This is a genomic window from Pareuzebyella sediminis (assembly GCF_008367235.1).
Lineage (GTDB): Bacteria > Bacteroidota > Bacteroidia > Flavobacteriales > Flavobacteriaceae > Pareuzebyella > Pareuzebyella sediminis.
Map to the genome: position 1 here is coordinate 172712 of NZ_VTZS01000001.1, position 57671 is coordinate 230382.

Here is a 57671-nt window from a genome sequence, read left to right on the forward strand (position 1 = left end):
TCAGACTTGTTTTTCCGGTACCTGAGGCCCCGTATACGAATACGACCGAAGATTGAAAGAGCATATTATACAGTGCATCGATCTCTTCGTCCCTCCCAAAAAAGATACCCTTGTCTTCTCGGTGGTAGGAATCAAGAAATTTAAAGGGGTATTTTTTCATTCCATCCTTTCTTTAGTCGTATTAGATTTCAAAATATGTCCTCTACTGGAGATTGCTCAATACCTGTTAATACTTTTTTCGCCTCTTGAAACAGATCATAAACCTTGTCAAAATTCATATCTTTTCTATTTTCCGGATCTGCTAACCAACGGTTCATAGCTTGTGTATCCGATTCGTTCGGTTTGATGTTTTCAGATTTCTTAAGGACCACTTTGGTATTGTCTTCAATAAAACTATAGTTTAGATCTAGATTACCGTAGGTGTTGCAATACGAGTAAAAGCAAATTTTCGACCCGCCAGTAAGGGCCAGGCCGTTATAGTCGATTATAAAGGGGTCCATGTTTATATTTTGCCGATAGTTATCTTTGAACAGGAGCACGGCATACGATACAACAGGCGTAGTCTCCTGTCTGATATTACCTTGCGTGTTCGCGCTGAAAATATTATCTCCCGCTAAATATGTATAATTATGGAGATACTGTCCTTCGCTATCATTTCGTTGTTGGTTATAATCGATGTCTTTAATCGATATCATTTTATAGGCGCTCAGAAAGCTAAGGTGTTCTAAAACGCAGGTAAGATCACGCTCGGCCTTATGGCAAGTTTCTATATCGAATGATGCATTGTGGATGGATTCCGTTATGGAATCAAGATGGATGATCGCGTTATAGAAGTCGCCTCCGTTGGTCATGTGGGTATCAAGGTGGGCTACTTCGGGCATCTTGAAAGACAAGGTGTTGGCCTTATAGATGTCAATTAGGTTACCGATTAAATTCGCGTAGTCCTGATTGCTCTCCTCCGCGGCATTTTTGAAAAACTTCATCAAGGGCGAAGTCTGGGTCTGGGCGACGGAAACCTTATTCTCCGATCGATAATCCCACAAAGTGGAAATTAAGCCGAATGAAATGAGTTGTAAAGCTCTTTTTGCCGTAAGGTTACAATTTTCAAGGTATCGATTCATTTTACTTTGAGAGAAATCCTCTTCGCCAATCGAAATAACCTTTCTTAGTTGAATGCCTAAAACGCCTACATAGCCACTGATGATCAGACGTTTTGCCGTTTGTACCAGCGATGGGTTATCCTGCCAATCCATATTATTGGTCAAAAAATCATCGGCTTTTTGGTTATAGGGCTTAATTGCCAAAATAAGTTTTTCCGTCAAAATTTCATTGAAGGTCTTCTCGACGGGTACATCAATAGGTTTTTGTGGATTGTCATTTGGTTTTTTTTGATCTACCTCTATATCGGATTTCTCCAACTGTTGAAAATACTTGTCCAATTGGGTTCGATACTTGTTGATCAAGTTATCAATATTGGTATATTCGGTGTAGAAATGACCGAGTTCTCCGATTTTTTTCTTGAAGGCCAGTAACGTGTTTATCTCATCGGTAATGGAGCCCGTAGTTATTTCCGCATTTTTGAAATAGGTCCAAATTTTAGGTTTTCCTTGATCTTTAAAAACCTGGTACGCCGTGTCGAATTCTTCCGCAGAATATTTCCCCACTTTTGTAAAAAAAAGACAAAGTACGATATCACAGCCTCGGATCGCATTATTGTATTCATCCTGCAGTCTCGTATCGGAGATGGCATCCAAAAAATTTTCCCATTGTACCAATTCAAGGTAAAAACCTTTGGTGTGCAGCCGATCGTTCTCTTGGCTAATAAACATTCTAAACTGATCTCGATCTTCTTTCAATTCGGAAGAAGACGCGATAAAAATCCTTATGGTTTTCATGGCTTAGACAATAGAACTATAAAAATGTATTAACGAGACGTCGTTCGTCTTGAAATATGAATTAAAATTTGTTGGGGCATCTATAAATGTATGGGGGAAGCAGAATTTTTCATCATGATATGCTTTTTACATGCCCAAATCCGATTCTTTCAAAAAAAAAGAACCGCCTCATTTATACGGGTAAGTTACAATAAAATATCATACACGTATTGCGCTGTTTTACTGAGGATTGAAATTAATTTTAAATTTTAAAGGGTAAGATTCATCGAATGCCCTAATTCTTTACCAACCCTTGCTTCGCTGAAGGTCTAAAAACCAAACCATTGATGGGTAGCACATACAGACGGGCTACATATAGTGGGTGAAATAGTAATTATTATTGCTCTAATATGGTATCAAATAGTATGAGATCCTCTATTTGAAGTGAACTAACTTTACTTTTCCCAGAAGACCTGAGGAGAGTAAAGGACTAGTACTTTTATAAAAGGGCATTGTCGTAAAGGTATTTTTCTGATTTTCGTCCGCTCGGGCATCCCCGACAAGTCTATTTACCCACGTATTGGTCACCTTTATTTTTAGTTCATTTTTTCCTTTTTTGAGTGCTTCCGTCACCTCGATCTCATATGGTTTTTTCCAAATGGTACCCACGAAGCTATCGTTTAAAAAGACTTCAGCGATATTTTTCAAGTCCTCAAATTGTAAGACGTAAGTTTCATCTTTTTTAATTTTCTTTTTCTGTGTAAAGGTCTTTACATATGCGCCGGTGCCGCTGAAGTACTTGATGTCGTCGTACTCCGTCCATGAAGTCAAACTATCGATTTCCATTTGATTAGAATCAATGTTCAGTGTCCACGGCCCAGAAATTATCTCCTCCGATTGCCTTGAAGGTGCCTTGATCGATACGAAATTTTGTTCCGCTTCCTGGTCGAAGATTATAAAGAGTGCGTCCCAAGACTTAAAAGTTATGGGTATCTGTGTTCTACCATTTTTGATTTCATAACCAACTTTATTGATTTTTCCTGTCTCGGGATTCCACAGCATTGGAATTTTACCAGAAATATTAAAATCGATGACGGCTGTTGTTGGGTCTTCATGTCTATTGTTCAACCAATAGATGTCGATAGCGGATCCATTGTTTTCATAGTTAATCTTGCGATGTTTGAACAGTATAGTATGGTCGGTGTTGATAACCTTGACATCGGGGGTAAGCTGAAGTTTATGTAAGGTTGTCATGTTAGCCCCTACTTCATCGGCCAACCGGTTATATTCCTTCATATCATCTTCAAGACTGGGCGACTTTGTTGGTTTTGCTCCTACTACCGGAACTCCACTATCCTGAAGTACCTTTATTTTTTTGAGTACCCCTAGTGTCATTTCTTTTGCGGATTCATCGAGCATCAACACTTTATACAAGTTGCCACTCGGGGCAAGTAACTGTCCATTTTTCGCCTCGATATCCTGTTTGAGGATGGTAGCGTTCACGAAATCAAATTCATGTCCTTCCGGAATATCGGGAAGACTTTGTTGACAGATCAGGGTAATATTGGTGTTTTCACCATAGTAATATAAGACATCGGCTACGTTTCGACCTTGTTGCAAAAGGTGGGAACTACGGGCCAAATAGGAAATCCACGCTTGGGCTCCTGCGCCAGACCAAGTTTCATGGCGGGTGAAGTATTGACCGAAGGGACCCAAAGAAAAGCCCGGTGGGGTTTCGAGAGGTTGGTGTACCGAAGTGTGTATTACAAAACGGTTAAGGCCTGAAGCAAGTTCCATATCCGCCGTGCGTTTCAATCTTTCAGGATGTTCTTGAAAAGCTTTCCCGATAGAGGTCATGGATTCAGCCGCTACGAAGGGTTTACCATAGATATTTGCTACGGATGCCGACTCCCTGATATCGGCTTTACTACGAACCTCTTCATCAGTGCCTCCAGCCAGACTTCCGGGAGTCCACATGGCCGACATGGGGATGTCCGCATGGCGTTTGACATCCATACCGTCTGCCAGATAAATTCGTCCGCTCTCATGTGATTCGGTATAACGTCCCATATTACGTTTATGGAGTTCATCACCGATAACATCGTAATGGTTTTCGACAATCATTTCTCCAATCGTCTTTCGAAAGTCCCAGAGGAACTTTTCCGAGGATTCATTGTCTTTGACTATATAACCTGCCAGTACCGGTATCCATGGCTTTAAATCGTAATGACGCCGTTTCAAGAATTCTTCGGGCATATCGATTGTCCAGTTCATATGACCGGCCTCATAACTGTCCAGAATGAGATACCCTAAACCTTCTTTACCCATTTTTCCACCAGTGGCATCTTCATACATGTCGAGGTAGGTATTTATATAAGTTCGTACCGCATTTTCGTCCACTTTATCGACTTCAAGCCCAGTGGCCTCTGGGGAAGCAGGATGGTTTTGCCTTCCAGTCAGGCTATAGCCGAGCCTAATAATTTTCCAATGGCCTTCAGGTACCTCCCATTCTAGCGTACCATCGGATTCTAACTTATCGGTAAGGTCGATAACCTCATTCAAGGGTATGGCTTCTGGATTTATTTTCTTTGGAGGTATTCCATTTTCCTGCCAAGCGGCAAATCCTGCCTTTTGCTCAAAAAGATGAATCCGGTCATCGGCATATAATTGATACTCGGCCACATTTATACCGTCCGGATCGGCAGGTGGTGGAGCACCGAATAGGGCGGCGATCCCGTTCGCTGCAGGAGGCAGGGTCTCAATGGTAAATCTCCAGAATTTGGCTGTAGTCGGAGGTATTGTTCCGGTTGTCTGAGGCACCAAAGTTCCTGGAATATCCGCTATTTTTCGGAAGTTGATACCATCATTACTGACCAAAAGGGCTCTGTTATTGGGACTCCCTCTAAATTGCTCCAATTGAGAATGGTAGGCACCCGTAATGGCATAAGCACGAAATGTTTGTGGAGTATCGAATTCATATTGGATCCACATATCCTCCCCGACTCTCGATGGAGGTAAGTAGGTGGTCGTATTCAAATCAGTATCGGTCAATTGCTCAATCGAAAATTGCCCCTTTGAAGACTTGACTTTGGGGCGCAATTCAAGTATTGATACCGGTTTTTTCGGTAGTTTAAAGGCCATTACGGCCACATCGGCATAAAATTCCGGTAAACCTTTTTCTGAGACTTGGGAAAGACCGTCTCCTTCTGCCGCTACATTCTGAAACGCCCCGGTAGTATGGGCCGGGCTAGGTAATGTACCTCGATACCTTTTACCCCCTTCTACATTACTCTCGGACCAAACGTATTTTTTCATACCATCTTTTGGTTGGACCCAAGGGCCACCGGTTACACTCCATCCGGGTGATCCGGCTATTGCCATTTCAAGACCTTTTTCAATGGCCAGTTCGGTTGTAAACTTGAAAGATTCTTTCCATTCCGGGGTCATAAACACTAATTTATTGGGAACGACCACCGGGGTAAGCAAATTGGCGTCAAAGTTTTGAAATCCGCCGATACCTGTTTTCTCCATCCAGTCCAAATCTTTTTTTATGCCCTCCTTGGTGATGTTCCCATTCATCCAATGCCACCAAACGCGGGGTTTAGCAGCATTTGGGGGATTTTTAAAGTCTTCGGGGGGCAAGGATTGTCCAAAGGTCAATTGAACACAGAATAAGGTGATGATGAGATACGTTATCTTTGACATAATTCGATTTTTAGAGGCGATAGTTCCCTAATAGTGGCGCATGCCCATAGTGTAAGAATTTATTGAAGTCAAGGTGTTTTTTATGTTTGGTGGCATGTCGAGAGGCTCCATTCTTGACGTACCTAAGTTACGCCATTCCTTCATTTCTTTTAGAATTATAGGTGTGGCTAAAGTGTGGCGGATAAAATACTGATTTTTTGAGGTACATTTGCAACTGTTGGCAAAAAAAGTATGAGGATGAATGCCCCTAGAATTAATGGAGAGGCAGGTGATTTGTTTTTTGGTAAACCAAGTACATGAGTAAGACTTTATTCAATTCGGAAGAAAAGGGCAAAAATTCCGAGTTGCCTTTTTTGATCATTCCGACCATCGATATAGACATTGAAAAGAGGGTAGACGAACAGGGAAACGTGTACCTCAGATCAAAGGTCGATTTAAAACCGCATCCTTACAAAATAACCGAACTACTGGCTTTTTGGGCTGCACAGACCCCTGATACTGTTTTTTTAGCACAAAGGGGAAAGGACGGTAAATGGGTCAAATTGAACTACGTGGAAGTTTGGGAAAGGGTACAAAGAGTGGCGCAGTACTTGATAAATTGTAACCTTTCGGTAGATAGGCCCTTAGCGATTCTTTCAAACAATAGTCTCGAGCATGCCATAGTGGCCTTGGCGGCTTTGCATGTCGGGGTTCCCCATGCACCGATAAGTCCGGCCTATTCACTAAAAACCAATGATTATGCTAAATTAAAGCATTGCATACAACTCTTGAAGCCTGGTCTTATTTTTGTTCAAGATGCTCGTGTTTATAATCATGCGGTACAAAACGTAGCTCCTGAAATACCTATTCTAACGGTAGGGAACGAAGGTTTTAATAAGGCGGTTGTTTTTAAGGATGTGCTAAAGACCGAAATTACGAAAGCGGTAGATGATGCTTATGATCGAGTTGGGAGAAATACTATAGCTAAGATATTGTTCACTTCGGGCTCTACGGACATTCCAAAGGGAGTCATCAATACCCATGGGAATATCACATCGAACTGGCAGCAGATTACCCAGACTTTTCCCTTTATGATGGAAGGTGGACTACAGTTGATGGATTGGTTGCCGTGGAACCATACCTTTGGAGGAAATCATAATTTCGGTTTGGTGCTTTTTAATGGGGGTACCTTGTATATTGATGAAGGAACTCCTACCTCTAAAGGAATTTTGGTTACGGTCGCCAATTTAAAAGAATTTCCACCTACAGTTTATTTTAATGTACCCAAAGGTTTTGAGGAGTTAATTCCTTTTTTAAAAGAAGATGAAGCCTTACGTGCCGTGTTTTTCTCTAGATTGAAAATGCTTTTCTATGGAGGTGCCAGCCTGCCACAACATGTTTGGAATGACCTGGAGTGTTTGGCCATTCAAGCAACCGGGAAGAAAATCTTGATTTCATCGGGGTATGGAATGACCGAAGCTAGCCCTACAGCATTGTTGAATACCCGATTTGGAAGTGGTTCAGGTATGTTGGGGGTGCCCGTTCCTGCACTCGAAATAAAACTCGCCCCCGACGGTGATAAATATGAAGCCCGATGTAAAGGGCCTAATCTTACCCCCGGGTACTGGAAAAATAAAAGGGCAACATGCGACGCCTTTGATGAAGAAGGTTTTTACAAGACCGCCGATGCCTTAAAACTTGCCGATAATGAAAACCCCAATGCAGGGCTCGTTTTCGATGGTCGTTTGGCAGAGGATTTTAAGCTGAATTCGGGTACTTGGGTACGTGTAGGCGTACTTCGTTCTCAATTTATAGAGGCTGGGGGAGGGCTGTTCAAAGATGTCGTGATAACCGGTCATGATAAAGACTTCTTAGGGGCTATCGTTATTGTAGATGTTCAAAATTGTGCGGAGTTGTTGGGACATGAGGGGGAAATCGATTTGCAATCAATAATCCGTGCCAAGCCTGTGTCAGAAGCCTTGGAAAAAACACTATATCTATTGGCAAAAAAGAGCACCGGAAGCTCAACAAAAATTAGGCGCGCGTTAATTGCCGAATTTGAGCTGTCGGTAAAAAAAGGCGAAATTACGGATAAAGGCTCTATCAATCAACGTGTAATTTTAAACCATAGAACGGCTATTGTAGATAAGCTATATCACAAAGAGTGTCTTCCCGGAGTTGTAGAAGTACGCCTCTAAATTAGAACTATACCCGATAATTGCCTACAATACTATAGATAGATCATACCAACCGACCTAATGATTTGAAAAAGGCAATTTTATTTATGATCATTAGTACGTTCGCTTTCTCCTTGATGAACGCGTTCGTCAAATACCTGAATCATTTTCCTACATTCGAAATTGTTTTTTTTCGATCATTAGGAAGCTTCATTTTGTGTACGTGTTATATATGGGCTAAGGGCATCAACATATGGGGTAACAAACGGAGGTTGATGCTCTTGAGAGCTGTTATCGGGTTGACGTCGATGACCCTATTTTTTATGTCGCTGAAATACTTACCTGTAGGTACGTCGGTGTCGTTGCGCTATATTGCTCCAATTTTTGCATCTTTTTTTGCAGTCGTGCTTTTGAAGGAAAAACTCAAGGCAGTGCAATGGCTTCTTTTTATTATCGCCTTTTCAGGCGTGGTCGTTTTAAAGGGGGTCGATGATACTATAGATACAACAGGACTTCTTTTGGTTTTGTCGGCCTCCGTATTTACTGGCCTGGTATATGTCATAATTCGTAGAATCGGAAACAGCGACCGCCCCATAGTTGTGGTCAACTATTTTATGTTTTTGGGAACTTTGGTGGGTGGTATTTTAAGCATTACCCATTGGAATACACCAAGCGGTGCTGATTGGTGGTTGTTGTCAAGTCTGGGTTTTTTTGGTTTTTTTGGCCAATTGTTCATGACAAAGGCCTTTCAAATAGCAAGGACAAACTTGGTCGCCCCCCTCAAATATATTGAAGTGATTTTTACTATGTGTATTGGAGTTTTCTGGTTTGGTGATTTATATACAATTTGGAGCCTTTTAGGTATTTTGATGATTGTGGCGGCACTGGTGACGAATGTACTGGTCGGTAAAAAATAGTTCCATGCTATGATATGAATCATTCTGGATTGGCCAAGTTCATTTAATTTTATGAATGCTTATCTTTTATGTGCGCTAGACCATGTTATATATATTTCTTGTCATTTTATACCTATCGATTGCTTCGGGTATCGTTATGGGTCTTCTCGTCAACGGGGTGAGGCCCTCGAAGACCTTGGCATGGCTGTTGGCTATATTTACGATACCGGTGGGTGGCATATTGCTATATCTAATGGTCGGCAGAAATAGAAGGGCCAAAAAGCTTCGGTTAAGTCCTGCTTCCGAGCAGAATACAGAAAAGGGTCTCCCCCCTAATTTAAATGCCTCGGACCGGGTCTCAAAAATAGCCGGACTTATCCATAAGAACAGTGGCTTTAGGGCTTCCATTGGTAACGATGTTATTTTTTTGAAGGATGGAAGACAAACTTTTGCTTCCATTTTCGAAGCCTTGGAAACGGCCCAAGAATATATTCATCTTCAATATTATATTTATGAGGAAGGCGAATTAGCCAAGAAGTTGCTACGGCTATTTGAGCGCAAGATTCGTGAAGGAGTTCAAATTCGTTTGATATATGACGGTATCGGAAGTTTTTCCTTGAGTAGGGGGTATCTAGAAAATCTGAAGTCAATGGGGGTAGAGGTATACCCATTTTTACCTTTTCGCTTCGGTCGGTTTTTAACATCGTTAAACTATAGGAACCATAGAAAGGTTATTGTGGTCGATGGTCGTACTGCATTTACCGGAGGTATCAATATTTCGGATAAATACTTGAAAGGAGATCTCGTATTGGGTGAGTGGCACGATATGCATTTAAGAATAAAAGGAGCTGCTGTCTACGACTTGAACCAGGTATTTTTGGCAGATTGGAAGGCGGTTAGTGGTCAAGGGAGCTTGGTGAAGGAAGAAAAAGAAATCAATGAGGCCGGCAGTTCTATGGTACAGATTGTCTCCAGTAGTCCCGACAGTTACTTTTCGGCTATAGAACAGGTATATTTCTCGATAATAACCTCGGCGAATTCGTATGTTTATATAACCAATCCCTATATCATTCCTGGGCAATCTATTCTTACCGCCTTAGAGACCGCAGCGTTAAGTGGCATCGATGTCAGGTTGTTGATTGCTGAGAAAAGCGATAGTCGATTGGTAAGTTGGAGCGTTCGTTCTTACTTCGAACCTTTGTTGAGATCTGGTGTTAAAATTAACTTGTTCCCGGAAGGGTTTTTGCACAGTAAAATCATGATTTCCGATGATGAGATCACCTCGATAGGAACAGCGAATATTGATATTAGAAGTTTTGAGCAAAATTATGAAGTCAATGCGCTAGTGTATGAGCAAGAATTTACTCGGAAAATGAAAGTCGATTTTTTATCGGACTGTAAGTTGAGCCGTTCTCTGTCACTAAGCGATCACGAAAAAAGACCGTGGATTGATAGATTAAAGGAGGGAGTGGCCAAGGTTTTCAGTCCTGTTTTATGAGGGAGAACCATCAGAACATTCCTTCTAACACGATCCCCACCATTAGCCTTCGTCTTCAGATTTATAAAAAACGAGATCTTGTGCCTCCATGGCGGCGACTACGAGTTGTACATAGTCTTCTATCGTTTTTTCGACATTGTTCGGATTGTTGATTTCAATACTTCCCCTCCATATCAATGAACGTTCTTTGCCTTCACAAATACAATATAATGATGTTTCGGCATTGTAAACAGTATGTTTGTCGTAGTAATCGTCGTCATAGTAAATATCTTGGTGGCGTTGATAATCTTCTTTAAAACCGTCACCGTACTTGTTGAGTTCGGCCAAAGTCTTGCGGAATGACTGCCGACTTTCGGAGCCTACGATCTTAGTTAATAGAATGGCATCGAAATCTTTGTCAAGCAATGATTGTTCGACGTCGTCCAATTCTTTTTCGGTACGTCTATAATTTGTGAAATCGACATCGAACAGATCGATACTGCGCATAGCTTCAACGTTGCGCGCATCAAACTCTTTTTTTAAGTTGGTCTCGAAATCAACCCTGACCCCCTCATTTTGTGCCATCCCAACCAACAACACTTTTGAGGCATAGAAAATAACGATATCTGGATTTTTATAATTTTCGACCATTTCAGTCGATGTACATCCGATAATAGTCAGTAAAACTATGATGGCCAGTTTTCTCATATTTTATTTTTCAGTGCAACAACCTGTGTTGCTTTTGTTTTTTCATGATATCCGTCAGTAAACCGAACAGTTTCACCTTCAATTCTCGATATTCGGCCGAATAGTGCTCTATTTCAGACAAAAGTTCCTTGTGGGCCTGAATATAGGCTTTTTCCATAGGTAATTGATTGATATCGTCTGTCATGATATTCAGCTGGTTTTCGTGAACCTGCACCTTTTTCATTAAAATGATAACTTCTTTTTCGGCATTCGATAGGTCTTTGACTATCACTTTACTTTTTTCAAAGATGTCACCTTCTACAAGTTGCAATGTATAATTTCTTACCAAATCGTTCAAGAATAATTGCTCATCTTTCGCAAATTTCAATTTCGATAGCCATTGAACGCTCATCGCATGCATTTCTTCAGGACTGAGCCATTCGCTATACCTGTAGCTTTTATTTTTAACTTTCATAATTTCATGTGTTTATATACTATGCCCGAACAATCTTTCGACATCGATTTTGTTCGCTGTACTGAGCTCCAAACCGTAACAAAAGCATGGTACTTTTTATTTTGGATCAAACAACGTTGATCTTTCTTTTAATAGGTTTCACATCGGCTCTTTTTAAAAGTTGTAATTTCAATATCCCGTTCTCATAGGAGGCTTTCACATCCTTTGTATTGTCGACAGTTTTGGGAAGCCTTACAGCGCGTCGAAAAGAATGATAATTGAATTCTTTTCGTGTATACTGATCTTTCTTTTTTTCTTGGTCTATTTCTTTTTTTGCACTTACCTCCAAAAGGTCGTCTCTAAGGGTAATCTCAAAGTCTTTTTTTTCAAAACCTGGTGATGCCAATTCGATTTCGAAATCATTTTCATGTTCCACGATGTTCATGGCGGGCATTGACTTTTCGAGCGTAAAAAAATTATCGTTAAATACATTTTGATCGTCAAAAATATCGCTCAGACCATAATTCCAAGGCCAACGGTTACTGTTAAATTTTACGAGTGACATACTATTTATTTTAGGTGTTAAACATATTTTATAGACACTTTAAAGTATTGTTTTTTAAAGGCATAAAAAATGATTTTAATCAGTTGTACGGCTAATCCGTTTATGAAGATGGTTTTCGTTTTTTCATAATTTTTATGGCATATTCGAAGATTTCTGCTTTTAGGATCTGAAAATCTTCTTTAAACTGTTCGAACTCGACTTTTATTTTGGTGTGCTTTGCCCTGAAACTTGCATCATAAGACTGATCGCTACATTCTAGCACTCCTCCAATGCGGGCTTTGTGTTTTACGATTTTTTCTACAATCTTATTCTCCGTTTTTTTCGTGATCATGATTCGGTTGCGATAGTCTTGAAGAATTTTGAACGATTCAGGAGTATGAGGTTCAAAGGTATAAGAGTGTAACAAATGGTTTATAAACGTCCTCTCACCTTCTATAAACCCTAGATCAGATTGCCAATGTTGCACTTCGGTATAAAGCGTACCCATTTTTTCGGCCCTTGTCATGTTATTATTTGATTCTTTTGCTTTCATGACGCCAGTTTTCCTAAAAGTACCTAAGAAAGTATGATAGTACTATGATATTGGTCAGGAAAGTGAAGAAAATTAGGCTATTATAATTTCCTCGACTTCGTGTAGTTGAGGAATGCATGCATGCCAGCCGAAACAATCATCTATTTTAACTCTTAATGCCTCAAGTCCCGTAGGTTCACCATGTATTAAGAATACCTTTTCCGGGAAATTTTTGATATTCGCCAGCCAGTGTAATAATTCAAATTGGTCTGCATGGGCGGAGAGACTTTCTAAATGACTTATTTTGGCCTTAACGGGAAGGTACTTCCCGAATAATTTGATCTCATGGGCACCTTCCAATAGTTGTCTTCCCCGAGTTCCTTCTGCCTGGAATCCTACTAAAAGCACACGGGTGGAAGGTAAATTGATACGTTGTTTCAAATAGGTCAATACCCGCCCTCCTGTAACCATACCACTTCCGGCAATCACTATTTTAGGTCTTGGGTCGTCGATGGTTTTCCAAGTATCCTTATAAGAAGTGATAATTTCAAAATGTCGGCACATCGCCTTGCACTCTTCTAAAGAGAGGTTGTGCCAGTCGACGTGGTTCTCAAAAACGGAAAGCACCTCATTGCCCATCGGGCTATCGATGAAAATGGGAATGTTTGGAATATGCCTTTTTTTATATAGTTTCCAAAGCAGATACATCAGTGTCTGAAGACGCTCTACTGCAAATGAAGGGATGATCAAGATTCCCCTCTCCGCTATGGTTTTTTTTATCAAATCGATCAAAATGGCCTCCACGTCTTCTTTTGGATGCAACTTGAGACCATAGGTACTTTCGAGAAATAGAAAATCTGCCCATTCAGGGCGCTCCGGGTCGGCCAATAGAGGGTCATTGATACGACCGACATCCCCTGAAAAAACGAATCGCTTTCCAAAAATGTCCATTTCGATAAATGTAGCGCCGAGAATATGACCATTATATCGGAATCGAAACCGAACGTTTTCCGACAAAGGATTCCAAGTATCTCTTTCTCTTTGAACGAAAAGGTCAATGGCGCGCTCGGCTTCCTTGATGGTATAAAAAGGGAGGGCAGGGGAGTGTTTCGAATATCCCTCTGCGTTGGCGCTTTTAGCCTCCTCCTCATGAATCTTACCACTATCCCTAAGAATGATCGAGGTAATCGATAGCGTGGGGGCGGTACCCATTATTTTTCCTTGGAACCCCTCTTTGACCAGTTTGGGCAAGTATCCTGTATGGTCTAAATGTCCATGGGTAAGAAGTACAACATCTATTTTAGAGACATCTACAGGCAAAGGTTGCCAATTCATCAGGCGTAAATTCTTTAAGCCTTGGAACATGCCGCAGTCGACCAGCATATTTTGCTGAGAAGTCTCTATGAGGAATTTTGACCCTGTAACGGTGCCTGCGCCTCCTAAGAAATGAATTTTAACCTTGTTCATCATTAAATGAATTGGTACATAGATTTCGGGTCTCTTTCATTATTTTTTCTTTTCTTGAGTCTGAAATACCGAGATGATCGAGGTAAAACCCGTTTTTTAAAAGCTGCCTGCATAGTACGATACCCCGACCTAGTAAAAACTGTTTTTCCTCCGAACTCAATACCTGAAGCACGGTTATCGGATAAAGTGCCAAACGGTCGATACGATCTTTCAAGCCATTTTCTTCGGGAAAATCCCAGCTTAGCATTTCTAGCCCCATACAATTCCCATATTTGGTGGCATCGGTGGTAAATCGGGTATTGGTCACTACGACCCCGGCGCCAATTTTTTTCGACGTATTTTTTTTGGCTTCCCATTCTTGTTTGACATCTTGATATCTAGAATGGATATACAAGGGTATTTTCACATCACACTTCCTTCCTTCTTCCCCATGAAATTTGCATTCGATAATGCTGATGTGTCCGTCTTTTTCTGCAAAAACATCAATTTCGTGGGAAACACAGACTCCGGGCATAATCTTGCCGACCTCGGTATGGTATCCCGAATAGTTTAAAATGGCGGCTACGAACTTTTCGAACGGAAAACCTGTTGGTCCTAATTCATATATGGCTCTTTTTAATTTATACTTTGACGCAAAGGTCGCCTTCTTTTTTTTCAGGATAGCAAAGGCCCTATTGTAGATTTCCCTGGTAGAAATGCCCTGATAGAGTTCATCGCGTACCACATCGACTATGTGCTGTATCAATTTCTCATCGGCGCCACTATGCCTCAGGGAAGCTCGCAACTTATCTATTGAAAATTTAGTTGTCGTTCCTGTCGATTTGACTATGTCCATTTCCTTTTCTTTCAAGGCATTCTGTTTTTTAGATTGACGTCGACCTCGGGTATCTTAAGTAATTGGAGGGAGGCTGAGGCTAGTACGACCTTACCTTTAGTGGCTCTGATTTTATACTCTATTTCTTCGAACAACTCGTTTTGGGTGGCTCTTCTCTTTTTGTAATCTGTAATATATCTCAAGTTTAGGGCGACCCAGTTATCGGTTACTTTAATGGCAATGGACGGTTCTATGGCAGCATTTTCTATGTAATAACGCTCTACCATGGCCGACCATCTGGCTTTGGACGCTTTGACATAATTGGCCAGCTGGTTTTGAGCAGTTTCTATGACCAACTTTTTGGCGACATCAAGGTCGGACTGAAAGGTGATGAAAATGTTCAATTCGTCCCAAACAAAAGGAAAATCCAAGGAGTAGTTTTTGATCGGCCCTTTGAATACGAAAGCATTACTAATTTTAACGATTCTACCGGAATAGTTGTCGGTGCTTACCCATTCACCTATTTCCATGATGGTCGTATAAATACTGTTAATATCGATGACGTCTCCTTTTATTCCATTGATTTCGATGCGATCCCCCGGTTTGTATACACGCACAAAAAAAATGTAGAAAGACCCGGTAATGCTCAGAATTAGTTCTTGAAGCGTGAATGCAAGGCCCGCAGTAAACAAACCGATGACGATACTATAATCTCCGATATCATTGACCGTAAATGAAATCAAGAGCATTATGATTATGAGGCCATAACCTATAATTTCTACTCCTTTTTGAGCCTTATACCGTAGCGAAGAATCTTCTATGCGACTTTTCAAGACCCGCTTCAATAGTACTATGACCACCAAGATCACTACAAGCCAAATGATCAGGATTAATATTCTGATGACCAAAGGGCTTTTCAAAAATTCAAATAGTTCGTGCACTTGCTATATCATTTTAGACAACGATGGGTAGGGTTTTCTATCCTACCTTAAGATAGCTTAATACCAATAATCTTTTACCCGGACCCCCCCTTTCTTTATTGGTCTATAGACGAATGTATTTTAGCGTTGCCTGGTTTTGTCAATCGGTGTAGGGTATCACCAAAAATGGTATGTTGATGTCAAAAGCGACCCTTTTTAGTACCGGCTCCCGAGTCATGCGCTCTAAAAAACTATGTTCGTAATTCAACATAGAAAGCATATCGATTTGAAGCTCCTCTAAAAAGACATTGATTGAATTGGCTTTGTTTTTGAACCGGGGCATCCAGGTAAAAGTATGGTCAAAGGGTAATAGATATTCCATCAAGACGCTTCTGTTCATTGTTTGGTATTTATCGAGAACTTCCTCTTCATTTATATGCATTACGTAGATTTTTGAATTAAAGCGACGCGCCATATAAAGAAGGGGTTGTAACAGGCCTGCGTCATAGGCATGTCGAAAATCGGTGACAAAAGCTATTTCTTTGGGCGGAATAAAATCTACTTCCTTGGGCACTGTGAGTACCGGGCACTTTTTAACGTTGCTGATTATATCAAGCGCATTGCTCCCCATAAGTATCGCTTCAATTTCCGAACGCCCACTATTTCCCATTACAACGAGGTCAATACTTTCCGATGCTACGACTTTAGCAGTAATGTCTACCAAGTTACCTCTTTTTGAAAGGGTTATAAAGAGGTGGTCGGCATCATCGTCATCACGTTTTATTCGATGCAATACCTCTTCGAGCCCCTCTGATGATTCATCTTCCAACTGCTGTGAGGGCTCTTTTTTGACAGGCTGTGAGCGTAAAGGCGTAAATGAATTAAATACGTTGAGGATATAAAATGTGCACGCCTCGCCGGTCACCAATCGTGTAGCTTGATAGAGTGCGTTATAGGCATTGTTCGAAAAATCGGTGAGTGCTATTATTTTTTTCATCTTATATTGGTGTACCTATGTCAATAATTTATTCGGAATAGGGAAGTACCATAAAGGGTATATTTACATGGAAGCCTATTTTTTTGATGATAGGCTCAATGAACAAACGTTCTAAAAATGTATGCTTGTTTTTTACCATCACCAAAAGATTCATCGGTTTTTTTATTTGAAAGTTATTAATGGCTTCTATAACGCCTTGGTTGGGAAGATCATGAAAAAGATGCGCAATTTTTCCCAGACGATGATCTAGATTTTGTTTGTTCTTTAGTTGGGTTTCGGTCAAATCATAGCCTGATGAGGCATGAATGACTTCGATACTGCTGATATGGTTTTGTGCTATATCCAATAAACAGATCAAGGAGGTTTTCCCATAGTCTACTTCATAGTCGGTGGGGAAGAGAATCTCTTTTGGAGGTTCGTACTCAAACTTTGAAGGTACGGCAATAATGGGGCATGTCGATTTTTGCAATGTATGTACTGTATTGGTGCCCAAAAGAATCTCCTTGGCCCCCGTAGCCCCTTGGGTGGCCATCACGATTAAATCGACTTTCTCGTTCTCCGTCGTCTTGAGAATTTCATCGACCAATACGTTATAGGCAGAATGCACGATAAAGGTGTGGTTCGGATTTTCGAACTCCGCAATCAAGTTTTTTTTCAATTCCTCAAGTTGACTTGATGAGCTCTCTTGGTAAATATCGCCCAGACCTATCTGGGCGGGACTATGTAATACATATTCCGCCTGATAGATGGTAGGAATGTAGGTGTTGAGTAAATAAAAGGTGGTTTCTACATCTTTGAAAAGTTGAACGGCATATCTGATACCATTAAGAGCATTGTCTGAAAAGTCAGTGGGTAGAATGATTCGTTTCATGATACTGAATTTTATATTTCATTGATTCTATTAAAATGATCTATTCATGTAACACCAAAAAGGGCACCTTCGTGCTATAGCTTATTTCCTCGACCAAAGGCCTAAAGAGTATTCTTTGAAATAAGTTAAGGTTTTTAGCGACCATGGCAATCAAGTTGATGTGGTGCATTTCGGTAAATGCCTCTAGGGCATGTGCAAGTTTTGGGCCCGTTACCAAATGAAAACTATGATTTATTCCGACCAAATAATCGTCTAGAAAGTCCTTGTTTCTTTGCTGCTCTTCGGTGAGGTTTTCACCGTTTTTACAGAGGTGCAGAATCTGAATTGTGGCATCTTTCAAAGCGGCCATCTTTAATAGGGTATTTAATACATTAATGTCATATCCGATATGATAATCGGTAGCAAAGGCAATTTGCTTAGGGCTGGAATATTGGGCATTCTCAGGTACGGCCAATAACGGATGCTTGATTTTGGTAATTACATCCCCGGTATTGCTACCTACTGTTACTTTTTTAAGACCCGAGGCGCCCTTTGTACCCATAATGATGAGGTCTATTTTTTTCGTCTCGAGTTCCCTTTTTACAGCGTCGGTAAAATAATCGTATATCGCTAGGGCAACGAAGGTATGTTCGGTATTGAAAGGTAGAGCTTTAATTTTGACTATGAGTTCTTCTATTTGCTTTCTACTGCCCTTCAATAGGGTATCCTTAAAATTTTCGGAAGCGGCCTTTACCGATGTTCCCGCGCCTGAATAAGACGGTATCGGATTCACATGCAACAAGTAAAAAGTGCACCGATTTTCTTTAAGTAGTTCCAGACCATATTTTATTGCGTTCCAGGCATTCTCGGAAAAATCGGTGGGAATTAAAATTTGTTGCATGGCAGTAATGCTTTTGGTTACTGCCTTAAAACTACAGGTTACAATTTTCTAAGAAAATGATTATTGTCATATTACTACGGTCTGAATGAAGCGAGGAATTCGAAGTGTCCTGTTTTTATTCGAACCTTTAAGCTGATGAGAAAAACCAAGTTGAGCGTCGCTATTGTGATTATTTGATGCTTTTGAGTTTGGCGGCATCTATGATGCGAATATTTCTATCCTTGATATCGATAAGACCTTCTTTTTTAAAACTGGAAAGTGTCCGAATAAGGGTTTCGGTCGCCATTCCTGCAACACTGGCAAGGTCGCTTCGAAGAATATGTAGTTTACCATCGATTCCTTGGTCTAATTTCTCTGCAAACTTCAAAATGGTCCGGGCCGTTCTCTTCCGTACGGAACCATAAGCCATTTCGACCAATTGCTCTTTTACTTCAGATAGGTTTTCCGTAAAAAGCTGAATGAAATCAAATGCTAGTTCGGGATTGTTTTCAAGGATGGGCTTAAGCTCAGTTTTTGGGATACTCGTTAATCGGGTTTTTTCTATTGCGGTGGCCTGTTCTCGATAGCTCTCGTTTTTTGTGAAATCGCTAAAGCCGAAAAAATCGTTGGTTTTGTAGAGACCCGTTATGAGTTCTTTGCCCTTTTCATCGAGTCTATGCGTTTTCACAACCCCACTGATAATTAAATATATCAAAGTGCAGTGGATACCTTCCCGGTATATGGTTTCGCCATTTTCGAACTGTGAAATTTTGCCGTGCTCCTTCATGTATAGTATAAACTCCTGCAACGAACGCAAGCAAACTGATGAAGTAGCATGGGAAGTCTTTGAAATGTCCCGATCCTTAAGAATAGCGGATCGGGCCATTCGACTCTCTATGGCACCAATAAGCTCGTTTTCCGTAAAGGGCTTCGTTAAATAGTCATCTGCACCTTCCTGCATTCCTTTTCTTACATCTTGATACTCCGTTTTGGCAGAAAGGAAAATGAAGGGAATATCGCGAGTGCTTTCCTCCTCTGCAAGAGCTCTCAGTACACCATACCCATCAAGTTCAGGCATCATAATATCACAAATGATTACGTCGGGCAAACATTCAATGGCTGCCGAAACTCCTTTTTTTCCATTGGAAGCAGTCTTTACCACGTAGCCCGATAGTTCTAAAAGTTCTGCGGTGTTTGCCCTAAGCACACCATCATCTTCAATAAGCAAAACACTCTTCATAGTCATAGATAGTTACTTCCTTGAATAAGGCAAAACCTTAAGGCACCTCATTCGATTTCTTTTTTATGGGTAGTTCTAGCGTAAATGTACTCCCTTTGTGTTCAACGCTGGTAAAGGAAACACGACCACCCAGGTTTTCAACATGATTTTTGACAATGTTGAGACCAATACCGGTACCCTGACTGGTCAATACGTTTTCGGCCCTGAAATATCTTTTAAAAATATGTTTTTGGTCCTCCAAAGGAATCCCGATTCCCTGATCCACGACGTGAAAGACAATTCTATTCTCGGTCAAAGCTACCTTGAGGTCGATTTCCGTATCTTCTGGGGAATATCTTATGGCATTATAAATTAGGTTATTCAGACAAAGGCTTACTACTTTTTGATCTTGAAAAATTAAGATATCATCGATATTCTGGGGGTAGTTGATACGCTGTCCACTTTTTAACAGCATATTGGCCCCGTAAATTACCTCATTGATGATTTTGCTTAGCGAGAATTCAACAAACTTGTATACTTCCTTTCCTTCTTCTAGGCGTTCCATGGACAAAAAATCGGTGAGAATGCCATTCAGTTGGCGCACCTCTTCAATGATGGTCTTCAAATGTTTTTCGCGCTTTCCTTGATGCTCGGTACGTTCATACTTGCCTACAAGGGTCGCCGAAGTTAGAATAGCACTTAATGGAGTCTTGAATTCGTGGGAAACCATAGAAAGAAATTTTGTTTTCAAGTCATTAAGTTCTTTTTCTTTGGCCAGGGCACTTTTTAATTGCTTGGTACGTTTTTCTACTGTTTTTTCTAACTTTTCAGTATAGTTTTTTCTTTCTGAAATATCGAGGATATAAGCGACTACGACCTGCTTATTTCCCTTTTCCGATAATTGCAGGTGAACTTCGACCGGGTACGTTGATCCGTTTTTTCTTTGGTGTAGTGTTTCGAAGTTAATTTTTTCTTTTTCACCAAGTACCAGAGGGCGTATCAGTTTTAGAAATGCGGTTTTATCGAAACGTGGCTTAAGGTCTAAAGGGGTAAGGTCTTTAAATTCAGATAGGCTGTAGCCTGTATTCTTTTGGGCGCCATAGTTCACATTGATAAAGAATAAGGAATGGGCGTCGAAAACATAGATTTCATTCAATGACGCATTGAATATTTTACCGAGGTGAATGAGTTCTTGGGCGACCGTTTTACGATAAGTAATATCGTTTTGTATTCCTACGAAATGTGTGATTTGACCTTCTTCATCCATAATCGGATTGATAGAGACCTCGTTCCAGAAGAGGGTTCCGTCTTTCTTGTAATTTTTGATTTCGACCTGACAGCTGGTTCCGTTTTTAATGGCCTCCCTCATTCGTTTAACACCTTCTTGATTACGATCGTCTGCCTGCAAAAACCTACAATTTCTTTGATATATTTCTTCTTCGGTATATCCCGAAAGTTCTTGAAATGCAGAATTAAAGTACACAATGGGGTTGTCCGGCTGCTGGGCGTCGGTAATGACAATTCCATTAAGGGCAGATTCCAGAGCTGCCGTATGTATCTCATGTTTTCTTTCTATCTCTTTACGCTTCGTTATATCCCTAACCAGGGCCAATACGTAGGAGTGTCCATATAGTGAAAAGGTGTTTAGGCTAATCTGTACAGGAAATTCTTTGCCGTTTTTTTTACGGCCCAAGCGCATTTTAGTGCTTGCTGTAGTTGCTTCCGCACCTTCTTTAAAATAGGGCAGGAGGTATTCTTTATACGGTTTTCGTAGAGTCTCAGGTATCAGGATTTCAAAAAATTGCCCCCTGATCCCATCCTTTGTATACTCGAAAATCCGTTCGGCTTGAGAGTTGGATGCCACTATCAAATAGTCATCGTTGATAACCAATATACCTTCTGAAACTGCTTCTGACAGCAGATTGAAAATATTACTGTTCTTCTCAAAAACATGCATTTTGTAAGATATTCTAGGTTAATTCCTTCTTCTTAGCATTTAACTCACTACGTAATCTTTATTAAAAATACGGACAATAAATTAGTAATTGGTATACTTCGGACCATGTAATTCCAAAGACGTTTTAAAGATGGTAAACCTAGGCCTTTTTCAAGGCCATTACCTAAAAATACAGGAGGGGAGAAAAAGAGTCAAGCCGAAGTTTGTGGGGAGGTAGCTCTTGAAAGAGCATTCTCCACAGATTGCTTTTCTCTTTTTCAAACATGATAAAAATCATTTTGGTGCAGTGTTTTTGCACTTAATTTTATGGGATAAAATCAAATGTAGATTTAAAAAATACTATCATGGCAGACTATAGAGCGAGGCCAAAGGCCGATTTCATTCAAGAGACCAATTGGCAAGAACTGTACGTGTTAACAAATCATTGGAAATCGGATATGTTGTTTTATAAAGATGATTTGAAGTTCTTGCACCATTTAATCGATAAGTACTTTATTTGGATAACCCAGAAAGATAATATAAACGAAGTTCAAGAAATTGGAAGGGATATTCTCAAGGATACTAGGGAATGCGAATTACTGATCGAGAAAATTGAAAACCATCTTTTACATATTGGTACCGCAATAAAAGAGCCTTTGAAAAAGGATTCGGGCAAATTTAGGGATGAGCACCAAGAGTTAGAAGACGAGATAGCCTATTTTATCAAAACTGTCAGGGAGAACCGTAAGCAATTGTTTAAGGTAACCGAGCACGTACTCGACAGTGAACAACTAGCGCATCTCGTGGAGAAATAGCGAACTGTTGGGTAATCAACCAAACGCCAAGGCTGCCGGTCCTAGAATAGTACTGGTTCCAGAGGTATTTGAAATCATTACCTTGATCCGGTTTTTGTAGGCAGCAAAAAGATTTTGTTCCATTGCCGCTATCGTCGGCTCAAGTAGAATACTTCCTGCCTTGCTTAGTCCTCCTAAAAGAATAAATGCCTCAGGATCTAGATGGGCGGCGGTATCCGCCAATTGAACCCCTAAGGTTTCAGCTGTCATTTTAAATGCTTTGAGTGCTATGGGGTCTCCGTCAAGGGCGGCTTTTGAGATGATTTCTCCAGTCATTGCTTCAAAACTGATGCTGCGAAGCGCAGAATCATCGGTCATCTCGGCAATAAGTTCAAAAATAGTACGGCGCATTCCGGTGACAGAAACGTAGGTTTCGAGACAACCCTTTAAGCCACAGTTACAAAATCTAGCACTTGGACCAGGATCGACATTGACATGCCCAAGTTCCCCGGCCATGCCGTGTGCCCCGACCAGCAGTTGGCCATTCGAAATAATACCGCTTCCCAATCCCGTACCAAGGGTCAAAACGATAAAATTTTCCATTCCTCTGCCTTTGCCAAATTGCAGTTCGCCCAATGCGGAAGCATTGGCATCGTTTGCAATCGTTACCGGTAGATCGAACATACGCGTAAGTGACTCTTTCAAAGGAACCTGATCGCCCCATCTCAGATTTGCGGCATGCTCGATATGCCCCGTATTTGCATTTGCGTTGGGAGCCCCGACCCCTACTGCGATGATCTTTTGACGTATATTGGCCGCTGTTAGCAGTCTTTTACTCTCATTTTCCAATTTCTTCAAAAATTCTTCGAAGGGAGCCCCTGCGCCTGTGGAGAATTTTGAAGATTTTAGTATAGCTCCATTGCGCGTGACCAACCCTAATTTTGTATAGGTTCCGCCGATATCAATGGCCCAGACGGCCTCATTTTCCATAAAAGTAGCATTTTGACAAAGAAATGAATAATAACGATTCAAAAGCATGACAAGAATCATATTACAGGCCATAGGAACCTTATATTTTTGAAAGTGTCAATAGATGTTCAACCAAAATTTTAAGAATGGATCCATCAGAAAAAGTCGGGAACGAACTTTACCAAAATTTGGGAAAACTATTTTATGCGATAGCTATAGCCGATCGCAAGGTTAAAATAAAAGAAGTCGAAAAGCTGAGACAAGATGTGCGTAAATATTGGTTGGATGTAGATGCAATCGAAGATGAATTTGGAAGTGATGCCGCCTATCAAATTGAAATTGTTTTTGATTGGCTCAACAAAGAAGAAAATGAAGGAGGGTATTATTTTGATGAATTTAAAGACTTTTACCGTGAGCACCCTTCGAAATTCGATTCAACTATTAAGCAATTAATATGGAGAACGGCCAATGATATTGCTGATTCCTATGCAGGAAAGAACAAATCTGAGTTGGTAGTATTGGGAAAGCTAAAATTGTGTTAGGGATTTAAGGGCGTCAATTATGTATAAAGTAACCAAAGGTTTAATAGGGCAATCCCCCGAAAAAGAGGAAATATGAAACGAATAATTGTGTCTATGGGTATGCTAATTTTTGTGGGCTGCAATCAGTCCAAAAAGTCGGACGTGCCTACCGAAAATCAGATTTCAGGACAAAGTGCCTTGCAAATTCAAGATGAGCACCCCGGAAAACTCTTGATGGAAAAGGAATGCTACGTTTGCCACAATCCGAAGTCTACAAGGGCTGATATGATCGCTCCGCCCATGATCGCCATAAAAAAACATTATATCGATGGAAATACGAGTAAAGAAGCCTTTTCGGAAGCTTTGATAAGATGGGTGAACGACCCGGAAGCAGAGACCAAAATGCCCGGAGCCCATAAAACTTTTGGCAGCATGCCGTATCTACCATACACTGACGATGCGATAAAGCAAATTGCAGAATACATGTACGATAATGAAATCGAGAAACCCGAATGGTTTGAAGCTCATTTTAGGAGGGCCCACCATAAAACGAACGGTATCGAGGGATGTCAATGCATGGTCTTTGATGAGGAGCCCGAAACTACCTATAGTGAGATCGGACTGGGTTATGCCAATCAAGCCAAAGCCGCTCTAGGAAAAAAATTGATCAGTGCGATTCAAGATAAGGGCACTGTAGGTGCAATCGGTTTCTGTAATGCGCATGCCATACGATTGACGGACAGTATATCGACAATGAAAAATGCGGTTATACGACGCGTATCCGACCAACCTAGAAATCAAAATAATCGAGCCACTGAAGAAGAATTACGTTATGTCGAATTTTTCAAACGTACCGTTTCGTCAGGCAGTGAAGTTCAGCCCGTGGTCAATATCTCCAATGGAGAAGTTGATTTTTACTATCCGATCATTACCAACGCTATGTGCCTGCAGTGCCATGGAAAGCCCAAAGAGCAAATACTGCCGGAAACCCTTGGAATTTTGACAAAAATGTATCCCGATGACAAGGCTACAGGTTATGGAGAGCGTCAGGTCAGAGGCATTTGGGCGATTAAATTCGAAACCAATACAATAAGGTAGGTTCGTTCTGGCAACAAAAAGTTTGATATTCCGTGTCGTAAAATTATGGTGCTGCGTTATGCTTGAAGGTCATTACGGGTAATTCGGTATGATTAGCAAGAGCTTCGCCGATACTGCCTTTAAAAAAATGGGCAAGGCCTTTTCGGCCATGCGTGATTACGGAAATCAAGTCAGCATCAATATTTTTCGCGTGGTTATACATTCCTTCCTCAACACTGTAACTGGATATTTGTGCTATCTGCATATTTCTGGGAAGTCCATTGTGATGGGCAACTCCTAAAAACATATCGATTTTTGATTGTATCTCCTTAGTACTCATAAATTTGATGCCGGGCAGGTTTACATGTACGAGATGTACTTCGGCCTTCATAGAGGCAAAAAATCTTTCCGCCTTGTGGTACGCCGGCATGGTCTCTATTTGAAAATCGAGACCTAGAACGACCCTTTCCGCTTTAAAGTCAGGCGAGGGCCTTTTTATGACCAGTACAGGAACCTCGGAAGTACGAACCACCTTCTCGGTGTTAGACCCTACAAAAATTTCGCTCAACCCGTCTGAACCGTGCGACCCCATAACGATCAAATCAGCGTTATTTTCTTTTGCCACTGCATTGACTTCCTCAAAAACCTTATAGTTCTGAACCGTTTGTGATGTTTTGATGTTCTTCAGAAACGGTTTATCTAAAAATTCTTTAAACCTCTTTTTTGCCAATTTCATATAAAATTGTGCCTCTAGGAACGATTGTGATTCATCTCGGGTAAAAATAGCCTCCGAAAGCCCCAACATGTGGAGAAAAATGATTTCGGCATCATAGGTTTTCGCCATATCGGCGGCCACCTCGGTAGCATAGGTAGAATGCTCCGAAAAATCTATGGGAACAAGTATTTTTTTCATCGGTATTTGACTTTTTATAGTTGATAGGGTCTTTCATAACCCTTCTTTTTCTTTCATAGGCTAATTAACCCTTTTAGAATGAAAGACTTGCATTTAAACGAGGCACCTTCTAAAGATGAACGTAACAAAAATGAATTTTTCTCATTTTGAAAAAGAAACAAACCTATGAAATGGACACTTTTTTAATAGATAAGGGCCACAAACTATAAGATAAAGGTACACCTAAACGATTACCGATGCCATGATAAATATCAGTAAATGGATGCTTGTTGTAGTGGTCGTTGATCGTGCTATCGAGGGTAGCATCATATGCCCAAATTTGGTCAAGGGCTATTTTGGTATTTGATCTATATAGTATCCTGTTCACCATTGGGTCTCATGAGCTAAAATGTGTAAGACCCTAGCAAGGTACGGTTTTGAGCTTGTATCGTTTCGTTTTAAGGTTGTGCAGAACCATTCCCCAATGTAATGGCCAAGACCTTTTCATTGAGGATCCCAAGACTCTTGATGGAGCGCGTCGTAGGATGGTCGGAACCTCAATTGTAGGTATTTACACGGGGAACATAAAGTTCGATACGTTGACTTTTGATATACCTTGCGGCTGCTAACGTTACGACCTTAACTGACCACTTTTTCTCCTCAGGACCTTCGGCGAAAGGAAGACAAGCCTTTTCAGCAAGATTATAGAAGAGATCCTGATTGAAAACAATCAACACTTTATGATCGCTATTTAAAGCCTAGTGATCCAAGTTTTTTATGACCTCCTTTTTGGGCTACAAGGGGTGGGAGGCCCTATAACAACAAGGGGATGGCGCTACTAATAATCACGCCATATCCTTTACATTTTAAGCTGATTTAATGTACTAAATTATATGGATAGGTAACGTCATTACAGGGCGATATGATAAAAATCATATCCTTACCCTTGCGTTTCTGCTACTTTTACCTAACAAATTGAGTACGATGCGGCAAAATTTTCATTCAAAGATTATTGGAGTGTTTTTTGGATCCGCTTTTATATTTTCTGGCTGTGGAACGAACCGTGAAAGCGTATTTCCTGAGAAAACAAGCTTGACCGAATCAGTCTATTCATCCGTCACCGTTCAACCGGACAGCATGTACCAAGCCTATGCCACCGTGGCTGGGATAATTGATAAAAACTTGGTGGTCGAAGGAGATACGGTCTCAAGGGGTGCCCCCTTGGTACAGCTTGTAAATACCACTCCAAAACTAAATACTCAGAACACAGGTTTGGCCCTGCAATTGGCTCAAGAGAAGTATGACGGTACTTCCGCTATTCTTAAGGGAATCAAAGACGAAATAGCCGCTGCGGAGTTGAAATTCCAGAACGATTCCATCAATTATTTTAGGCAACAGCGCCTATGGAGTCAGGGGATAGGTTCAAAAGCCGAGTACGATAACCTCAAATTGGCATATGAGCTTTCTTCTAACGATTTAAGTCTTCTCGAGCAACGGTATGAAAGCACCAAGAACGAGCTGGAGAGCTATGTGAAACAAGCTCGTAATAAGTATAAGGCCGCTCAAGTAACGACGGGCGATTTTACAGTAACAAGCAAAATTCGGGGAAAGGTATATGCCGTACTAAAAAATCAAGGTGAAATCGTCACAACCATGGAACCATTGGCCATTATCGGTAGTTCGAATGATTTTGTGATAGAAATGCTAGTCGATGAGGTCGATATCGTAAAGATAGCTATCGGACAGAAGACGCTCATCACGCTGGATGCGTACAAAAATGAAGTTTTCAATGCCAAAGTGAGCAAGATATACCCTAGAAAAGATGAACGCTCGCAGACCTTTAAGGTCGAAGCACTTTTTGATAACCCACCAAATACCCTTTACCCTGGTCTGGCAGGCGAGGGTAATATCATTATCGACATGCGCGAAGACGTACTTACAATTCCAAAGGCTTTTCTCGTTAACGGCAACGAAGTGGAAACCGCGCAGGGACGGATACAGCTTCAACTTGGACTTGAGAATTTAGAGCGTGCAGAAGTTATAGATGGTATTGATTCGAACACCGAAATTTTAATGCCGGAAAAATGACCAATTGGAAAGTCATACTCAATATAGCGAAGACACACTTGCTGACCAAAATGAAAAGTACGGTTACTGCAGCGTTGGGGGTCACTTTCGGCATTGGTGCCTATATCACCATGGTGAGTTTTATGACGGGACTTAACGGACTGCTTGATGGTCTGGTACTGAATAGAACGCCACATATTCATATTTACAATGAAATAGAACCTTCAAAGAGTCAACCCATTGACCTTTATTCCGAATTTAAAACGTCATTGAACGTCGTGCACTCCGTAAAACCGAAGCAAAGCCAGAAAAAAATACACAACGCACTTCCAATTCTTAGCTACCTCAAATCCAATGAAATGGTCAAAGGAGCCACGCCACAAGTCCAGGCTCAAATATTTTATGTCTCGGGTTCTATAGAGCTTGGGGGTAATCTTATAGGTGTTGATATACTGGAAGAGCAAAGGCTTTCAAACTTTCAGGATTATATCATCGACAGTACCCCAAAAGATCTTGCGAATACTATGAACGGTATTTTCTTAGGTGCCGGTTTGGCAAAAAAAATGTCGCTCGATATTGGTGATAGGGTACAAATAAGTACGGTTAGAGGAGGTGTTTTTCCTTTAAAAATTGTGGGGCTCTACCAAAGCGGACTTTCAGAAATCGATAATACCGTAAGTTATGTAAACTTAAAGACGGCTCAACGTATTTTGGGTGAGACCGAAGGATATATCACCGATATTAATATTAAGCTGTTCGACATAGGGAAAGCAGTACTCATGGCAGGGCGATGGGAGCAGCAATTTAATGTTAAGGCCACGGACATAAAGGAGGCCAACGCTCAGTTCGAGACGGGTTCGAATATAAGAAATTTGATTACGTATGCCGTATCCATTACCTTATTGATCGTCGCAGGTTTTGGCATCTACAACATTCTGAATATGCTCATCTATGAAAAAATGAAGGATATAGCCATCTTGAAGGCAACGGGATTTTCCGGGAAGGATGTGCAACTTATTTTTATGAGCCAGGCCATGCTAATTGGTATAATCGGAGGAGTATTAGGGCTACTTATCGGTTTTGGGCTTTCGGTCATGATCGACCATGCGCCTTTTGAAACCGAAGCACTTCCTACCATTAAGACCTATCCGGTCAATTACCAGATCGGCTATTATGTGATTGGATTTTTATTTGCCATGATTTCAACCTTCATCGCGGGGTATTTACCGGCCAACAAAGCGAAAAAGATTGATCCTGTCAGAATAATAAGAGGCACTTAATCTGTTTTATGGAACACGTTCTTAAAGCCAGCAATATAAACAAGCACTTCTACAAACCGAAAGATTTTCATGTGCTCAAAGATATTTCCTTTGCCGTTAGTTCAAGTGAATTCGTTTCCATAATGGGGAAATCGGGTTCTGGTAAATCGACTTTGTTATATATTCTCTCAACTATGGATACGGACTATACGGGAGAGCTCTATCTGAACGGAAATCTGGTTACGGGTCGCCATCATCAAGAACTTTCTCGCATTCGTAATAAGAACATAGGTTTTGTTTTTCAATTTCATTATTTATTATCCGAGTTTACGGTATTGGAAAATGTAATGCTTCCAGCAAAGAAGTTAGCTGAAAAATCGAATGCCCGAATTAAAAAGGATGGACTGGAGAAGTTGGAAATGCTAAACATTGCCCATCTAGCCGGTCAGAGGGCATCGAGGATATCAGGTGGTGAAAAACAGCGGGTGGCCATAGCAAGGGCACTTATCAATAACCCAACCATACTGATGGGGGATGAACCTACAGGTAATCTCGATAGTCACAATTCAGAAAATGTTTTCAAAATTTTCAAACGTTTGAAAGAAGAAGAAGGTCTTTCGCTATTGGTCGTGACGCACGATGAGGATTTTGCAAACAGGACAGACCGAATTATTGAGATGGAAGATGGACGAATTTTACCCTGATGATAAAACAAGAGGTTTTTTGATTTGGTAAATAATCCAAATCACTTTTATTTACTTTTAAAACTATACGGGCAGTACCCATGCCTAATATCACAAGGCCAATAAAGCACTTTAGTAATTCTTCTGTAATGCTGTGCAAGAATGCTCCCTTCAACTAGATGTCAAAAATTCGTATCGACAAAGGAGCTTAATCATTTAAATATAATTTCGATATTTACGGTTTAGGTATTACTACTTATATCAATGGTTTTTAATTGCAGGGATCATCTGAAGCATTTTAATACCTTTTATTAGGTTTCGATGTGTCTCAACAATTTTCTAACGGTACGGTGCAGGATGGATGGTAACAAATTGGGCGCTAAATTAGCTACGAGCACAACAAAATAAATAGGGTTGGTATATGAATCGTTTAAAACACTTTATGGGGATTACTGGGATGGTAATCCTTATTTTAGGATGCAAAGAGAGTAAAAGCATTACCACGGAAATAGTACGTCCGAATGTTTTGATTCTTCTTACTGACCAATGGAGGGCACAAGCTGCCGGTTATTCAGGGGATCCTAATGTAAACACTCCCCATCTGGACAGTCTTGCGGCCATAAGTGTAAACTTCAAGAATGCCGTATCGGGTATGCCCGTTTGTTCCCCTTTTAGGGCTTCCTTGCTTACTGGACAGCGACCCTTGACTCATGGAGTATTTATGAATGACGTGCAGTTGGATACCAGTGCCGTTACTATGGCCGAAATATATGGTAAGCGGGGTTACGATACTGGATATATCGGCAAATGGCATTTAGATGGCCATGGAAGATTACAGAATGTTGAGCCAGGACCAAGAAGGCAGGGGTTCAACTACTGGAAGGCCAATGAATGTACCCATAACTACAATCATTCGGTATATTATGATAATAAGGATCCTGAAAGAAAACTATGGGATGGATATGATACTTTCGAACAGACCGAAGAAGCTATTGATTATATTAAAGGCCGTCAAGAAGCGATGAATCCTTTTTTAATGGTGGTTTCCTACGGCACCCCTCACGCCCCGTATCATACAGCCCCGGAAGACTATCGTAAGCGATTCGATCCTGAAAAGATAGTTTTACGGAAAAATGTACCCGATAGTATGCGAGTTCAAGTTAAAAAAGATTTAGCTGGTTATTATGCACATATTGCAGCACTTGACGATATGATTGGTAAGGTCATGTATAATCTGAGAGCAACTGGACAGCTAGAAAATACTATTATTGTATTCACAGCAGACCATGGTGATTTGCTTGGGTCGCATGGAGCCTACAAAAAGCAGCAGCCCTATAACGAATCTATTCGGGTACCCATGCTATTTTATTTACCAAAATCGTTGGGCATTGCTGAAGGAGAACGTCAAGCCTTGATGAATTCAGAAGATATTTTACCGACCCTTTTAAGTTTAAGTGATATTGCTATACCTGAAACTATGGAAGGCGTAGATTACAGACCGTATCTTGAAGGAGAGGTCGGTCTAGGTGAGGAAACCTTAATAAGCTGTGTACAACCTTTTGGTCAATGGAACAGGGTTCAACATGGGGGTAAGGAGTATCGCGGCCTCGTTACGCTTCAATACACTTATGTAAGGGATTTGAACGGTCCTTGGTTGTTGTTCGATAATATAGCCGATCCCTATCAAATGAATAATTTGGTCGGCAATCCCGATTATGCGACGTTACAGAAAGATCTTGACAAGCGCTTATCGATCAGGCTGATAGAAACGGAAGATGAATTTCTAACCGGTATGGATTACGTGGAAAAATGGGGATATCCGGTCGATGACACTGAAACCGTTCCGTATACCCAGTAAAAGAATAACTGAAACGAAAAAGAGTGCTATATTCTGTTACCTAAGTGATCGATACTTGAATTTAACAACGCTTTTTACCCTATATGACCGTTGTCATGTTTTGTATCTAATGCCCTACCTATTTTTACGATCAATACGATATAAAAATCAATATGATGAGCAAGATTTCTACAATTCTTATTCCCTTCAATTTTTCGAATACCTCTGAAAAAGCACTTGATTATGCTGTTGAATTCGTAGGGAAAGACCCTAACCTGCAGATTATTTTGGCTTATGTCTTGGATGGAAATAATTCAGTAAAGAAAGAAGAAGTTCTAAAAGCTGTTGGAGATAAATATGGAGCATCATTGAAACGCCCAATTGAGTGGGTGTCTACAAAAGGAACTTTGACCGAATCTTTATTGAGCATTACGGAAAAGCAACATATTGATTTAATAATTATGGGAACGTTCGGTGCCTTTGACGATGACGATTCGAAGCCGACCAATACCTCTAAATTAGTTGCTGAGGTAAATAGGCCTGTGTTGGTGGTTCCGTATACGACCCAAGAGTTTAAAATGAAAAATATAGCCTTGGTCTTAGGAAAAGAAGAGATTGAAGATACCAAGGCTTTGGATACGCTCTTGAGGGTAGCCCGAAGGTTTAATGCGCAAGTACATGTTCTGACCATTCAGAATAAACCAGGGATATACGGTTACTCAGAGATCGATGAAAAGAATGAAAATGCTATTCAGTATTATCTCGAGAATTTTTATGCCGACCGAATGTTTATTGAAAATCCAGATGTCGTTGAGGGTATTTTGAAGTATGCGGTCGACAAGAATATCGATGCGATAACCATTCTTCCCAGAAATCACTCTAAAAATAGTATGCCGAGCAAGGGGCTTCTTACCCATGAGCTTACTTTACATTCAAAAGTGCCCGTGCTAGCCATCAACTAGGTAAGAAATTACCGGATCATTGATTGTTGCTTCATATTTAAACCTAACAAAACAAAAGGGACTTTGGCTTTGACTGTCGACATTTTTTTCGAATTTATGTGCTAGAAATGGCATTTTCCATTTCTTTGAAAGTATTTTTTATTAGATTTATGGCTTCTAAGGGGTCCTCCCATATATTATCATTTGAATTTAAATTCTGTTCAAATGATAGGCGGATTTGACTTCCCATTTTATGTAATGAATCAATAAAAAATTTAATGGCAAAAACAATCGTAATAACAGGTGCCGGGGGTGTCTTGTGCAGTACTTTGGCGATAGCCTTAGCGAAAGAAGGGCACAAAATAGCGGTTCTTGACCTAAAAAAAGAAGCGGCGGATAAAGTCGCCAATGAAATTAATGGTTCTGGTGGCCAGGCTATAGGTGTGGTCGCCAATGTATTGGAAAAAGAATCGCTCGAAAGAGCCAGGGAAGAAGTTCATAGTACCTACGGACCCTGCGATATACTTATTAATGGAGCGGGAGGAAATCATCCTTTGGGCACTACGAGTAATCCCCATTTGAAGGTCGAAGACCTTACGGATACTACTGAAGGCTTCAAAACCTTCTTTGATCTCGATTCTGCCGGCATTCAGTTTACATTTAATCTAAATTTCATCGGTACACTTTTGCCAACGCAAGTTTTTGCGAGAGATATGGTGGGTAGGGAAGGATGTAGCATATTGAATATTTCGTCCATGAATGCCTTTACCCCACTCACCAAAATACCGGCCTACAGTGGGGCCAAAGCGGCAGTATCGAATTTTACGCAGTGGCTCGCCGTACACTTCTCTAAGGTGGGTATTCGCGTCAATGCCCTGGCTCCTGGGTTCTTTCTTACCGAGCAAAACAGAACATTGCTTACAGAATCAAGTGGCGATTTGACCCCAAGAGGACAAACAATTATCGACCAGACGCCCATGGGGAGATTCGGAGAGCCCGAAGACCTTATTGGAACCACCTTATGGCTTTGTAGCGAAGGAGCTTCTTTTGTAACAGGGGTCGTGGTTCCCGTGGATGGTGGTTTTAGTGCTTTTAGTGGAGTATAGTAATACTAAATAATTTTTATGAGTGCAACTTTAGAACAAACATGGCGATGGTACGGGCCAAATGATCCCGTTTCCTTATCGGATATAAAACAAGCAGGAGCAACAGGTGTCGTATCCGCCCTACATCATATTCCCAATGGCGAAGTATGGTCGATTTCGGAAATCAAAAAGCGTAAGGAAACCATAGAAGCGGCCGGACTGTCTTGGTCCGTAGTAGAAAGTGTACCTATTCACGAGGCGATCAAAACCCAACGTGAGGGCTATATGGGCTATGTAGAAAATTATAAGCAGACCTTAAAAAATTTGGGTGAATGCGGTATAGACATTGTATGTTACAATTTTATGCCCGTGCTTGATTGGACAAGAACGGATTTAGACTATGAAACCGAGGACGGGTCTACTGCCTTACGTTTTGAGGCGGCGGCCTTTGCGGCTTTCGAACTCTATCTTTTGAAACGACCGGGCGCGGAAGAAGCCTATTCCGAGAAGCAGCAAGTAGCCGCAAAAGACTATTATGGCAAGCTATCCGAAGAAGATAAAGAAACACTTTCCAACAATATTATAGCAGGCCTTCCGGGTGCGGAGGAAGGATATTCGCTCCAAGAGTTCAATACGATTTTGTCTACCTATGATCATGTGGGCCCTGGCGAACTTAAAAAACATCTTTTTGAGTTTTTAGGTCACATAATTCCCGTTGCGGAAGAAGCTGGTATTTTAATGTGTATTCACCCCGATGATCCTCCGTATCCTATTTTGGGACTTCCGAGAGTCGTCAGTACTGAAAAAGATATTGAAGAATTATACCAAGCGGTTGACAGTCCGAACAACGGCCTTACTTTTTGTACGGGCTCTTTTGGTGTGCGACCCGATAACGACCTACCTGGAATGGTTAAGCGTCTAGGCCATCGAATTCATTTCATTCATTTAAGATCCACGCAACGTGACGCCGATGGAAACTTTCACGAAGCCAACCATCTTGAAGGTGATGTAGATATGTTCGGGGTAATGAAGGCGCTCGTCGAAGAACAGGAAAAAAGGAAAAAATCGGGACGAAAAGATTATAGAATGCCCATGCGCCCTGATCATGGGCATAAGATGCTTGATGATTTGAGAAAAAAGACAAACCCAGGGTATTCGGGGATAGGTAGATTGAGGGGCCTTGCTGAACTAAGAGGACTCGAAATGGGCATAAGAAAGTCAAGAGTGTAAGGTGCTAGGTCTTGTAGTAAATTAGTACATAAGAAATAATTATGATTTCATACGAAACGCGATATGCGTCGAATCCTGAGACGGTTAAAAAATATGATACAAAAGCATTAAGGGATGAGTTCTTGATTTCCAATCTTATGGAAAAGGGAAAGATCAATCTCACCTATTCCCACTATGACCGTTATATTGTTGGTGGCGCGGTACCCGACAAGACATTAAAACTTGAGGCCATTGACCCGCTAAAGGCAGATTATTTTCTTCAAAGACGAGAAATGGGCATCATTAATGTGGGTGGTGCCGGGGAGGTTGAGGTAGATGGCACGTCTTACAAGATGGGGTACAAAGATGCCCTTTATATTGGCAGCGGAGCGAAAGAAGTAATTTTTAAGACTATTGAAGAAGATGAACAGGCTATGTTCTATTTGAATTCTGCACCTGCGCATATTAGTTACCCGACAAAAAAGGTTAGCCTTGCAGATGCCAACAAATTGGAATTAGGATCTCTTGAAACGGCCAACCATCGTACGGTCAACCAAATGATCATTGGGGGAGTAGTGACGAGTTGTCAATTGCAAATGGGTATGACGGAACTCAAAACGGGTAGTGTGTGGAATACCATGCCCGCACATGTACATGATCGCCGTATGGAAGTTTATTTTTATTTGGATGTTCCCGAGGGTCAAGCGGTTTGTCATTTTATGGGGCAACCTCAAGAGACTAGGCATATTTGGGTAGCAAACCATGAGGCCGTAATCTCTCCACCATGGTCGATACATTGTGGTTCAGGTACATCAAACTATACCTTTATCTGGGGAATGGCAGGAGAAAATCTTGATTATACGGATATGGATGTCGCAGAAATTACAGAGTTGCGATAGAAGCCCAACAATCAGCATGAAGTACCTAAACCGAAGACCTCTACTAATTTTTGGGGTGGCCGAGATGTAAATTATATGTAGCGTTTACCTCAGTTATGGTCTACCGAATAAATGAGTGAGGTTCTGGGTCGCGTTGTGGCGTTAGATTGCTCTAAAATTGAACACAAACCGTTTTATCATTGATCCATTTGCCTTATTTGGGAAGGAGCTATTTTAGCGAAAGGCGCAAAATGGTACCTTGCGCACCATGATGAAATATATATTTTGGCCTGTGGTTCTATTACTTGTTGTAGGATGGGTGTTGGGCTTTATCGTCTTTAAGGTCTTAGGGGTCCTTATTCATTTGCTGTTACTTGTGGCCATTGGTCTAATTCTATACAATTGGTACCTGAAAAGGAAAGTAAGAGCTTCAGAAGAATAGGTATATAGCAACCGGTTTTAAGAAGAAACAGTGCGTATAAGGGTTCCACACACTTGATAAAACATGTCGTAAGATAATGATATCAGCATTGTATAAATAGAATTATAGTAATAAATTTACTACAATCTATGACATAGGTTTATCATGCCCGAAAACAATTTAAAACTAACTCTTTTTGCTTTTTCAGTAACGGGATTGTTGCTGCTTACATCCTGTACCGGCTTAGAAAAAAATAAAGAGGAGACTCAAGTGGAAATACCTGAACAAGACAAAGTGCCCAGTCAAGAAATGCTATTGAAAAAATTGATTCCATATTTCAGAAAATATGGTAAAACCTATAGGAAATTCCGAAAGGTATATGCAAGAAGAGCCGAAGAGGGGGAAGAAATACATACCGTTACCGATGATGGCTTAGAAACTTTGAATAGGGCTAAAAAGGGAGATTTTGTGGTAAAAAATCAAACGAATGCCCAAGAAATGTATATCGTTAGCGATGAAAAGTTCAACGAGCGCTACCGCATTCTTACCGAAAGTGAAGACGGCTTTGCCGAATACCAACCTATAGGCAAGATAATCGCTGTAGCGCTGACCCCAAAGGTATTGAATGAGTTGGATCTCGGTCCTGAATTTAAATTTATGGCCCCTTGGGGCGAGACGATGGTAGCAAAGCAGGGAGATTATCTTGTTTGCCCTTCAGATTATAGTGAAATCTATCGTATAGCGCACAATGAGTTTCTTGAGACCTACGAACTCGATAAAGAGAAGTAGGAAGCTCGACCGGATGTAAGCTTTGAAGGACTTACGAAATACATTTCGAGGCGTATCAACATAATTTCCATAAAAACAGAATTATGAAACTGGCCATTGCGGCATGTTATTTTTTAGCGGCCCTTGTATTTTTTTCGTGTAAAAGCACTCAAGAAATAAAAGGTGACGGGTTATTTGGACCCACATGGGAATTGGAATATCTCTCCGGACCCCGAATAGCTTTTCAAGGGCTCTTTAGCGAGAGGAAACCAAAAATTTCGTTTCAAAAAGATACTAAAAAAGTTGTGGGTAATGCAGGCTGCAATGGCTATTCTGCTGACTATAAGTTGAACGGAAGGTCTATCTCTTTTTCCCAGCCCGGTCCGACTACGAGGATGTATTGTGGGGAAGGAGAAAAGCATTTTCTAAAGGCGATGCGAAAAGTTGACGGGTATAACATTGACGAGAACGGAAAACTCAATTTATTATCAGGCCCCGTACCTATGTTGCGTTTTCATCCGGTAACCGAATGAATTCAGTCGGTACTTTTTGGAACTATTGGTTCTTATGTTGGCACTTCATTCGTGTCGTGATCTCCACATGAAGAGTGCATGGGGAAAAGACAAATTCGAAAAAGAAATCTTTTTTCAAACCCAAGACAGTCAGGTAAACAGTAATACCGCTCACCACACTGTATATTTCGAGGCAACCGGTACCGAACCTTTTTGGGGATTATCCATTTCCAATACAAAAATTCTTTTTAAGACCCCATCGCACGCTATACTAACACCTTCGCCACAACCGGTACGGTCAGCAGAAAGTAACGTCAAAAGCTATTTAGTAGAGACCGAATTGGCCGAACTTATCATTGTGATTGTAAAAACGGAATGTACCAATGCAATGTCAGGCAAAGTTTTGCCCTACAAAGTAAACATTTCGTGTCGAAAAATGGTAAACGCCTCCTTTGTTCGGATACAAGGATGCGGGGAGTACAAAAGAGACAAACGCCTTCATGATAGTTGGATGTTGGAAAAGATGGGTAAAGAAAAATAGGTGAAGATGATTTCGCCGCCGAAATACCACGAATTGAAATAGATGCCGATACGAATACATTTCTCGGTTTCGCAGGATGTAATCACATGCAGGGAAAGTTATTTTTTGAGGATAAGCTATTACGGTTTTCACAAATTGTTACCACAAAGATGGCTTGTGCATCAGCCGAGAAAGAACATGACTTTCTTGAAGCGTTAAAAAAGAGCAAGACCTGTCGATTTGGAAATGGCCGGTTGGAGTTGTCATATTTATCGGAGCAATTGCTGGTGTTTAAAAAAATAGATTAACCTTTTAAAAAATAAATATGAAAATAGTCACCTTACTTGTTATAGTTGTCCTACTTGGGTCTTCTTGTAAAGAAAAGGCGGAAAAATCGGATGTTACTTCCAGCCAAAGCCAAAAGACGGAAAAATTTGAAGATAGTGATGCGATGTTGCAATTGGGATGCTACCGCTACGAAGAAGACGGGAATACTATTCAACTTGATATCACAAAAGTAGGTGAAAAGGTGAAGGGCAAGTTGGTATACCAGCTATCAGAGAAAGACCGTAATACGGGAATTTTTGAAGGCACTTTGGCAGATAATAAATTGGTTGGCACGTATACCTTTGATTCAGAGGGTGTCGAAAGTACGCGCGAGGTTGCTTTCATGGTTAAGGGTGGGGCACTGGTAGAGGGCTACGGGGAATTGAACAACGAAGGTACCGCGTTCAAAGATTATAACGCTATCCGTTTTTCTTCGACCATGCCCCTGAGGAAAACCAAATGTGAATAGCAATTTGGAGTATTTCGATTAATTCAAAAATCTGGAGAAAAATTCCTTACTATCCTTAATTTTATTAAGTCCTAAGATATAGCAGGTTTCGGCCAGATCGGAGAAATCGACTCCACCATTTGAAATGGCTTCGTTATCGTAGCGTCCTTCCATACCGTTGAATTGGGTACATAATCTATCGGCTTCCTGCCATATCTTGAGTAACTTGGAATTTTTAATTTTTTGTTCTGCAAGTATGAATTCATCTTCACGAAAGTTAGGACTTCCGTTGTTGGGCACATTACCATCGGGTATTTTTTGGTAATCGGTGGTTTGTTTTACTAATTCCAAATTTCCCGGTGCAGTAGATCTTTCGTTCCAATTACTATGTTGAACCACATGTAGGCGTTGGTCAACCGCTATGTTTGGAATCTGGCTCTCTATCGCCTTGACTAAATTGGCGGTAAAATCGGATTGTCCGGCTTCTGCAATCCATATATCACCCCCATTCGCTAAAATAGGTTGAATCTGCTGCATCACCTTTCGTATGGCATTCTCCAAATTCTCGTGGGCATCGGCCCATCGGTCTCCAAAGGCCAATTTAAATAATGAATTGGGAGGTACGTAAAGGCCTTCTTGAACACCATAGGTGCCGGCCACGGCATAATACTTAATATTTGAAAATTTCGGGTCGGCCATTGTAGTTGCAAATGCCGCGATGGCATGTAAATCATCAACATCCGTTTTGCAGTCGAACTGGGCCAATATAAGGTCCTTATTCTTATTAAATCCTGAGGCTATGGATAGCTCATTTTTTTGGGAAAACCCGAAATTCAGTAGTCCGACAAGGGTAAGGATAACCGTAAATTTTGGAAAGAAATTACATTTTTTCATATTAATGCTTGGTATTATTATTTTTTGATGGGTTTGTCTTCGTGTCGACCTACTCTCCAAGTGGTGAAGTATTCCAAACCTTTGCGAGCGGTGGCTCGTTGGGTAACGGTTTGGGTCAAAGGTTCCGACAAGGCTTCTCTTGATTTTGGCCCTCTGTTCAATACCCCTTGATATGCCTTCGGCCTTCATTGCCCTAAAAATGTCTGTCCTTAATTTTAGTTGAAATTCCACTATATTAGCTTTTGTACTCGGCTCCAATACCTTTGCCGCCAAACTTTTAGTAGGCTCATCAAGCACACCCTGCCTTGATGGAAGCTATTTATTGTTCCTTTTGCTCAGTATCAGGGGTATAACAAAAGTAATTATCGTAATTACTAAAGATATTCCCGATTAAAATCCTTTGTGTGGTTTCTGAGCTATTTTAGTAATGGCAATGGCAGCCTTATTTTAAATCAATACTATTATTTTACCAGCCCACTATTACGATAAAGGGTGCTTTTGAAAATAAATAAGGTTCGCGTTCCTAACAGATGGTTTCATTCCTTTGAGGCAGACAGCCACCTTCTTATCTTTTCGGATAATTCGAACCCCTGAAATTATATAGGTCGCATCTCGTTAGTTCAATTCTTTTTCAATAGAGCCCAAAATAAAATCTAAATCTTCCATAAGCGGATCATAATGTGCGTTTTCTGTAGCATAGGTAGCCGAAATGAACAATAAAATTTTGTTTTCGAACTCGGTAGATTTTAAAAGATTCAAATTGCTCATTACTTGATGTTTCTCTGGTAAATTCAAACTTTTGTTCACCCCGGCTTGTTGAAAAATAGTGTTCAGACTGTATTCATCTGTTCTAAATAGATCGAGCACTTTTTCACGCTGAAGGGTCAAGTCACTTTCTTGTCTGGAAATGTCTTCAAGGGTCGAGAGCCAATTGGTCAGCTGAATCCTCAAGTCAGGATCTGAAATGTTCTTGAGGTTCCCAGAACTGATGATTTCAGTTAAGAGGGAGTTGTTGGGGTTAAAGGCAATATCGGAAGAAAAAGTATGGTACAGCAATTCGGAGAATTCAATTTCGTTTGGTAATTCATTTTTTTCCATCACATAGCTCAATATTCGTGTCGCTCCCATGAGATTATTTCGATTTATCGCAATCAACTCCTTTAATTTGGTCTTACTGGTTGCAAACTCTTCTTTTAAACCAATAAGATAGAGCTGCTCGTTTTTCTTATTGATGCGATTTTGATTCCCATTATTTATGGCCAAAGCGATGAGTATTCCGATCACGACCAATAAAATTTCTCCTAAGGCATAAAGAAGATATTTTGTAAACTTGTTCTCCGATAATAGATTTCGCCTGATCTGTCTAAAAAAATGTATCATGCGGTAAGGGTTACTCTTCGTTTTTAAATGACTTCAATAAATAGGAAACAAGGAACGGTGCTTAAGACATTGGTTATGAGCCAAACAAATAATTACGCGTAAAAGTTTCGGCAATAATGTCTTCGGCTACTTTCCGGGTAGTCCAAAAATTCATTGAATTCGTCAAGATTGGTTCTTGGTCTAATTTTTTTAAATGGTCAAGGTAATCAAAAAATGGTTTTGGTCAAGTGGAAGTTTTGTTGTGAAGCCTTAAAAAGGTGGTTATTTTACCTGTGTTATTCTTTATTTCATTTGATTTCGGCTTTTGGTCGTGGAATATGAAAATGAGTGAAACGAGAGTTTTTTTAGATTCTATAAAAGATATAATGCTTTTATTGGTGTTCAGTGAGAATCTGAATAGAAAGTGACACTACCCAGTTACCAGGTTACCCATGTATGTAATAAAATCTCTAAAAAAAGGTATAGTTGTCGCCTTAAAATTTTCAAGTTTCGCTTCTTTAAACTAATTTGTAGGGCTATAAATTAAACTGTTAAATACCAAAAAAACATGTCCAAAAAGAAATCCTCTTTACTACGTTCCTCGAGAAGAACCTTTATTAAAAACTCGGGCTATGCCGCGACGGGTCTCATGATTGTGCCTAGACACGTCTTGGGTGGTTCCGGCTACGTTCCTCCAAGCGATAAACTTAATATCGCCGGTATAGGAGCAGGAGGTAAGGGGCAAAGTGATCTGTCCTCGTTCGCTGAAAGTCCGAATGTAAATATTGTGGCGCTCTGTGATGTAGATGATCGCCAATCGGTTCAGTCTCGGGAGTCCTATCCGAAAGCCAACTACTATGCGGACTTTCGTAAAATGCTAGAGACCGAAAAGAATAATATTGATGCGGTTTCAGTTTCCATACCCGACCACAACCATGGCGTAGCGGCATATCAGGCTATGGCTATGGGCAAACATGTCTATGTTCAAAAACCGTTGACACATGATATCTGGGAGGCACGTATGTTGACGGAAGCTGCGAAAAAGTTTAAAGTGGTTACCCAAATGGGCAATCAAGGGGGGTCTGGAGATGGCGTCCGTAAAATGCAGGAAATTTACAATACCGGAATTATCGGTGATGTACATACGGTTAAATGTTGGACAAATAGACCTATTTGGCCACAAGCTCTTGAAACCCCAACAAAAAAGGATAGGATACCCAAGGGGCTCAATTGGGATTTGTGGTTGGGAACCGCAGCAATGCGCGATTATAACGATGCCTATCTGCCTTTTGATTGGCGGGGATGGTCAGATTTTGGTACCGGTGCCTTGGGGGATATGGCCTGCCATATAATGGATCCCGTATATCGCATACTTCCGATACTTTATCCGGATCAGGTAGAATGTAGTGTTTCAGATGCCTTTAAGGGTAAATTTGAAACCGCTGACTATCCGAAGAGTTTTCCTAACTCCAGTAAAATTCATTTAAGCTATCCAAGAACCGATGGCAAGGGTAGAGTAAATGTTACTTGGATGGATGGTGGATTACTACCCGAGCGTCCTGAGGAATTAGGTGATGCAGATCCATTAGGCAACTGGGACGGAGGTGTGCTCTTCATCGGTACCAAAGGAAAGTTGCTGGCAGACTGCTATGGGGCCAATCCAAGATTATTGCCATTGTCACTTAACGAACAGTTCGAAGTTGAGGAAACGATTCCGAGAGTACCAGAGGGCCACTATCTACAATGGGTAAATGCCTGTATCGCAGGATATGGCAATGCCGAGACCAGTTCGTCTTTCGATTATGCCGGTCCGTTCACGGAAAGTATCCTTATCGGAAATCTCGCTTTGAAATCTTATTTTGAAGTAGATCCGAATGCCGAAAATAAAGGATTTTGGGGCGGTGGCAGCCAATATTGGGGCAGAAAACGCTTGCGATGGGATGCTGAAAATATGAAGATTACTAATTTCGAGCCAGCGAATAAGTACGTAAAACGAAGCTACCGGGATGGCTACTCCCTAGGATAGTAATTGCTTTAACCTTTAGAATGAAACCAGGACTATTGTCCTGGTTTTTCTATATATAGTATGAAGCGTCTTGTTCTAGTATTTATTGAGACTATCTCTCATATGAAGGGCTGTTTTTTTCAACTAATTGTACAAAGGAAAACGGGGTTCGGGGCATTCAGAATGGCAGTAGCAAAATATATGACTTTAACCTATTCGACCTCGGAAAGGCTTTTTTGCTGGCGCTTACTGAAAATCAAAAAAAGTATGCCACAAAGAAGCCAAGCGGGCAAGGTCACAAATGAAAGGAAAATATCGAATTGCAACGATATGAAATAAAAGAGGCCAAAACTTATTGCCCACGCGAACAAAACGGATCGGTTGAACTTTAGGTGTGCCACTTCCGCATAGTTTTGCACGATACCCGCCTGCCTATGAAAGAAATGTTCAAATACGATTATGGCTCCAACGGGTGCTAAAATAAAGCCGTAGAGTGCTACGAAATCCAGTAATTTCATTGCAAAAGCAGGAAATAATCCGGCGATAGTCGCTATCGAACCGGCGAGAAGTGTTACCCAAAACGTTGATGTTTTTGGCATAACGGCTTGAAAAGCTAGACCTGCCCTATATATGGTAGGATTGGCGGTCGTCCACCCAGCCAGTACAACCGCAATGATTCCGAAAATACCGATAGCGCTATGTGCCAAGGGTCCTGGAGCAACAGTGGGGGCCTCCCCTTGTGCGAGAAGGGCCTGGGCTTCTGGAGTTCTGACATAGACCGCATAGAGGAGGGCGGCAGCAATCCACGCCATATAATGGCCTACGTACATTCCGGCGGCCGTCGTCCAACCGGCACTCGGTTTTTGGGCAAAGCGAAACACCGAAAGATCTGACATACCGATGTGCATGGCCGCATTGGCAAACCAGGACCAAAAGAAAATATGCCAGAAAGTATATTTTATTTGTCCAGGAAAAGGATCGCCTCCTTCGCCCCAGATTTCCCAAAAGTCTGAAAAACTGTGCACCCCAAGTTGCTGCAGGGCGACAATACCGCACGCCAAAAAGGCAAGTACAATTACGGGCGACATCCAGTTGGCCGCTTTGGATACCATGTCATACCCTTTGGATGCAATCAGCGAAATAACGGCTCCGATAACCAATACGATAATGACCCATGTCATGCCATTTGGCATGGTATCCGTAAGTTTGGGCATTTCCATATCAAAAGGAATACCCACGGCCGTTGCCGATACTGTAATCATGGCTCCGGCCAAGAAACAAAATAGAATACCGTTTGCCAAATTGTAACCGATGACAAGTTTTTTGCCACAAATTTTTTCCAGATGATAGTAGAGGGTCAACCGTCGTTGCACCGCTATTTCAGAGGTAAGAAACCGCCAACTGAATACGGCCATAAGGTTACCTAATAGCAATCCGATAATCAGATCGAAAGCACTGACCCCGGTAGTAAGAAAAAGGGGGCCGATTACGAATTCGGTACCAGCCGCATGCTCACCGGCATACATTCCTAAAAAGCTTTTCCAGCTTTTAAGGTTTGATTTGGGAACCGGTTGCCTTTCGAATTCGCCACCAGCAATTTCTTCTATAAGATCTTCTTCGTGTTTGTTCAGGGACATCTTGGTCGATATTATTCATTTAATAGATGTTGTGGAAGGTCTTCGACCCGTTCACAACAAAGTTGGTCCATTACTTGCTTGAACTGGGTCTTTAAGATAGAGATAGTATGCTCACCACCCTTATTGCCTAAGGCACCCACGCCGTACATAAAGGATCGTCCCATGAACGTGAATTTGGCCCCACATGCCATTACTCTTGCAATGTCGGGCCCTGAGCGTAGCCCACTATCGAGCATAATTTCAATTTTATCACCATAGGTTTGGGCAATCTCTTTTAATGAATTTATAGTGGACTGAGCTGCATCGAGTTGTCTTCCGCCATGGTTCGATAGAATGATTCCATCAAAACCCATACGAATGGCATCTTGGGTGTCTTGTTCCGATGCTACCCCTTTCAACACTAGTTTACCTTTCCACTTATCACGAATGGGCTTGATCTTTTCTTCGTTCAGGCGGCCCGAAAAGGTTTTGTCCATAAAAGCTCCCAGCTGTTTGAGATTAAGGCCTTCGGGAGTATACTGTTTTAAGTTTTCAAACGTGGGCTGCCCGTATCTCAGCGTGTTGAACGCCCAAGTCGGTTTACCCAAAATTTGCAATATGTTGGCCACCGTCATTTTAGGGGGTAAGGCCAGCCCGTTTTTAAAATCTCGCGGCCGGTACCCAAAGGTCGGTACATCGCAGAGCAACACAAGAACAGGACACCCGGCGGCAGCGGCGCGATCGATAATGTCGTCCCGAATTTCATCGTCTACGGGGTTATATAATTGAAACCAGGCCTTACCTTCGGTAAGTTCACTGGCCTTTTCAATATTCATGGTCGTAACCGTACTAAGAATAAAAGGAATGTTATGATTGTTGGCCGCTTTCGCCAAAATCGCCGGTGAGTTGGGCCACATGAGTCCTTGTAGCCCCACTGGTGCAATCCCGAACGGGGCATCGAACTCCATACCCATAACCTTGGTTTTGGTCGAACTGGTGCCATAGTTTCTCAGGTATCTCGGTTGAAGCTGCACCTTGCGTATGTCTGCCGTGTTGCGGGTGATGCTGACATCTTCGTTACAACCACCATCAAGATATTCAAAGGCAAAACGTGGCATTCTACCTTTCGCCCTTTTTCTTAAATCGTCTACCGAAGGATATTGAGGATTCATTTTTATTTTCATTCTTCTAGCGTTTTAAGTGGTGGGTGCTTCTTGAGCCCATATTGGTGTTTCAAAAACTTTGAATCCAGCGAAGTGTTCGAAATAACGAGGGCAGCACCTAGCGCAGAACCCAAGGAAGAGTCCGTTGTACGAAGCCTCATATTTCTCAAATAGTGAGATAGTAGTTTGACATAAATGTCATTATCGCTAAATCCTCCATCAATATACAATTGCTTTACGGTTTGTTTGCCCAAAGCAGACTTGATACTGTCTACCTGTAAAAGTACCAATTCTAGCATGAGTTGGTGATAGGCGTGGTCAAAATGATCGTAGGAAATCTTCGTTTTTGGGGGTTCGTTTTTTCCAGTGATGCTTTTCCATTTGAACATGGGTTCAAAATCTTTGCTTATTTCAAAAAACGTTTCCTCATTGAATTTGACCGTTCTATGGTAATCGGGATCAACTTGAAAGTACTTTGTCAGTTCTTTGACCTGTAGTTTATATTCATTTCCTAAAAAAAGGCGGGCCACTTTCACCGGACTACCATCGATTCGCATATTGAATAGACTCTCTCGTAGAATATCCTCACGGGTCAACATACCTTTTTGGAAAGGATTTATCGAAATACTCCAAGTGCCTGTCGAAACAAGTAAGAATGGGTCGCTCAAACTTCGTATATAAGGCAAAAGTGCGGAAGAGCTATCGTGAATACCAGGCCCGACCAAAACCGTTTTTTTTCCGAAATTCAAGGGAATCGTTCTATAGCTAGGTACGATGGGGGGGAAAAGTTTGTCGATATTTTCCTTGAATACCCAATCGTGGTATTCGTTCTTTTCAAAATCCCACAATAGGGTATGGCAACCGATACTCGTATATTCGCTTACTGGTACTCCTGTAAATTTAAAACTAAGGTATTGTGGCAGATGAAGGGAATACTTGATTTTTCCGAAAACTTCGGGGTGTACTTTTTTTAGCCAGTAAAGGTGCATACCTGTATTGAGCATTCCCATTTTTAGCGAACCTGTAATTCTTGAGATTTCGTCTTCCGGCCCATATTTTTGGTAGAATTCGTTCGATATTACTTCATCGATGGGCTTCATGTAATTGTATAGGGGTGTAAGTACTTTACCCTTATCATCAATATGTACCAGACTCGCTCCGTAACATGAAAAATTTAACGATTCGATATCAAATTCGGGAGCTTGAAGCATTCTATCGAAAACATTCGTTGCCCATGCTTCAAGGGCTGCTAAGTCTTCGGTGGGATAGCCGTCCTCATCGCTAATTTCATCAAAGCGAGTGTACTCTCGATACACTTCTTTAAAATCTGAATTAAAGAGGAAAAATTTTTTGTTGGTTCTTCCGATATCGAAAATGGCGGTCACCTTTTCTTTCATACTGTTATTTCATTATAATCCGGTAGCGACTGAATGCTGTCCCCTTTCGGCGACTAAGGTTTCGCGAATCTTCAATGTACGGTAGGCCTCGATAGGGTTTAAGGCACCATTATGATTCAATCTTGCTTGTCGCAATAGTGGTCGTACATCGGTGCGATACGCATCTTGTAACAGTTCTTGGCAGCGAACGACATCGTGGTTACGCTGAGCCTTGGTCAGTGCATCTTGGTCGACCAATAACGCTTTGGCATAGGCTTCTTGAATGGCTTCTAAAGATTGTAGAAGATCTTCTAAGGGATCTTTGATATTATGGCTGGCATCGATCATCCAAGCCGGATATGGGTTTTGGGGATTTCTCTCCATACCGTAAACCAAAGCATTGAATATCAAGAATAGGGCATAGGGCTTGATACTGCCTGCGGTAAGGTCGTCGTCACCATATTTACTGTCATTAAAATGAAAACCGCCAAGTCTACCTTTGAGCATCAGGGTCGAAACAATCTGTTCAATATTCGTATTGGGTAGATGATGACCTAAATCAACCAAGGTATAGGCCCTTTCACCACAGGCGTTCGCCAACATAAACGAGGTGCCCCAATCTTGAATCACCGTACTGTAAAAATTAGGTTCGTAGGGTTTATATTCAATAAACAATTTCCAGTCTTTGGGCATGGCCCCATAAATTTCCTTCAAACTGATTTCGGTTTGGGTCAACGCATCTTGAAAATTGGTTTGTCCAGGAAAAGAAGAACCGTCGGCCAACCAAACGGTGAGACTTTTGCTCCCTAATTTCTCGCCGATTTTGACCACTTCGATATTATGGGCTACGGCCTGTTCTCGTGCTGCTTCACTACTATTACTGAGTGATCCGTACCGATAACTTTCCTTTGTATCCTTTTGATCTTGAAACGTATTGCTGTTGACCGCATCGAAAACGATATTGTGGGAATCGGCCAGTTGCTTGATAGCCTCATAATCTTTTGGCACATCCCATGGAATATGAAGGGAAATTGCTCCTGCGGTTTTGGTCAGCGCGTGTAGCAAACCGACATCATCGATTTTTTGTTCGAGAGTCGCCGGCTCGCCCTGAAACCCAAAGCGCCCAAAACGCGTTCCACCTGCCCCTAACGCCCAACTCGGAATGGCTACCTGAAAATCAGTAAGCTTCCTGACTACCTGATTGACATCTATGCCTTTTCGAACAAGGGTTTCGGTCGCAAAATCATAACTGGGATTGTGTAAAGCAAGGTCTTTCTTATTGATTTGATCAATGTTGTTGGGATCAATCTTCATGCTATGCGTTGTTGTATTTGCCTATTTTTGCCAAAGGCCATTAATACTTTAAACTTAAAAAGTAATGCATTTTTGGGACTGGTCCTCTTCTCGCTCCTCAAAACAAAGCTAATCAAGGAGAAAAGAAATAGTTCATTCCCTTATCGAACGAAGGCATTCGCCATGCCCCCATCAACATTAATGATATTTCCAGTGCTTTTATCAAGTATACCTACAAGGGCAAATACTCCATTTGCGATATCTTCCGGGTAGATAATCTCGTTCAAGAGATTTCTTTTGGCGTAATGCGCCGGAAGCTCCTCCACGGTAATGCCGTAAGCTTTTGCCCTTCCTTCAGCCCATTCACCTTCCCAAATTTTGCTACCTACGATAACGCCATCGGGATTTACCGTGTTTACGCGAATTTTATCTCCCGCCAATTCAGCTGCCAATAAACGGGCCATATGTTGTTGAGCCGCTTTCGAAGTTCCATAGCCCACATTGTTGGGTCCGGCAACGAGTCCATTCTTACTTGCTATACTTATAATGTTTCCACCCAGTCCTTGCTTTCTCATAATGATGACAGCCTGTTTTGCCAGTTCAAATTGGCCCTTGACCAACACATTTTGAAGTAGATCCCAATCTTTGTCGGTAGTCTCTGTTAGGGGCTTGGAAATGGCAAGGCCTGCACTATGTACGACAATATCTACACCGCCGAAATCTATACATGCCTTTTTATAAGCTGTTGCAATAGACTCTGATTTTGTGACGTCACAGACGGCATAACTTGCCGTATCTCTTTTGTAGGTTCCTACAGCCTCTTGAAGGCGGTCTTCGGCAATGTCGGTGAGCACTATATTCGCACCTTCCTGGGCTAGCTTGTCTGCAATGGCTTTACCAATGCCACCGCCTGCTCCTGTAACAAAGGCAACCTTTCGAGATAAAGGTTTTTCTTTGGGCATACGCTGTAATTTGGCTTCCTCTAATAGCCAATATTCGATGTCAAAAGCTTCTTGCCTTGGTAACGAGGTATATTCCGTAATAGCTTCGGCACCCCGCATTACGTTGATCGCATTAACATAAAATTCGTTCGCCACCCTAGTCGTCTGCTTGTTTTTCGCAAAGCTGAACATACCTACGCCCGGATAAATAATGATAACGGGGTTAGGGTCTCGCATAGCGGGGCTATTCTCGCGCTTACAGTTCTCGTAATACGCTTTATACTCTTCTCGGTAATTTTCGAAGGCCGGTTCCAATTTTTTAAGGACCTCCTCGGTATTGCCAGTATCCTCATCGGTAGAAAGACTCAGTACCAAAGGCTGTATTTTCGTCCGTAAGAAATGGTCGGGGCATGACGTGCCCATGGGCGCAAGGCGCTCTAGGTCGTTGCTATTGATGTATTCCATAACCACATCACTATCGTTGAAATGTCCGATCATTCTGTTTTCCGATGAACACAGTCCCCGTAACATGGGCATGAGTTGGGCCGCTTTTTCCAAACGCTGTTCCTTCGGTAGGCTTTCGACCTTTTGTCCTCCAAAAACACTACCGTTTTCACGTATTTTATTTTCAATGAATTCCGAGGCCATTTCGATTACTTCCAAGCTGTTCATATAACAGTCATATGAAGTATCGCCCCAAGTGAAAAGACCATGGCTTCCCAATACGATTCCCCGGATTCCAGGATTGTCGTTCAGGCATTTTTCAAGTTGAAGCCCCAAATCAAAACCAGGACGTTGCCATGGAACCCAGCCCATGGTGTCTCCCCAGATTTCTTTTGTAACCTGCTCACTATCTTTGGCGGCAGCGACGGCAATCAGTGCATCGGGATGTAAGTGGTCGATATGTTTGAAAGGAAGTAATCCGTGAAGTGGCGTATCTATAGAAGGAGCCTTGCTGTCCAAATCATAGATGCAATGGTTGAAAAGGCCGACCATGCGGTCTTCATCTTCTAGTCCTCCGTATACGTCCTTCAGATTTCTAAGGCGTTCGGTATATAGCCCTGCAATGCCTGCTTTTGTCAAGGTGCCAATATCTCCTCCAGAGCCCTTTATCCACATTACTTCCACGGCTTCATCAGTAAGGGGATCTTTTTCCATGGTTTTACAGCTGGTATTGCCGCCGCCATAATTGGTAATTCTCAAATCGGCCCCGAGGATATTGGAGCGATATAAAAATAGGGCTACTTGGTCATCTCCCAGTTCGGCCGCTTTTTGGTCGTCCCAGAGATAATCTACATACTTGAATTTTTTTACAGGATTGCTCATAATTGCCTAATCTTTGTATTTAGTGTTACTGCTAAAGTAGGATAGTGTTTACAGGTTTGTATCCTGTACTATCACGCATTCTTACATTTTTATCTAAAAAAATCACGATAAACTCGATAAAATATAATAAAATTAGAAGATTCGTACCTTAATTTTGTCTAGAAACGCTATCGTCATTTATTAGGAAGTAATTTCGTCAGAATAATACGGCTCCCGGTTTTGCGAAGATTTGTTTCGTTAATTTATTGTAATTCCTTAAAAATGAAAATGTACAAGTATATTAAAATCGATGAAAACTCAAGAATACCTAAATATCGCCAGATTGTCGATTCGATTATACATAATATCTCTGTAGGAAATCTTAAAATAGACGAAAAAATACCCTCAATAAATAGGTTCAGCGAAGAGTACCTGCTTTCTAGAGATACCGTCGAAAAAGCATATAATATTCTGAAAGAGCGAAAGATAATCTCATCGATAAGAGGCAAAGGATATTATATAACACGAACCCAGCTACTTTCTAAAGTAAATATCTTAATGCTGATCAATAAGCCCAGTTCTTATAAGATGCGCATCTACAATTCTTTTATCAATAATATCGGGAACAATGCCCATGTTGATCTTTTCATTTACCATTGCAATGAAACCATTTTTCTGAATCTGCTCGAAAAGTATTCGAATGCTTATGACTATTATGTGGTGATGCCCCATTTCAAAAGTGACAAACTAGAGCACATTAGCAGTACTGAAGTAATTTTAAAGGCCATCAAAAAAATTTCAAAGGATAAGCTCGTTATTGTTGATAACAAATTGGGTTTTTCAGGACATATTGCCAAAGTGTATCAAGACTTTGAAAATGATATTTATTTCGCCCTAAAGGAGGGTCTTGCCAAAATATCAAAATATCAAAAGTTGATTCTGGTCTACCCCATAAAATCGGTGTATCCCTATCCAAAACGTATATTGCACGGATTCAAAAAATTTTGTGTAGAATTCTCTTTGGATTTTGAGATTATCGATGAGGTTTTCGACGATATTATTTTGAAGCGTGGCGATTTGTTTATTACCATAGAAGAACTCGATCTCGTTCACTTGGTTAATCAAGTACGAAAAGATGAGTTTGAACTGGGCACCGATGTAGGGGTTATCTCCTATAATGAAACACCCTTAAAAGAATTGTTGGGGATTTCCGTTATTTCTACCGATTTTAATGCGATGGGTAAGACCGCCGCCGAGATGATTTTAAATAAAAAGAAAGAAGAGGTCAAAAACCCTTTTAATTTTATTGAAAGAGATTCCCTATAACCACTTTTCGATATTCCCAAGCATGGACGACCATAGACCTGTCTCAACGCCCCTAAAAGTCTAAGCAAAATACGCCTTCAACATCTCTGAATTTATGTGCTGAAACATTCTAATGAAGAAAAAGCAGAATAAATGGACAATCTATAATTTAGGTTTTTTTATAGTATATAATTTACAAGATTATTCTTGGATAGAACTTTTAGACTGCTCCTTTCCCCAATGGTATAAGGGGCAACAGAAAAATGTATGTTTTAGTTTTTTATAAGTTTTGGTTGGCTCTTATTGCGTACTTCTCATTATTATTTATAATGTTTTGTTAATATAACAGGATACTACAGGATAGCGAAAACGATTTCGTTGGATACATTTGAGTTATATCCTAAAAAAATTCCGGTTTATCGGACTTTATGGATGGAAAAATACTATTCAACTAAATCATCGCTATTATGAAAAAAAATCTAACTCGCCTAAAAACAGCCTGTTTTGTTTTTATGCTATTTCTTGCATGTTATGTACATGCCCAAACAACGACGGTCTCCGGTACGGTGACCTCGGCCGATGACGGGCTCGGTCTACCCGGGGTAAACGTAGTCGTTAAAGGGACCACCAATGGTACGGTTACCGATTTTGACGGTAACTATAGTCTTAATGTCAGCGATACCAACGGTACGCTTATGTTTTCCTATATTGGGTTTAAGGCACAGGATATCCCTATCAACGGACAGACCACTATAAATGCCGTTATGACCGAAGATGCCACTGCTTTGGAAGAGGTAGTTTTAGTGGGCTACGGTACCCAGATTAAACGCCAGGTAACTGGTTCTGTACAAACAATAGAAGCTCAGGAGTTGGCAGATATTCCGGTGTCGCAGATTACCCAGAAAATACAAGGTCGTTTGGCAGGGGTACAGATCAATCAAACGACAGGTAAACCCGGGCAAGGGATGTCGGTACGTATTCGAGGTCAATTATCGGTTTCGGGCGGTAGTGATCCGTTGTATGTTATTGACGGGTTTCCTATTTCAGGGGGTATCAATGCGATAAACCCTGATGAAATTGAAGATATAACTGTTCTCAAGGATGCAGCTTCAACTTCACTATATGGGTCTAGAGCTGCTAATGGGGTGGTATTGATCACAACAAAAAATGGAACGGTAGGTCAGACCAACGTAAGTCTGAACACTTCTACCGGAATGCAGTATGTTCCACAACGTGGACGCATAGAAATGATGGATGCCGTCGAATTTGCCCAATTTAAAAAGGAGTACTACGAAGATCAGGGTGATCCTGTTCCCGATATTTTTCAAGACCCTTCCCAATATGAGGGCAAAACGAACGATTGGTACGATGCCATGCTTAGAACGGCACCTATGCAAAATTACAACCTGACAATAACCTCTAACAAAGACAAATTAAAAACAGCGGTTGTGGCCGGTGTATTTTTACAAGACGGGGTCGTTTTGAACTCGGATTACGAGCGGTATTCACTTCGGGTGAACCTAGATTATAATATATCGGATAAAGTTCGGGTAGGTTTTAATGTCGCACCGAGTTACATCGTAGATAATACGCCAAGAACCGATGGTTCAAGGGGTACGGGGATTCTTTTTAACGCATTGCATACTTGGCCGATTATGCCGATTTATAATCCAGACGGTTCTCGAACGACATTCAATCGCTTTCCTGCGGAAACCGGTAATATTTTCTCGTATGCGAACTGGCTGACCTCTGCTGAGCAGATTACCAACGAGACGAAAGACGTCAACATTTTATCCAATGCGTTTATTGAATACGAGCCCATTGATGGTCTGACCATAAAATCAAGTATGAACGCGGAAATTTACAATCGGGAATATACGTTCTTCAGCCCTTCTACAGCAACGTATAGAATAAACCGTCCAATTCCAACAGATGCTGAAGCGATATGGGAAGATCGAAAAGATTTTTCGTATCTCAACGAGAATTTAGTAACCTACACCAAGAATTTAGGGGATCACGATTTCTCCATATTGGGTGGTTTTACCTATCAAAAATTTCGACGTGATTTTAGTAGGGTAGCCGCAGATACTTTTGCGGATGATAGGATAGCCACGATTCAAGGGGCCGCTAATATCAACAGGGGCGGCACCTATGATCAAGTGCAAGAATGGAGTTTGGTATCCTTCCTTTCGCGACTCACATACAGCTATAAAGGAAAATATCTACTCACGGGCGCTATTCGTAGAGACGGTTCGTCTCGCTTTGGCTCAGAGAACCGCTGGGGTAATTTCCCTTCGGTATCTGCAGGTTGGATTATGTCCGATGAAGCATTCCTTGAAAATTCTGAGAAAATCTCATTACTTAAACTGAGGGCCAGTTATGGGGTCACGGGGAATAATAATATCGGTAACTACACCCAATATGCGCTGATAGATAATACGGTCAATGCTGTCTTTGGTAATGATTTCGCCCCTGGTTCTGCGGTAAATTCCTTATCGAACCCGAATTTGGGGTGGGAAACCACGAAACAATTTGATATCGGTCTTGATTTAAGTTTGTTCAATGATCGACTAGCTTTTGTATATGACTACTATACAAAAAACACCACGAACTTGTTGTACAATGTACAAGTACCTCGAGAATCAGGTTTTACCAATTTCAGCGATAATATCGGTGAGATTCACTTTTGGGGGCACGAATTTTCTGTAAATACAGTAAATACCACTGGAAAGTTCAGATGGACCACCAACGCTAATATCTCCTTCAACCGAAACGAAGTAGTTGCTTTGGCCGAAGGGATTGATAGAGTATATGGACCTGGTGGATGGCACATCACTAAAGTAGGTGAGCCATTTGGTCAGTTTTATGGGCATTTATCCGACGGAGTCTATTTGAACCAGCAAGATTTGGACAGTTCACCTCAAGTACCAGGGCGCTCAACAGTAGGTAGTATAAAGTTGATCGACGTAAATGGCGACGGTATTATCACGAGGGGCGGCGATGAAGATGACCGGGCCATCATGGGTAATCCATTTCCCGATTTCACCTACGGTATTACGAACAATATCAAATACGGCAATTGGGATTTTTCTATCGTGGGAACTGGCTCCCAAGGTAACGAACTATTGGTGCGTCACCTATATAGTACCACAAACCTCGATGGAGTTTTCAATTTGTTGAAAGATGTAAAATATCGTTTCCGATCGGTCGAAAATCCCGGAAGAGGATTTTATGGCACCACTGTTGGTGGCGGAAATGTCACAGGTATTGAAAGAGATTGGATCAATGATCGCTTTGTCGCTGACGCGTCCTTTTTTAACATTCGTAACATCACTTTGGGGTATACCTTAAATGGTATTGACCGATTCTTTAAGTCGGCGCGTATTTATGGTTCGGTTCAGAATGCCTATATTTTCACCAAATATTGGGGAGGTCCGAATCCTGAAATCAGCGTACAGAACAATGGGCAAGGAGACGGTGGAAACCTCGCATCAGGTGTAGATATCTCTGGGTACCCGGTACCCCGTATTTTCAGTCTCGGATTGAATTTTAACTTTTAAGCTAAAGTTATATTGCTACAAATACATTGATCATACTATAAAAAAATAATACAATGAAAAAAATATTCTTATTTCTCGCCATGATTGGAGTCATAATGACCGGTTGTGAAGATGAGCTAACGATCTTCCCGGAAGATTCGTTAAGTGTACCCACGTTCTATAAAACGGAGGTCGATTTTGAACAGGCCGTGAATGGTGCCTATGTGCCCTTGCGTGGTATTTATAACCAGTCTATGGCCTATCTAAGTGAAATGCATTCCGACAACACCTATTATGCCCGTAACACGGCTTTTGGTGCCACGGAACAACAAGAAGATGTCGCTGACTTTGCCATTCCTACTGATCAAGGCATTACGACCAACAACCATGTAACAAATCTCTATGTTACGATGTTTGAGATCATTGCCCGTGCCAACCAAATTTTGGCGACGATCGATGAAGCCGAATTTGATTCGGGGCCCAAGAACAATATCAAAGGGCAGGCTCTTTTTCTAAGATCATTTTCATACTTTAAATTAGTGCAGTTTTTCGGGAGTGTACCTTTACACTTGGTTCCCGTTCTCTCTCGTGAGGATGCCGCCTTGCCGCTGGCAAGTACAGAGGAGCTCTATGCGCAAATCATCGAAGATGCACAAACGGCAATTCCTTTGTTGCCTCCAAAATCACAACAAGATCCAGGAAGAGTAACCTCAGGTGCCGCCAGAACGTTATTAGGAAATATATATATGGTACGTCAGCAGTGGGCAGAGGCCGAGGCTCAGTTCAGGGCGGTTGTAAATAGTAACGAATATTCGTTGATGCCGAATTATGCCGATGCTTTTTCTGGAAATTCGGATAATAAGAATAATATGGAGTCCGTTTTTGAAGTGCAATATAAAGAAGGGCCTGAAGGCTTAAACGGAAGCTTTCTCTATAATTTTCTTCCCCGCCCTATCACGGCAGAGGAAGTTGGCCTGATTACCCAAACCTCTAACCCACAACCTTTGAACGGAGAAGGAAATAATATTCCTACCCCGGATATCATCGCAGCTTATGAAGAGGGTGATCTACGGGAAGATGCCTCCATTCAATATATTACTCTTAGTGAAAGTTTTTGGCGCGATGGTGTATATCCAATCATCAAGAAGTATGTAGAGCCTCATTCTTTACATGGTAACCACGGTATGAACTGGCCCGTGTATCGGTACTCTGAAGTCTTACTTTTCTTAGCAGAAGCTTTGGAGGAGCAAGGTAAATCCGGTGAAGCGGTCACGTATTTGAACCAAGTACGTACAAGAGCTGGTTTGGGTGCGGCAACAGGCGATTTAGGCGAAGCCATTTTTAATGAAAGAAGGGTCGAATTGGCTTTTGAGAACAAAAGATGGTTGGATTTGGTAAGAACAGGTCGGGCCATTGATGTGATAACTGCTTATGGTAACCGAATAAAGGCCAATCCAAATGACTACTATTATCCGATAGGGGCCGAACCCAGAAGTAATGCGTTTACAAATATTAGTCTTACGTTCGGGCTTCCGGCATCGGAATCGTCTTTGAATCCAAATTTTTAGTAATTTCAGAGACTATTAATAAACATATAAAAACCTTTTATACATGAAGAGAGTGCTCTTATTGATTGCCGTTGTGTCATTGTTGGCAGTTTCGTGCGATACCGAAAAGGCTTCGAATGGGGATACCGCAGAAAATCAGGATCCTAAATTAGCAAAACTTAAATTGCAATCGGGCTTTAAGGCAGAACACTTATACAGCCCGAGTGAGGCCAACGAAGGTTCGTGGGTGGCCATGACCTTTGATGATAAAGGACGCTTGATCACTTCAGATCAATATGGTGCACTCTATCGTATGGAAGTACCCCCAATTGGTTCTGAAAACTTGACCCCAAAAATTGAAAAGCTCAAAATTCAAACGGGGGAACAGGTGCCTGATTCAGTTATACAGATGGGGTATGCTCAAGGCTTATTATATGCTTTTAACAGTCTCTATGTGATGGTCAATCATCGCAGTAATGATGAATTTGAGAAGGGAAGCGGTCTTTATCGCCTGCAAGACACCGACAATGATGATCAGTACGATAAAATAACCTTACTTAAGGCATTGAATGGTGCTGGGGAACATGGTCCACATAGCATCGTACCCTCACCTGACGGTAAATCACTATATGTAATCGCAGGTAACCATACCGATCTTCCTAAAATGGATGTATATCGCCTACCCGAAAACTGGAAAGACGATAACCTTTTT

At 41.3% G+C, this 57671-nt stretch carries 49 protein-coding genes (2 of these 49 running past the window's edge); 25 read left to right on the plus strand and 24 right to left on the minus strand.

Translation table 11 applies throughout. The features are described from left to right. The 3 genes from F2B13_RS00745 to F2B13_RS00755 all read right to left on the minus strand — a co-directional run. On the minus strand, positions 1-160 hold the start of the coding sequence (locus F2B13_RS00745) for an ATP-binding protein (protein ID WP_149302723.1). Its footprint begins 1814 nt before the window's first position; 160 of the gene's 1974 nt are visible here — the first part of the coding sequence; it begins with the start codon at positions 158-160; its stop codon lies off the left edge, out of view. Between the two features lie 28 nt (positions 161-188). After that, the gene (locus F2B13_RS00750) at positions 189-1895 is read right to left on the minus strand and encodes a DUF4062 domain-containing protein (protein WP_149302725.1); all 1707 of its coding nucleotides are present in this window, start codon (positions 1893-1895) and stop codon (positions 189-191) included. A gap of 414 nt (positions 1896-2309) precedes the next feature. After that, a complete protein-coding gene (locus F2B13_RS00755) occupies positions 2310-5579 on the minus strand; it encodes a glycosyl hydrolase (protein WP_149302728.1) in 3270 nt (1089 codons plus the stop codon). Between the two features lie 296 nt (positions 5580-5875). Between F2B13_RS00755 and F2B13_RS00760 the strand changes: the two genes are divergently transcribed. The 3 genes from F2B13_RS00760 to cls all read left to right on the plus strand — a co-directional run bounded on the left by F2B13_RS00760 (position 5876) and on the right by cls (position 10129). Beyond that, positions 5876-7756: a feruloyl-CoA synthase gene (locus F2B13_RS00760; RefSeq protein ID WP_149302731.1), complete on the plus strand. Its 1881-nt coding sequence runs from the start codon at positions 5876-5878 to the stop codon at positions 7754-7756. A gap of 65 nt (positions 7757-7821) precedes the next feature. Then, entirely contained in the window at positions 7822-8652 is an 831-nt protein-coding gene (locus F2B13_RS00765; RefSeq protein WP_262713966.1) for a DMT family transporter, read from the plus strand. A gap of 82 nt (positions 8653-8734) precedes the next feature. Further along, on the plus strand, positions 8735-10129 hold the full coding sequence (cls, locus tag F2B13_RS00770; protein ID WP_149302737.1) for a cardiolipin synthase: 1395 nt from the start codon (positions 8735-8737) through the stop codon (positions 10127-10129). Between the two features lie 42 nt (positions 10130-10171). On the opposite strand, the gene F2B13_RS00775 is transcribed toward cls, so the two are convergent. The 12 genes from F2B13_RS00775 to F2B13_RS00830 all read right to left on the minus strand — a co-directional run bounded on the left by F2B13_RS00775 (position 10172) and on the right by F2B13_RS00830 (position 21429). Further along, a complete protein-coding gene (locus F2B13_RS00775) occupies positions 10172-10816 on the minus strand; it encodes a hypothetical protein (RefSeq protein ID WP_149276999.1) in 645 nt (214 codons plus the stop codon). Positions 10817-10826: 10 nt separating this feature from the next. Continuing rightward, entirely contained in the window at positions 10827-11270 is a 444-nt protein-coding gene (locus F2B13_RS00780; RefSeq protein WP_149302739.1) for a hypothetical protein, read from the minus strand. A gap of 106 nt (positions 11271-11376) precedes the next feature. After that, positions 11377-11814, minus strand: coding sequence for an Hsp20/alpha crystallin family protein (locus F2B13_RS00785; RefSeq protein WP_149277001.1), 438 nt, complete (start codon positions 11812-11814; stop codon positions 11377-11379). A 100-nt stretch (positions 11815-11914) separates the two neighbouring features. Further along, positions 11915-12346, minus strand: a complete 432-nt coding sequence (locus F2B13_RS00790) for a hypothetical protein (protein ID WP_149302742.1) — start codon at positions 12344-12346, stop codon at positions 11915-11917. 72 nt (positions 12347-12418) lie between these two features. Then, the gene (locus F2B13_RS00795) at positions 12419-13792 is read right to left on the minus strand and encodes an MBL fold metallo-hydrolase RNA specificity domain-containing protein (RefSeq protein ID WP_149303714.1); all 1374 of its coding nucleotides are present in this window, start codon (positions 13790-13792) and stop codon (positions 12419-12421) included. Then, positions 13779-14627, minus strand: coding sequence for an ATP cone domain-containing protein (locus F2B13_RS00800; RefSeq protein ID WP_232625171.1), 849 nt, complete (start codon positions 14625-14627; stop codon positions 13779-13781). Before F2B13_RS00800 ends, F2B13_RS00795 begins: the two co-directional genes overlap by 14 nt. An 11-nt stretch (positions 14628-14638) precedes the next feature. Continuing rightward, a complete protein-coding gene (locus tag F2B13_RS00805; protein ID WP_149302747.1) occupies positions 14639-15547 on the minus strand; it encodes a mechanosensitive ion channel family protein in 909 nt (302 codons plus the stop codon). Positions 15548-15686: 139 nt separating this feature from the next. Continuing rightward, positions 15687-16523 (minus strand): universal stress protein, encoded by an 837-nt coding sequence (locus F2B13_RS00810; RefSeq protein WP_149302750.1) that lies wholly within the window; start codon positions 16521-16523, stop codon positions 15687-15689. A gap of 28 nt (positions 16524-16551) precedes the next feature. Next, on the minus strand, positions 16552-17394 hold the full coding sequence (locus F2B13_RS00815) for a universal stress protein (RefSeq protein WP_149277006.1): 843 nt from the start codon (positions 17392-17394) through the stop codon (positions 16552-16554). Positions 17395-17434: 40 nt separating this feature from the next. Continuing rightward, complete coding sequence (locus F2B13_RS00820) at positions 17435-18274, minus strand: universal stress protein (protein ID WP_149277007.1); 840 nt, start codon at positions 18272-18274, stop codon at positions 17435-17437. Between the two features lie 169 nt (positions 18275-18443). Continuing rightward, positions 18444-19493 (minus strand): response regulator, encoded by a 1050-nt coding sequence (locus F2B13_RS00825; protein WP_149277008.1) that lies wholly within the window; start codon positions 19491-19493, stop codon positions 18444-18446. A 37-nt stretch (positions 19494-19530) separates the two neighbouring features. Beyond that, complete coding sequence (locus tag F2B13_RS00830) at positions 19531-21429, minus strand: sensor histidine kinase (RefSeq protein WP_149277009.1); 1899 nt, start codon at positions 21427-21429, stop codon at positions 19531-19533. Between the two features lie 344 nt (positions 21430-21773). Between F2B13_RS00830 and F2B13_RS00835 the strand changes: the two genes are divergently transcribed. Further along, positions 21774-22223, plus strand: a complete 450-nt coding sequence (locus tag F2B13_RS00835) for a hypothetical protein (protein WP_149277010.1) — start codon at positions 21774-21776, stop codon at positions 22221-22223. Between the two features lie 15 nt (positions 22224-22238). Here the strand turns inward: F2B13_RS00835 and F2B13_RS00840 are convergent, their stop codons facing one another. Beyond that, the gene (locus tag F2B13_RS00840) at positions 22239-23192 is read right to left on the minus strand and encodes an ROK family protein (protein WP_198439877.1); all 954 of its coding nucleotides are present in this window, start codon (positions 23190-23192) and stop codon (positions 22239-22241) included. Positions 23193-23317: 125 nt separating this feature from the next. Between F2B13_RS00840 and F2B13_RS00845 the strand changes: the two genes are divergently transcribed. Beyond that, positions 23318-23713: a hypothetical protein gene (locus tag F2B13_RS00845; RefSeq protein WP_149277012.1), complete on the plus strand. Its 396-nt coding sequence runs from the start codon at positions 23318-23320 to the stop codon at positions 23711-23713. Positions 23714-23785: 72 nt separating this feature from the next. Further along, positions 23786-24790 (plus strand): c-type heme family protein, encoded by a 1005-nt coding sequence (locus F2B13_RS00850; protein ID WP_149277013.1) that lies wholly within the window; start codon positions 23786-23788, stop codon positions 24788-24790. Positions 24791-24833: 43 nt separating this feature from the next. Here the strand turns inward: F2B13_RS00850 and F2B13_RS00855 are convergent, their stop codons facing one another. After that, positions 24834-25682, minus strand: coding sequence for a universal stress protein (locus F2B13_RS00855; RefSeq protein WP_149302753.1), 849 nt, complete (start codon positions 25680-25682; stop codon positions 24834-24836). 963 nt (positions 25683-26645) lie between these two features. Between F2B13_RS00855 and F2B13_RS00860 the strand changes: the two genes are divergently transcribed. The 14 genes from F2B13_RS00860 (at position 26646) to F2B13_RS00925 (ending at position 38637) form a co-directional block, all read left to right on the plus strand. Continuing rightward, entirely contained in the window at positions 26646-27749 is a 1104-nt protein-coding gene (locus tag F2B13_RS00860; protein ID WP_149302756.1) for an efflux RND transporter periplasmic adaptor subunit, read from the plus strand. Beyond that, positions 27746-29008 (plus strand): ABC transporter permease, encoded by a 1263-nt coding sequence (locus F2B13_RS00865; protein ID WP_149302758.1) that lies wholly within the window; start codon positions 27746-27748, stop codon positions 29006-29008. The genes F2B13_RS00860 and F2B13_RS00865 overlap by 4 nt, the downstream gene beginning before the upstream one ends. Before the next feature lie 8 nt (positions 29009-29016). After that, positions 29017-29691, plus strand: coding sequence for an ABC transporter ATP-binding protein (locus F2B13_RS00870; RefSeq protein ID WP_149302761.1), 675 nt, complete (start codon positions 29017-29019; stop codon positions 29689-29691). A 400-nt stretch (positions 29692-30091) separates the two neighbouring features. Further along, positions 30092-31528 carry a sulfatase family protein gene (locus tag F2B13_RS00875; protein ID WP_149302764.1) on the plus strand — a complete coding sequence of 479 codons (1437 nt, stop codon included), beginning with the start codon at positions 30092-30094 and terminating at the stop codon, positions 31526-31528. A gap of 152 nt (positions 31529-31680) precedes the next feature. Next, positions 31681-32469 (plus strand): universal stress protein, encoded by a 789-nt coding sequence (locus F2B13_RS00880; protein ID WP_149302767.1) that lies wholly within the window; start codon positions 31681-31683, stop codon positions 32467-32469. 257 nt (positions 32470-32726) lie between these two features. Continuing rightward, positions 32727-33554, plus strand: a complete 828-nt coding sequence (locus F2B13_RS00885) for an SDR family oxidoreductase (protein WP_149277021.1) — start codon at positions 32727-32729, stop codon at positions 33552-33554. A gap of 18 nt (positions 33555-33572) precedes the next feature. Beyond that, the gene (gene uxuA, locus F2B13_RS00890) at positions 33573-34763 is read left to right on the plus strand and encodes a mannonate dehydratase (RefSeq protein WP_149277022.1); all 1191 of its coding nucleotides are present in this window, start codon (positions 33573-33575) and stop codon (positions 34761-34763) included. Between the two features lie 41 nt (positions 34764-34804). Next, positions 34805-35641 (plus strand): 5-dehydro-4-deoxy-D-glucuronate isomerase, encoded by an 837-nt coding sequence (kduI, locus tag F2B13_RS00895; RefSeq protein ID WP_198440060.1) that lies wholly within the window; start codon positions 34805-34807, stop codon positions 35639-35641. A gap of 250 nt (positions 35642-35891) precedes the next feature. Then, positions 35892-36062, plus strand: a complete 171-nt coding sequence (locus F2B13_RS00900) for a lmo0937 family membrane protein (RefSeq protein WP_149303716.1) — start codon at positions 35892-35894, stop codon at positions 36060-36062. A gap of 144 nt (positions 36063-36206) precedes the next feature. Further along, a complete protein-coding gene (locus tag F2B13_RS00905) occupies positions 36207-36830 on the plus strand; it encodes a hypothetical protein (protein ID WP_149302773.1) in 624 nt (207 codons plus the stop codon). Between the two features lie 83 nt (positions 36831-36913). Further along, positions 36914-37342 (plus strand): META domain-containing protein, encoded by a 429-nt coding sequence (locus tag F2B13_RS00910; protein WP_149302776.1) that lies wholly within the window; start codon positions 36914-36916, stop codon positions 37340-37342. Between the two features lie 34 nt (positions 37343-37376). Next, complete coding sequence (locus tag F2B13_RS00915) at positions 37377-37862, plus strand: hypothetical protein (RefSeq protein WP_149302779.1); 486 nt, start codon at positions 37377-37379, stop codon at positions 37860-37862. A 32-nt stretch (positions 37863-37894) separates the two neighbouring features. Further along, on the plus strand, positions 37895-38149 hold the full coding sequence (locus F2B13_RS20795) for an META domain-containing protein (protein ID WP_394348959.1): 255 nt from the start codon (positions 37895-37897) through the stop codon (positions 38147-38149). Positions 38150-38166: 17 nt separating this feature from the next. Then, the gene (locus F2B13_RS00925) at positions 38167-38637 is read left to right on the plus strand and encodes a hypothetical protein (protein ID WP_149302781.1); all 471 of its coding nucleotides are present in this window, start codon (positions 38167-38169) and stop codon (positions 38635-38637) included. An 18-nt stretch (positions 38638-38655) separates the two neighbouring features. Here F2B13_RS00925 and F2B13_RS00930 read toward each other — a convergent pair whose 3' ends face one another. Together F2B13_RS00930 and F2B13_RS00935 are read right to left on the minus strand one after the other, a co-directional pair. Then, positions 38656-39741, minus strand: a complete 1086-nt coding sequence (locus F2B13_RS00930; protein WP_232625172.1) for a hypothetical protein — start codon at positions 39739-39741, stop codon at positions 38656-38658. Positions 39742-40125: 384 nt separating this feature from the next. After that, positions 40126-40890 (minus strand): DUF6090 family protein, encoded by a 765-nt coding sequence (locus tag F2B13_RS00935; protein ID WP_232625173.1) that lies wholly within the window; start codon positions 40888-40890, stop codon positions 40126-40128. A 547-nt stretch (positions 40891-41437) separates the two neighbouring features. Here F2B13_RS00935 and F2B13_RS00940 point away from each other — a divergent pair. Further along, positions 41438-42895 (plus strand): Gfo/Idh/MocA family protein, encoded by a 1458-nt coding sequence (locus tag F2B13_RS00940; protein ID WP_149277029.1) that lies wholly within the window; start codon positions 41438-41440, stop codon positions 42893-42895. 191 nt (positions 42896-43086) lie between these two features. Here the strand turns inward: F2B13_RS00940 and F2B13_RS00945 are convergent, their stop codons facing one another. From F2B13_RS00945 to F2B13_RS00965, 5 genes are all read right to left on the minus strand, one after another. After that, positions 43087-44511 (minus strand): purine-cytosine permease family protein, encoded by a 1425-nt coding sequence (locus F2B13_RS00945; protein ID WP_149302784.1) that lies wholly within the window; start codon positions 44509-44511, stop codon positions 43087-43089. Positions 44512-44522: 11 nt separating this feature from the next. Further along, positions 44523-45674, minus strand: a complete 1152-nt coding sequence (locus F2B13_RS00950; RefSeq protein ID WP_149302787.1) for an alpha-hydroxy acid oxidase — start codon at positions 45672-45674, stop codon at positions 44523-44525. Then, positions 45671-47050, minus strand: a complete 1380-nt coding sequence (locus F2B13_RS00955) for an FGGY-family carbohydrate kinase (RefSeq protein WP_149302790.1) — start codon at positions 47048-47050, stop codon at positions 45671-45673. The genes F2B13_RS00950 and F2B13_RS00955 overlap by 4 nt, the downstream gene beginning before the upstream one ends. A gap of 12 nt (positions 47051-47062) precedes the next feature. Beyond that, on the minus strand, positions 47063-48343 hold the full coding sequence (locus F2B13_RS00960) for a sugar isomerase (RefSeq protein ID WP_149302793.1): 1281 nt from the start codon (positions 48341-48343) through the stop codon (positions 47063-47065). 140 nt (positions 48344-48483) lie between these two features. After that, positions 48484-50589: a bifunctional aldolase/short-chain dehydrogenase gene (locus F2B13_RS00965; protein ID WP_149302795.1), complete on the minus strand. Its 2106-nt coding sequence runs from the start codon at positions 50587-50589 to the stop codon at positions 48484-48486. 267 nt (positions 50590-50856) lie between these two features. Here F2B13_RS00965 and F2B13_RS00970 point away from each other — a divergent pair, with 267 nt between their 5' ends. The 4 genes from F2B13_RS00970 to F2B13_RS00985 all read left to right on the plus strand — a co-directional run. After that, entirely contained in the window at positions 50857-51894 is a 1038-nt protein-coding gene (locus tag F2B13_RS00970) for a GntR family transcriptional regulator (protein ID WP_149277161.1), read from the plus strand. 446 nt (positions 51895-52340) lie between these two features. After that, positions 52341-55433: a SusC/RagA family TonB-linked outer membrane protein gene (locus tag F2B13_RS00975; protein ID WP_149277035.1), complete on the plus strand. Its 3093-nt coding sequence runs from the start codon at positions 52341-52343 to the stop codon at positions 55431-55433. 53 nt (positions 55434-55486) lie between these two features. Beyond that, the gene (locus F2B13_RS00980; protein ID WP_149277036.1) at positions 55487-56980 is read left to right on the plus strand and encodes a RagB/SusD family nutrient uptake outer membrane protein; all 1494 of its coding nucleotides are present in this window, start codon (positions 55487-55489) and stop codon (positions 56978-56980) included. A 43-nt stretch (positions 56981-57023) separates the two neighbouring features. Further along, positions 57024-57671, plus strand: partial view of a c-type cytochrome gene (locus F2B13_RS00985; RefSeq protein WP_149277037.1) — the 5' portion only. The gene runs 2043 nt beyond the window's last position; the window shows 648 of its 2691 coding nt (coding positions 1-648); its start codon is at positions 57024-57026; the stop codon falls past the right edge of the window.

Excerpts from the sequence above, each read along its gene's own strand:
- F2B13_RS00780 (WP_149302739.1), bottom strand. The coding sequence starts at position 11,270 with ATGAAAGTTAAAAATAAAAGCTACAGGTATAGCGAATGGCTCAGTCCT.
- uxuA (WP_149277022.1), top strand. The coding sequence starts at position 33,573 with ATGAGTGCAACTTTAGAACAAACATGGCGATGGTACGGGCCAAATGAT.
- F2B13_RS00865 (WP_149302758.1), top strand. The coding sequence starts at position 27,746 with ATGACCAATTGGAAAGTCATACTCAATATAGCGAAGACACACTTGCTG.
- F2B13_RS00860 (WP_149302756.1), top strand. The coding sequence starts at position 26,646 with ATGCGGCAAAATTTTCATTCAAAGATTATTGGAGTGTTTTTTGGATCC.
- F2B13_RS00960 (WP_149302793.1), bottom strand. The coding sequence starts at position 48,343 with ATGAAGATTGATCCCAACAACATTGATCAAATCAATAAGAAAGACCTT.
- F2B13_RS00855 (WP_149302753.1), bottom strand. The coding sequence starts at position 25,682 with ATGAAAAAAATACTTGTTCCCATAGATTTTTCGGAGCATTCTACCTAT.
- F2B13_RS00870 (WP_149302761.1), top strand. The coding sequence starts at position 29,017 with ATGGAACACGTTCTTAAAGCCAGCAATATAAACAAGCACTTCTACAAA.
- F2B13_RS00875 (WP_149302764.1), top strand. The coding sequence starts at position 30,092 with ATGAATCGTTTAAAACACTTTATGGGGATTACTGGGATGGTAATCCTT.
- F2B13_RS00750 (WP_149302725.1), bottom strand. The coding sequence starts at position 1,895 with ATGAAAACCATAAGGATTTTTATCGCGTCTTCTTCCGAATTGAAAGAA.
- F2B13_RS00885 (WP_149277021.1), top strand. The coding sequence starts at position 32,727 with ATGGCAAAAACAATCGTAATAACAGGTGCCGGGGGTGTCTTGTGCAGT.
- F2B13_RS00755 (WP_149302728.1), bottom strand. The coding sequence starts at position 5,579 with ATGTCAAAGATAACGTATCTCATCATCACCTTATTCTGTGTTCAATTG.
- F2B13_RS00825 (WP_149277008.1), bottom strand. The coding sequence starts at position 19,493 with ATGAAGAGTGTTTTGCTTATTGAAGATGATGGTGTGCTTAGGGCAAAC.
- F2B13_RS00975 (WP_149277035.1), top strand. The coding sequence starts at position 52,341 with ATGAAAAAAAATCTAACTCGCCTAAAAACAGCCTGTTTTGTTTTTATG.
- F2B13_RS00980 (WP_149277036.1), top strand. The coding sequence starts at position 55,487 with ATGAAAAAAATATTCTTATTTCTCGCCATGATTGGAGTCATAATGACC.
- F2B13_RS00810 (WP_149302750.1), bottom strand. The coding sequence starts at position 16,523 with ATGAAAAAAATAATAGCACTCACCGATTTTTCGAACAATGCCTATAAC.
- F2B13_RS00850 (WP_149277013.1), top strand. The coding sequence starts at position 23,786 with ATGAAACGAATAATTGTGTCTATGGGTATGCTAATTTTTGTGGGCTGC.
- F2B13_RS00945 (WP_149302784.1), bottom strand. The coding sequence starts at position 44,511 with ATGTCCCTGAACAAACACGAAGAAGATCTTATAGAAGAAATTGCTGGT.
- F2B13_RS00775 (WP_149276999.1), bottom strand. The coding sequence starts at position 10,816 with ATGAGAAAACTGGCCATCATAGTTTTACTGACTATTATCGGATGTACA.
- F2B13_RS00955 (WP_149302790.1), bottom strand. The coding sequence starts at position 47,050 with ATGAAAGAAAAGGTGACCGCCATTTTCGATATCGGAAGAACCAACAAA.
- F2B13_RS00790 (WP_149302742.1), bottom strand. The coding sequence starts at position 12,346 with ATGAAAGCAAAAGAATCAAATAATAACATGACAAGGGCCGAAAAAATG.
- F2B13_RS00935 (WP_232625173.1), bottom strand. The coding sequence starts at position 40,890 with ATGATACATTTTTTTAGACAGATCAGGCGAAATCTATTATCGGAGAAC.
- F2B13_RS00940 (WP_149277029.1), top strand. The coding sequence starts at position 41,438 with ATGTCCAAAAAGAAATCCTCTTTACTACGTTCCTCGAGAAGAACCTTT.
- F2B13_RS00760 (WP_149302731.1), top strand. The coding sequence starts at position 5,876 with ATGAGTAAGACTTTATTCAATTCGGAAGAAAAGGGCAAAAATTCCGAG.
- F2B13_RS00910 (WP_149302776.1), top strand. The coding sequence starts at position 36,914 with ATGAAACTGGCCATTGCGGCATGTTATTTTTTAGCGGCCCTTGTATTT.
- F2B13_RS00905 (WP_149302773.1), top strand. The coding sequence starts at position 36,207 with ATGCCCGAAAACAATTTAAAACTAACTCTTTTTGCTTTTTCAGTAACG.
- F2B13_RS00880 (WP_149302767.1), top strand. The coding sequence starts at position 31,681 with ATGATGAGCAAGATTTCTACAATTCTTATTCCCTTCAATTTTTCGAAT.
- F2B13_RS00915 (WP_149302779.1), top strand. The coding sequence starts at position 37,377 with ATGTTGGCACTTCATTCGTGTCGTGATCTCCACATGAAGAGTGCATGG.
- kduI (WP_198440060.1), top strand. The coding sequence starts at position 34,805 with ATGATTTCATACGAAACGCGATATGCGTCGAATCCTGAGACGGTTAAA.
- F2B13_RS00950 (WP_149302787.1), bottom strand. The coding sequence starts at position 45,674 with ATGAAAATAAAAATGAATCCTCAATATCCTTCGGTAGACGATTTAAGA.
- F2B13_RS00835 (WP_149277010.1), top strand. The coding sequence starts at position 21,774 with ATGGCAGACTATAGAGCGAGGCCAAAGGCCGATTTCATTCAAGAGACC.
- F2B13_RS00785 (WP_149277001.1), bottom strand. The coding sequence starts at position 11,814 with ATGTCACTCGTAAAATTTAACAGTAACCGTTGGCCTTGGAATTATGGT.
- F2B13_RS00965 (WP_149302795.1), bottom strand. The coding sequence starts at position 50,589 with ATGAGCAATCCTGTAAAAAAATTCAAGTATGTAGATTATCTCTGGGAC.
- F2B13_RS00845 (WP_149277012.1), top strand. The coding sequence starts at position 23,318 with ATGGATCCATCAGAAAAAGTCGGGAACGAACTTTACCAAAATTTGGGA.
- F2B13_RS00970 (WP_149277161.1), top strand. The coding sequence starts at position 50,857 with ATGTACAAGTATATTAAAATCGATGAAAACTCAAGAATACCTAAATAT.
- F2B13_RS00900 (WP_149303716.1), top strand. The coding sequence starts at position 35,892 with ATGAAATATATATTTTGGCCTGTGGTTCTATTACTTGTTGTAGGATGG.
- F2B13_RS00815 (WP_149277006.1), bottom strand. The coding sequence starts at position 17,394 with ATGAAACGAATCATTCTACCCACTGACTTTTCAGACAATGCTCTTAAT.
- F2B13_RS00795 (WP_149303714.1), bottom strand. The coding sequence starts at position 13,792 with ATGAACAAGGTTAAAATTCATTTCTTAGGAGGCGCAGGCACCGTTACA.
- F2B13_RS00925 (WP_149302781.1), top strand. The coding sequence starts at position 38,167 with ATGAAAATAGTCACCTTACTTGTTATAGTTGTCCTACTTGGGTCTTCT.
- F2B13_RS00840 (WP_198439877.1), bottom strand. The coding sequence starts at position 23,192 with ATGGAAAATGAGGCCGTCTGGGCCATTGATATCGGCGGAACCTATACA.
- F2B13_RS00830 (WP_149277009.1), bottom strand. The coding sequence starts at position 21,429 with ATGCATGTTTTTGAGAAGAACAGTAATATTTTCAATCTGCTGTCAGAA.
- F2B13_RS00820 (WP_149277007.1), bottom strand. The coding sequence starts at position 18,274 with ATGCAACAAATTTTAATTCCCACCGATTTTTCCGAGAATGCCTGGAAC.
- F2B13_RS00800 (WP_232625171.1), bottom strand. The coding sequence starts at position 14,627 with ATGGACATAGTCAAATCGACAGGAACGACAACTAAATTTTCAATAGAT.
- cls (WP_149302737.1), top strand. The coding sequence starts at position 8,735 with ATGTTATATATATTTCTTGTCATTTTATACCTATCGATTGCTTCGGGT.